Raw genomic sequence first — 57,671 nt, 5'->3', positions numbered from 1 at the left:
CAATGCATTGCTCACCGGTCGCAGTGAGCAGAAACGTAAACCATGAAAATTAGCCTCTTAATCAGTCTGACGCTAGCCATACTCCTCACTGGCTGTGTCAATTTGAAACCTAAGCCTGATCGCACACAGGTCTTCACGCTTGCTGCAAACGTGGACGCGGTGGCAGACATTGCCGGTAAACCTGAGTGCTATGTAGGGAGGGTTGAACTCCCTGGCTTTCTAGAAGGTCCGCGCATCTATTATCGCTCCACTCATGGTGAATTAAGCTCAGTTGCCGGAGCTCGTTGGGCTGAGGATCTGCGCGATGCCTTGCCGCGCGCGATCGCGATGCATCTGCAGGCGACCTCACTCGCTCATGTGCGTGCCTATTATCCCTGGGCAAATACCGCCAGCGAGGCCGCCACTATTTCGGTACAATTTGAGCGTTTGAGTGCGAATGCCGGCGGACAAATCGAAGTCATCGCCCAATGGCAGATCGAGCAGCTGGACGGCTCACGTGTGCAAGGACGCTTTATGGCACCCGGATTGATGTGGGATCAGCATGATGTGAGTGAGTATGTGGCTAATCTGGATGCTGCGCTAGCGCAGCTGTCTCAGGAAATTGCTGAGAAACTTTAATAGCTCATGTTCAATCGCAGTAATCTCTGGAAGGCCCTTGGGCCGGGCATCCTCGTTGCATGTGCGGCTGTCGGTGGTTCGCATTTAGTTTGGTCCACTCGTGCGGGTGCGGAGTTTGGGTGGGCACTGCTATGGCTGGTGTTATTGGCTAACGCGCTCAAGTTTCCGTTTTTTCTATACGGTCAGCGTTACACAGCCGCAACTGGTGAAAGTTTGCTGGCTGGCTACAAGCGCCTTGGGCTGGGCTACGTGTGGGTATTTTTGGCGGTCAATATACTGACAGGCACCATCAATATCGCGGGGGTCGGCATGTTGAGTGGGGCCTTACTCACGGGCTACGGGATTACGGGTGTTTCGGTGCCACTCATAACTGTTGGAGTGCTGATTATTTGCGCGGGATTGTTACTCGTCGGGCACTACAAATTACTTGATTCATTGGCTAAGGTGATCATCGCACTGCTCGGTATTAGTACCGTGATCGCGGTTGCGCTGGCTATTCCAAATCGCCCTGAACTGACGGCCGATTTCGTTGCATCGAGTCCCTATCAATGGGCCTCGTTTGCTTTTCTGATCAGTCTACTGGGATGGATGCCTGCACCAATTGACTTATCTGCATGGTCCTCCTTGTGGATGTTTAGTCGGGAAAAGCAAACTGGGCACTTTGCGACTGTCAAAGAATCTGCTATTGATTTCTATATTGGATACTTTTCTGCCGTCGCTTTAGCCGTATTGTTTGTTGCGCTGGGGGCGCTGGTGATGTACGGCAGCTCGGAGTCTTTTGCTGCGGGTGGGGTCGGCTTTTCCCAACAACTAGTCAGCCTTTACACCGATACCATCGGTGAGTGGTCACATTTACTGATTTTATCCGCGGCCTTTATTACGATGTTTAGTACCACTTTGACCTGTCTCGATGGCTATCCCCGTTCTTTGGCCGCTTGCTGTGCATTAATCAAAGACCTACCAACCGAAGCATTTATACGTATTCAGAAAGTTTGGATACTGATTTCAACAATATTAGCCAGTGTGGTCGTACTTTGTTTTGTGCAAAACCTACTTCAGCTGCTAAGCTTCGCCGCGATCGTTTCATTTATCACCTCACCAGCACTGGCCTATATTAATTATCGTGTCATGAATGGAGCCAATGTGCCTGTAGAATACCGCCCTGGGCCGGCACTAAAAGTACTCAGTTGGGCGGGCCTGTTGTTCTTTATCGTGATGACTACTGGCTATCTCTATGTCAGTTGTGTGCGATAGCGCCTTTCGCAAGCATCCATCAAGCCACACTCAAATCAACCCGACAGGTCGCTGGAATGTCACCCCCTGCAACTAGCCTGAGTTGAGTCAAGCTTCGGATTCGTGTAGCACATAAGGCTGTAATGCTGACATCATACGCTCTGGTACCGAGCCGACCAGGTAGGTGCCTTCATCCCGGGCTTCTTCTTTGCGAACCCCACCTTCACGGTGCAGCCGGGCCACCAGATCATAACGCTCATGTGGTATCATCAGCCGTAGCTGTGCAAAATCAGCCTCGATAATCGCTTCCATCCGATCTTGTAATGCATCCAGACCATCTCCGGTGTGCGCGCTGATGAAGAGGGCCTCTGGAAAGCGTAGTGCCAGGTCATCTTTGGTTTCTTCATCCCACAGCGCATCAATCTTGTTGAATACAGTGATGATTTTTTTGTCCTTGGCGCCGAGCTCCTTAAGCACGGACAAAGTGGTTGCCGCGTGGGCATCGACTTCGGGACTATTTACATCCAATACATGTATTAAGAAATTTGATACGATGGCCTCTTCCAAGGTGGCCTTGAAGGCATCTACTAAACGGTGAGGCAGGTTGCGCACAAAACCGACGGTATCTGTAATCACTAAAGGCTGCCCGGAAGGGAGTGGGCAGCGACGTGAAGTGGGGTCCAGAGTTGCAAACAGTTTATCCTCCGCGAGAATGCTGGAATTGGTTAATTTATTCAGCAAGGAGGATTTGCCAGCATTAGTATAGCCAACGATTGCACAGGTTGGCACCGGCACAGTCATACGTTTCTTACGCTGTGTTTCACGGTGCTGGATCACACCTTCCAGCTCGCGCTTCACCCGAGTTATTTGAGTGCGCACCATGCGTTGGTCCAATTCGAGCTGCGTTTCCCCCGCATCGCGCTGCATGGAGCCACCGCCACGTTGGCGACTCAAGTGCGTCCACGCGCTCTTGAGGCGTGGTAAATTGTGCTCCAGGCGTGCAAGCTCCACTTGTAACACGGCTTCCTTGGTTTGTGCGCGATCGCCGAAAATATCGAGTATGACCTCTTGGCGGTCGATCACTAGGATTTTATCTTCAGCAAGCTGCTCCCAGTTGCGTTGTTGTGCTGGGGTCAGCTCATTATCAAAAATAATCACATCGCAATCATAGGCCTTTGCTTCTTCGATCAGTTCAAGGGCCTTCCCCGAACCAACCAGCAATTTCGCCTGAGGCTTGCGAATGGATACCATGCGCTCATGCATGATTCCGAAACCTAGAGTGTCCACTAGTTCGCGAAGTTCATCGAGTAAGCTACGGGTATTTGTGGGGGTGTCATCAGGGAGCGTCACGCCAATTAACATGGCGCGTTCTACTACGGTGGGTCTTTCTTTAACGTCGTGCACGGTCTATATTTTTCAAAAGAGTAACAGCGCAACTTACGTGTCTTTTTCAGTAAATCCACAACGAAATGGGGAATTCGTAAAGGAATCGTGGTGGGGAGGGGCGAGTTGCACTCAATGGGCAGCAGGCAGTGAAGGCGGGGGGAGAAGGCCGGGTGACAGCCCATGTCACTCCAAAGTACAGTAAGTTTGCCCCGTGCAGCTGCTTTTCATTTTTGATTCGCCAGCTCCTTGATTTTGACTTGCTTGGTGAAATGCTCACTGCATCCGAATTATTTGAATTCCCAAAATCCCTACCGTTCGAGGCGGTCTTCACCCCTGAATTGGCACCTTGGGAGTGGGTTCCTTTGATTAAGCAAGCCTTGGCTAATTATGATTTTAGCACCAAGGTACTTCCTGCAGAGAGGCCTGTTGGTTTAGAAATTAAAGGAGATGTATATATCCATCCCAGTGTTCAACTACCCGCATTTGGTTCCATTCAAGGGCCTGCTTACATCGCGGAGGGCTGCGAGCTCAGAGCGGGCGTTTATATTCGTGGAAATGTGATTGCTGGTAAGAACTGTGTGCTTGGAAATTCATGCGAATTCAAAAATTGTCTATTACTGGACGCTGTGCAAGTGCCGCATTTCAGTTATGTGGGCGACAGTGTTTTAGGCAACCGCGCACACCTCGGTGCGGGAGTCATTTGTTCTAACTTGCGCTTGGATCAGTCACTGGTTCCTGTTACCTTAATGGACGGATCCAAGCAAACGACGGAGCTCCGTAAGTTGGGGGCACTCATTGGCGATCATGCGGAAGTCGGGTGCAACGCGGTGCTTAACCCCGGTTCGATTCTGGGGCAGCGAGCATTGGTGATGCCGGCCATGCCGTTTCGTGGGACATTGGCTCAAAACACAATTGCGTACCTGAAGCAACCGATTTTGAAAGCACCACGCACCGACTAGACTTATGATTGTTCAGCCGTATGGAGATCGCGGTGTGTTACTCGCATCGTTAAACGCGCAGCAACGTAGCTGTTTACTTCATTCGCTAACGCGACATCTACCTGAGCACTGTCAGGAGTATGTGGTGGGCTACGACAGCCTCTTGCTCATTGGAATCTGTGTGGATAGTGCTCAAGTCTGGGCGGAACATTGCCTGGCAAAGCACCTATCCGCAGCAGAGGGCGCTCCCAGCCTGCCTCCAGGCGCTCGTAGCTATACAGTGCCAGTAGACTATAATGGGGAAGATTTGGAAGCCATTGCTGACGCTTGTCGATTGACTGTAGCAGAGGTCGTCGAGCTGCATTGTCAGTCGATTTATTCCGTTCACATGCTTGGCTTTAGTCCGGGATTTCCTTACTTGCAGGGCTTAGACCCTCGTTTGCACTTGGATCGTCGGCGCTCGCCGCGCAACCGAATTGAACCTGGTTCGGTGGCAATTGGTGGTCCACATGCTGGCATTTATACGGTGGCTAGTCCAGGTGGCTGGCATATTTTGGGACATACGGACTTTCAACTATTTGATCTTGCTACCGCACGTGCGGTGCGACCTTGTGCCCGTGAAGTTTTTTCACTCTCTCCGGGGGATCAAGTGCGTTTTCAACCGAAAGGACGACTGTGATTGAGATACTGGCATGCGGATCCGGGCTTTCGCTACAAGACGGGGGGCGTCACGGTTGGCGACGTTATGGAGTGCCAGCGGGTGGGGCGATGGACGCTCGCTCGATGGCTTTGGCAAATACGCTACTGGGCAATGCGCCAGAAGCTCCATTGTTGGAAATCGTACAACAAGGTGCCAAGATACAAATACTCCAAGATATGTGGTTAGCACTGGCGGGAGGGGATTTTTGCAGTGATTTTGCGACAGGTTGCGCGCAACCTGTCGCAGCCGGTCAGCGATTGATTTTTGATAAAAAAGCTACTGGGCGCTATAGTTATCTCGCATTGCCTGGAGGAGTACAGGCGGATTCATGGCTGGGGAGTGTTGCGGTGGATGTGAGAAATGGTATGGGACTACCGATTCAAGCTGGCAGCCGCATCATGTCGCAGGGCGCGCAACCCACAATAGTCACTCCGCAGGCAGTTGCGCGGCGTATTGCACGTGATCAGCAGTCCCATATTCCAGGACAAGAAATTCACTTGAAATTGTATCGAGGTCCACAGTTTACTTCCTTCAGTTCCGTTGCGCAGCAGCAATTTATTACCAATGAGTGGAGTGTGTCCACTCGGTCTGACCGCACTGGCTATCGTTTAGAAGGTCTGGTGCTGGAGGTGCCTGCATCGATCGCGAGTGAACCCGTGCTCCCCGGCAGTTTTCAAGTTCCAGGTAATGGGCAACCAATCATCACTATGCACGACGGGCCTACTGTTGGTGGCTACCCAAAAATTGCGGTTTTGGCAGACACCGATCTGGATCGTCTTGCACAATGTGTTCCTGGCACGAAACTGACATTCTCATGGCAGACATAATTCTCAATTGTGACCTCGGTGAAAACGAGCCACTGGCGCGGACCGCTCAATTTCTTTCTCTTATTGATGCCGCGAATATTGCCTGTGGCGTCCATGCTGGCAATCCTGAGAAAACTCAAGCAACTATAAAGTTAGCGCTGCAGTATCAGGTCGCCATCGGTATACACCCAGGTCTGCCGTCGGCAGGTGGGCGCGGTCCCTGCTCGCTAACAGCCCACGAATTTAAACGCTTGTTAGAGGTGCAGGTGGGCGCATTTCAAGCCCTCGCAGCACGACTGGGGACCTGTGCAGAATACGTTAAACTGCACGGCAGCCTTTATCACGCGGTCGAAACGCAGCCTGCACTGGCTACGGTTTATATCGACTTTTTGCTACGGCAAAGTCCGAAACTCGCAGTCATGGCGCTAGCGCATGGTCGCTTGGCAGCTCGTGCTGAAGCTGCTGGCATTCGGGTGCTGCATGAGGCATTTGCCGATCGCGATTATTTATCAGACGGCTCACTCGTCCCACGCGACGAGCCAGGAGCTGTATTTACAGCGCCAGAGGCGTGTGCGCGCTTAACACGGTGGCAGCAGTCTGGTAAATGGCCGACGCGCGACGGAGCCGCAATTTCACTGCTAGCAGACACACTGTGTGTGCATGGCGACAGCCCCGATGCGCTAGAATTAGTTCAGAAGTTGCGCACTTGGATCGATCATACAAAATAGGGCGTTTCACCTTGAGAATTAGCTAGCCTCAACAGTGACACTGACTATCAACTCTAAGCCGTGAGTATTTCAAAACAGAAAAAGGCCGCTAAGGAACTGCTGCAAGCGGCGCATAAAGTATTTCATTATCGCCGAGACTTAATTTCGGAAGCTCGTCTTGCTGAATTAGATAAAGCAGTCGGCGAAGTGGATGGTATGATACGTGATCAATCCGCGAAGACGGAAGCACTCGCTGTAGCCATGGATCGACTGGATGCTTTATTGCGTAAAATTGGCGGCAAAATGTACCCCAAAACCTTTTGGAATGATAATCTGGAAGTTGCCTTAGTCGCTGCGATCATCGTGATTGGTATCCGCACCTTCTTTTTTCAACCATTCATTATTCCTACCAACTCGATGTATCCCACCTATAGTGGTATGAATGCGGTCCTATACGAAGATAAGAACGACGCTCCTGCAACGCTGACCAAGACCTTTCGCTTTCTAACTCTTGGCGCTAGGCATAAAGCCTTGGTTGCTCAAAACAGTGGTGATGTTCAGATTCCAATGGCCGCCACCCATGATGGCGGAATGCGTATCTATTTTAAGCAGGTAAAGGGCAAGAAATGGGGCATTCTACCTGCTGTTTTAGCAGAATATACCATACTGGTGGGCGGTGTCCCACATTCGATCCGCGTCCCTGCAGACTTCGACATGCAGAGTACATTACTCGATAGTTTCGAAGGTGTTGAGCCAGAACTTATTCGAACATCGGGCGGCACTGGCTACGCGCTGGATTTGCATACCCAGGCACAGGCAGGGGATTCCATTTTACGTTTTGATATTACCTTGGGTGATGCCTTATTCGTGGACCGGATTAGCTACCATTTCAAACGCCCACAAGCGGGTGATCCATTTGTTTTCCGGACTCGTGAGATCCCAGGCATTGAAGGTGGTCACGACAATATCGTGGATAAATACTACATCAAGCGCATCGCAGGTGTGGGCGGCGAAACCATCGAAATCAAAGATGGCGCCTTGCTGGTGGACGGCGAACCACGCGACGAAGTTGAAGCCTACGGGCGCAATGCTCGTCAAGAAGGCGAATATGGTGGCTATGTGTATCCTAGTGAAAATGCCGCGTCACCAGCCAAACTGATGACGGGGCCCGGAGTGCAAGCCAATATCCCCGAAGGCAAATTTGTGGCACTCGGTGACAATTCTGCCAACAGCCTCGACAGTCGCTACTGGGGCTACGTGCCAGAGAAAGCTGTCATCGGTAAAGCCGTCTTCATCTATTATCCATTCACCAAGCGCTGGGGGCTGGCTGAATAATCCACACTGAAAGGCCCAACTCAGGCTCCCCTGAATTAAGCTGATATTTAGCGCACAATATATATTATGTCTAATTTGTGAAATTCGGATTAAAGACTGAATTGACGATCTGACACATAGCCACTTCTCTGCTTACATGCGTTACTCTGAAGTGGCTGCCAATGTGCAGGCCTTAGCCCAAAACTCCCACTCTCAAGCAGAATTTGTTTATGAATTCTTGCTGGCCTACGGCACGCCCAAGGCCTCGATTGCCCGCTTGAAATCGGGCCAAATGAATCTGGCCAAGGACGACGGCGAACTGCTGCTGAAGAAAAAGCTCTATTTTGCGCCAGCTACGGACGACCTCTTTGAGGCGCTGGAAACGCTCAAAGCTGTCAAAGGCACGCTGTCGCACGATCCGCGCTTCTTGTTCGTGACTGATTTCGAGCACGTGGTCGCCTTCGACCGCAAGACGGCGGATTCGCTGCACTGTGCGCTGGCGGACCTGGGCAGTCATTTCGACTTCTTCCTGCCACTGGCGGGCATGGAAAAGCAAAAGCTCTCCAATGAGAGTGTTGCGGATCGAAATGCTGCGGAGCGCATGGCCAAGCTCTTTGACGCCATCAAGGCGCACAATCCGGAGTTCATCGAGCGTAACCCGCACGCCATGAATGTCTTTCTGGCCCGCCTGTTGTTCTGCTTCTTTGCCGAGGATACCGGTATTTTTGACGAGAATGCGGTCAGTAACAGCATCGCTTCGCACACCGCGCCGGATGCCTCGGATCTGCACGATTTCTTCGTCAAACTCTTCGATCTGCTCGACCGCAAGTCGCGTGACGGCCTGCCGAAACACTTGCAGGACTTCCCCTACGTCAACGGCGGCTTATTTCGGGATCACTTTCCAATTCCTGAGTTTTCCATCAAAGCGCGCCGCATGATGATTGAGGCGGGCAAACTCAACTGGTCCGACATCAATCCCGACATCTTTGGCTCGATGTTTCAGGCGGTGATCGACCCCGAGGAACGTCATAATCTTGGTCAACACTACACCTCCGTCACCAACATCATGAAGGTGATCGAGCCCCTCTTTCTAAATGATTTCCGAGCGGCCTTCGAAAAAGCGACTGCCCTCAAACGGGGCAAAGCCCCTGCCCTGCACCGTCTGCTGGATCGGATTGCCAAGGTCAAAATATTCGACCCTGCCTGCGGCTCTGGCAATTTCCTGATCATCGCGTATAAAGAGCTGCGCCGCTTGGAGATGGACATCTTTCGTGAGCTACAAAAGGACACGGGCGAACTTCCGCTATCTGGCCTCAAGGTCAGCCAATTCTACGGTATCGAGATTAGCGACTTCGCCGCCGAAACCGCCGTGCTCGCCCTCTGGTTGACTGAGCACCAGATGAACCTGGAGTCGAAAAAAGTCTGCGGCCAAGCACCGGACAACTTGCCGCTAAAAGATGGCGCAAAGATCGTTTGCGCCAACGCCTGCCGTATCGACTGGGAAGACGTTTGTCCCAAGGAAGCCGAAGATGAAATTTATATTTTGGGCAATCCGCCGTATTTGGGGGCACGTGTGCAGAGTAAATCGCACAAGGCTGATATGGCCTCAGTTTTTGGAAAAATAAAGGGCGTCAACAGTCTCGATTATATTACCTGCTGGTTCTATAAAGCATCCAAATATATTCGCGGCAGCCATGCCTGTTACGCCTTTGTCTCGACCAACTCAATTTGCCAAGGCGAGCAAGTTGCGATGATTTGGCCCCACTTACTGGGCAATGACCTTGAGATTTTTTTCGCACACAAATCTTTTAAATGGACCAATAGTGCCAAGGGAAATGCCGGCGTCACTTGTGTCGTGGTGGGTGTCGCATCCTCAGGTGAAAAGCAGAACTTTCTGTTCAGTGGTGTTCATCGAAAAGAGGTTCAACACATTAATCCATATTTAGTTGAGGCGCATAATGTATACGTAGAATCCAGAAGGCGTCTTCTATCTGACATTCCTGAGTTATCTTTCGGAAGTATGGCGAATGATGGTGGTGGATTAATTCTATCAGACACCGAGAAGAATGAGTTACTAAATGAAGACCCAAACAATATTAGATTTGTTAGGAAATTCCTTGGATCTGCTGAGTTCATCCGTGGTCAAAGTCGTTCCTGCCTATGGTTGCTCGGCTCAAGTCCAACCGATTTTGGAGAGGATTCTTTCATCGGAAAACGTATCAAATTGGTAGAAGAACATCGAAACTATAGCACAAGAGAGGCCACTCGAAAACTTGCAGAGCAACCGCACCTTTTTGGAGAAATTAGACACCATGATGCGCAATCAATAATCATTCCAAAAGTTTCATCAGAAAGACGTGAATATATTCCAATCGCATTTCTTCCCGCCGAAACGATAATTTCAGATCTAGCCTTTGGCATCTACGACGCCAACCCCACAATCTTCGGCCTCCTCACCTCGCGCATGCACATGACCTGGGTGCGTGCCGTGGCAGGCCGACTTGAAGAACGTTTACGTTACTCCGCCGGACTCTGCTACAACACCTTCCCCGTGCCGAAACTCAACGAGGCCCACAAGCAAACCCTCACCGAGCACGTGATGGAAGTGCTGCAGCAACGCGAGAATCACCCCGAAAAGACCATGGCGCAGCTCTACGATCCCGACAAGATGCCCGCCGGCCTCCGCGCCGCCCACCAGCAACTCGACCTCACCGTCGACCGCATTTACCGCAAGGCACCCTTCTCTTCCGACGAAGAACGCCTCGAACACCTCTTCAAACGATATGAGGCAATGATTGAACAAGAGAAGGAGAAGAAATAGTGGCTACCCGTTCAAGATATGTCCCCAATGAAGCATCTATAGAATGGGCTCTAAAGCATTTGGAGAAATTTGGCGATTCTGACATTCTACCAGTTCCCCTTGAGTATAAGGCTGCTAGTATACACAGACCCGAAATTGCCAAGGAACTTTCTCAACGATGCGTAGAGGACTCCCCCTTGAAAGTCCCCTTACGCATATCTATCCCAAAGGTTAAAGGCGGCTTTCGTATCGCAAGCATTTTGGATCCTACAGATTGCGTATATTACACTGCGCTTTGCTATGAGACTTCTGAGAAATTGGAAGAGCTGCGGATCCCCAAAAGTCAAAGCGTCTCCTGTTCATATCGAATTAATACAACTAACGACGGTGATTTTTTTCACGGCAATACGGGGTATAAGGATTTCCAGCGAAAAACTCGAGAGCACATTCTATCAGGGCAGTTCAGCCGCGTTCTAACTTTAGATTTATCAGATTTTTATAGTCAGATTAGCCATCACCGTATCCGTAACAACCTAGACACTATTGCGATAAATACAGAATTAACCTTAGCAATTGAGAATTCACTGAATGACATGGCCTCTAACCATCATTCTCAAGGAATTCCAGTTGGCCCATCTGCATCAATCATTCTATCGGAAGCAGCTCTAATTGATATCGATCAACACTTACTCAATTGTGGCTTGGTATTTTGCAGATATGTAGATGATTTTCGTATCTTTTTTAAGGACGAGTTATCTGCACTATCAGCATTACGAGGGTTGACTGAAATTCTTTTCAGAAATCACCGCTTGCCCATTAACACAAGCAAAACAGGCATATGGAGCATTGAGGATTTCTCTAATCGCGCCTTTATTGATGAAGAGCAACTCGAGGAGGAGAAAAACACAGAAATTGTTGATAATTTCGTAAGCACATTAGATGCATCTATCGCAGATGACTTTGAGATTACTAGTGTGCATGCAAAAGCTATTGAACGGAATGTAATTGGTGAATTATTTGAAAGAGTGAAGTCCGACGATCCGTTACCTCTAGGACTAACAAAATTTGTGCTGCGACGTTCCAGAGCCCTAAAAACAAACAAAATTATCGAAGGATTACTGGAATACTCCATTAAGTTTTTGCCCGTGCTACGTGACGCTTGTTTGTATTTTGATGTAATCGACAAGGATAATAAAAAAGGATTTTATAAAGAATTTCTCGATTCCCTCAAATCTAATGATGCAGTTTGGAACCTCCCCTACTTTCAACAATGGTGGCTAGCATCTACTCTTAAGAATCCAAACATTTCATCTTTTGCTGAAGTTCGTGAACATTTGAATCAGGCAGATAATTACAGCGTTGAGCGCTATGAACCGCTTCTAGCCGCCAGATATGGCCAATGGCACATGATACGGGACCTCAAAGATCAAGTTGATAATTCCAGTGATTGGCGTAAGCGCTCGATAATCTTGGCCACATCCACTCTCAGCCCTGATGAAAAAGGACATTGGCTGTCGCGTTTCAACCAGTCCGATCCTTTGACAGTTGCATGCGCATTTTATGCTAGAAACAACAGCGATATAAACAGGTTACTTTAACAACTTATCCCATGACCACCGACCACCTCCCCATCTCGATCCCCGACATCCTCCACGGCAAGACTGTGAAACGGGAGCTCTTGAAAAACGGTCCCCAGCGAGTGCAACGAAAGCGAACGAAGGGCTGGAAGATGCCGCCGAACACGGTGAGCGTTTGCCGTCCGGGCAGGTGGGGTAATCCATTTTCAGTGGGAAAGCCAGCAACCCATGTCCCGTCGGCTTTTCAGGGATACATTGCCCGTGACGTTTCCGAGGCGGTCGAGTTTTATCGCTCCATGCTCTTACAGTATGGCCTCCCCTCCGGCTGTGAGCTTTCAGAGCTGCGAGGAAAGAACTTAGCTTGCTGGTGTAAGATCGGCACATCTTGTCATGCAGATCTGCTTCTAGAGCTGGCAAATAAATTATGATTTATCCCACCCGTTTTCGATAAATTTAAGATAGAACCGGCACTAAGTGTATGACTCCATTAGATACTAACAATCAATCAGATAGAAACACGAAGAACTGTATGAAATACCCCAAGGCACCAAGTAGAGACACCAAGTAGAAGAACATGCACAAGAAGCCGCATTTAGCAGAAAAACAGAGATTATAGAAGCAAACAAGTCACCCATGACCACCCACCACCTCTCCATTTCGATTCCCGATAACCTCCACAACAAGACTGTGGAGTGGGAGCACTCAGTTTTATAGCATGAAGAATATCGGGAACAATTCAGAATATATCGCATTTCTTGATGAATGTGGTAATCATGAAATGCGACGTATTGATCGAGACTTCCCCCTGTTTTTGCTGTCATGTATCCTAGTTGAACGCAGTTCATATTTGAAGCAGATACTTCCAGCAGTTAATCAACTAAAATTAAGTTACTGGAATCACGAAGGAGTTAATTTACATAGTCGTGATATCCGCAAAGCAAAGGGGCCTTTCAGTTTCTTGCAGCACCCAGAAAAACGAAAACATTTTATGCTAGAACTCTCCGCATTGATGACTTCGTTGCCCTATACTGTATTCATATCAGCAATTCATAAAGATGCTCACCTGAAGCGCTACGGAGATCGAGCTAAGAACCCTTATGAATTAGCCCTCGAATTCACAATGGAGCGAGTGAGGCATTTCATGTGTCAACATGCTATCAGTGAATTACCATTTGTGGCCGAGGCTCGGGGTAAAAAAGAAGATCACAGCCTTGAACGAGTTTTTTATCGTGTGCTGGCAAAAGGCACGCACCAGATGCCTTCAGATCAATTTCGAAGCATGAACTGCTCGCTGGTATTTAGAACAAAATATGACAATATTGTAGGCACACAACTTGCCGATTTATGCGCACATCCGTGCGCAAGGCACATTTTAAATCCAGCACACGGCAACCGGGCCTATCCAATTGTCCAACAAAAAGTTTATCATAGTCATGGAGTTTCTGGTTGGAAAATATTCCCTTCTTAAACGCAAACAAGCGCCTCCGTTTCCAGAGAGCGCTTGCCGACCGAGAATTCCCAGTCCAATGCAAATATCTCTCACAAAACTTTTCTTGTCAAGGAATCCTACATAATGATCACACACCAACTTTGCATGAGAACTAATGCACTGCGCAAAGGTAAAGCAGTGAGTCGCCGCTACCGTAACCGTCGCATAGGCGAATTTTTAAAAGAACTGGAACTCACCGAAGGCCGCTCAACGGGCATCCCGAAGATGCTGCGTGTGATGGCGGCCAACGGTTCGCCAACGCCAGAGTTCGAAACAGATGAAGACCGCAGCCACTATTTGGTGCGCCTGCCCGTGCATCCGAATGCAGACTGGCAGGATTTGGCGGCCGACCTACTAAAGGTACCAACCCCTCAAGTAACCCCTCAAGTAACCCCACAAGTAAGTCGACTCATTTCAGTGCTAAATGGTGAGATGAGTCGTGCCGAACTCATGCAAGTTCTCGACATGAAAGATCGAAAAAACTTTGGGCTCAACTACATCGCCCCAGCATTGGAAGCCTATTATATTGAACCAACCAATCCCGAATCCCCCAATAGCCCGACGCAAAAATACCGCCTGACTGCCAAAGGACGGGAACTTTTAAAAACACTCTAATGCCCAACCTCATCGAAGTTAATTACGGTCAGACCGGTCAAAGCACCAATACCGACGCGCTCGGCATGCGAGAAATGCAAGCGCGTGTCTATGCGCAGCGCACGGCGCAATATTTGCTGGTCAAGGCACCACCGGCTTCGGGGAAATCGCGGGCCTTGATGTTTTTGGCCTTGGACAAGATGCACCAGCAAGGTGTCGCGAAGACCATCGTGGCCGTGCCGGAACGCTCGATCGCGGCTTCCTTCGCCCCTACTCGCTTGTCAGCCTATGGTTTTCCTTACGATTGGGAGCTGAATCCGCGTTTTGACCTTTGCTCTAGTGGAGGCGAAGCTAGTAAACGGCAGCTCTTTAAAGACTTCCTCGCGAGTGACGAAAAGGTGCTGCTCTGCACCCATGCCGCCCTGCGCGGCGCCTTTGCGGAAATTGAAAGCTCGGCACTCAACAATGTGCTGCTGGCGATTGATGAGTTTCACCACGTCTCGGCGGACTCCGAAAATCAATTGGGCGAAGTCCTGCGCGATGTGCTTGCGCACACGGAGGCGCATATCGTCGCGATGACAGGTTCCTACTTTCGTGGCGATAGCGTGCCCGTGCTGGCCCCCGAAGACGAAGCACTGTTTCGCCACGTCACCTACAACTATTACGAGCAACTCAACGGCTACCAACACTTGAAGTCGCTGGGGATCGGTTATCACTTTTATCAGGGCAAATATATCTCGGCGATCTTTGAGGTGCTGGATACCGACAAGAAAACGATTTTGCACATCCCGAGCCCGAATGCGGGCGAATCGACTAAAGATAAACATGGCGAAGTGGGCGCGATCTTGGATTCGATTGGCCCCGTCATCTACACCGATCCGGAAACGCGGATCATGACGGTCGAGCGCAAGACCGACGGCAAGCTGCTGAAAGTGGCCGATCTGGTCTGGGACGCAGGCGACTCGCAAGCAGTCACCATTCACGCGCTGCGAAATCTGAAAAAGCCGGAAGACTTGGATTTGATCATCGCCTTAGGCATGGCCAAAGAAGGCTTTGACTGGCCCTTCTGTGAGCATGCGCTGACGGTGGGCTATCGAGGCTCATTGACTGAGGTGATTCAAATCATCGGTCGTTGCACCCGGGACAGTCCGAATAAGACGCATGCGCAGTTTACCAATCTGATCGCTCAGCCCGATGCAGAGGACGACGAAGTTACTTTTGCCGTCAATAATATGCTCAAGGCAATCACTTGCTCGTTGCTGATGGAGCAGGTGTTGGCACCGAATTTTAAATTTAAAACCCGGGTGTCAGATGAGGAGGTGAATGCACCCGGTGAGCTGAAAATTCGCGGCTTGAAGGAGCCGAGTTCAAAACGCGTGCAAGACATCATCGAATCGGACCTCAATGATCTGAAGGCGACGATTTTGCAGGACAAATCGATGCAGAAGGCGATGCCGGGCGGGGTCGATCCAGAGGTGATCAATCAGATTCTCATCCCGAAAATAATCCAAACCAAATATCCCGATCTCGACGCGCGCGAAGCAGAAGAGCTGCGGCAGCATGTCGTGGTCGACTCTGTGATGGCGGGTGCGGTGATGGAAGACAGTGGCGACCGGCGAATCATCAAAATGGGCAGCAAATTCATTAATATCGATGAGCTGAGCATCGACTTGATCGATTCGATTAACCCCTTCCAAAAAGCCTATGAAATCCTGTCCAAGCAAGTCACTGCGCCCGTGTTAAAAGCGATTATGGGCTGTATTGAAACCAACCGCCTACAAATCACCGAGCAGGAGGCACTCCTACTGTGGCCCAAGATCAAAGCCTACGTCAAAGAGCATGGGTATGAGCCGCCGTTGACCGCCTATGATCCGCAAGTCAAACGCATGGCGCAAGCGATTCAGTTTATAAAGCAGCAACGACGCCAACAAGGTTTGTAAGCATGGATCCCGAAGCACTTAGGAAACTGATTGAAGACGACGATCTCGGCTTGCTCGAGATTAAGGCTTCGCAATCGAGCGCCATGAGCTCTGAGGAGCGCTTAATCGAGAAGTTCTTCAAAATCTCAGAGTTTTACCAAACGCATGACCGCGAACCGAAGAAAGACCCGCTCAACATGCAGGAGGCGACCTTAGCGATGAGCCTTGAGGGCATTCGGAACTCTCCCGAGTCGATTAAAGCACTCGCCAGTCTGGACGAATATGGCCTACTAAAACCGCCCCCGATTCCGGAGAGTATCGAAGCCATTTTTGAAGACGACGATCTCGGCATCCTTAAAGATGACGATGCATCCGACATTTTTCGTTTAAAACACGTGCCCGAGCAGCTGGACATGCCCGACTACATCGCACAGCGCGAGCCTTGTGAGGATTTCGAGCATTTTGAGTCACTGTTTAAGGCCTGCCAGCAAGAGCTTCGCGCAGGCAAACGTCAGCTACTACAATTCGCCAATGAACAGCAGATTGAAAAAGGGCAATTCTTTGTGCTCAGAGGCATTATGGCCTACGTGGCCGAGGTCGGTGAAAAGGAAAATAAGGGTGGCAAGGTCAATGCACGCTTACGCTGTATTTTTGAGAACGGCACTGAGTCTGACATGCTACTGCGCTCGCTAGCACGAGAGCTCTATAAAGATGGCCGCCGCGTCACCGAGCACGAGGATCGACTACTTCCGGAATTGAACACAGTGACTGAGGCCGACACCGCCAGCGGTCACATCTACGTGCTGAAGTCTTTAAGCCAGCAAACTGAAATAGCAACTAAAGCAGACCTCTATAAAATCGGCTTTTGTCGTGGTGCCATTGAAGAGAGGATCAAAAATGCCCAAGACGAGCCCACCTACCTGATGGCGCCTGTGCGGATTCTTAGCTCTTTTGAGTGTTATAATCTGAATCCGCAAAAGCTCGAATTGATTTTACATAAGTTTTTGGGGCATGCCTGCCTGGAGGTGGATGTATATGACCATACAGGCAAACGGCATACGCCACGGGAGTGGTTTCTGGCCCCACTCCCGGTAATCGAAGAGGCGATACGGCTCGTGATAACGGGAGAGATTGTCAATTTCAAGTATGACCACGCAAGTCGCCTCATTGTCGCTCGTTAAAACGCTCTGAATAGAGGTTGCAATCGAGTGCCCTAAAGCGCAAAACACAGGCTGTTTTTGGGGGCATGAAATCAAAGTAGCTCACTGCCCGAACTATTTCATTCACTTACCAGTCTCCTACTTACTGATCTCCATATTTCACTATGAGCCACGCACCTCTTTATAACTGGTTAACTGAACGCACCGCTGGGGCGCTTCTGCATATTAGTTCGCTACCTTCGGACACAGGAATTGGCAACTTAGGCGTGGGTGCGTATCGATACATTGATTTCTTAAAGGCTTCTGGTTTGTCTGTGTGGCAGATTTGTCCGCTTGGACCGACTGGTTTCGGCGATTCCCCCTACCAATGCTTTTCGGCCTTTGCGGGAAATCCTTACTTTATTGATCTAGAACCATTGCGGGATGAAGGGCTCGTCACTGACGACGAATACGCGCAACTGGCTAAGCTCCCCCGCGATCATGTGGATTATGGTGCTGTTTATCACGCTTTTTGGCCGATTTTGCGCAATGCCTACCAGCGATTCAAGGCGAGTCAGAAGAAACAATTTTTAGATTACGGCTCCATCAGTAAATTTTGCAATGCTCAGAACGAATGGCTGGAGGACTATGCATTATTTCTTGCACTAAAAGAGAGCTTTGACAATAAACCGTGGCAGGAATGGCCCAGCGGCTACCGTAATGCGAGCATTGCACGTACTCAGGATTTGTCAGTTGAGGTCTTGGATGCGGCAGACGGCCACGTATTTTATCAATACTTGTTTTATGCGCAGCTCGCGAAACTACGTGCTTATGCTGGCAGTCAAGGAGTTGAAATTATGGGCGACGCTCCGATCTTCGTAGCGCTCGATAGTGCGGATGTGTGGGCAAACCCTGAGCTCTTTCAGCTGAAGAAGAATGGTCAGCCCAAAGCAGTCGCTGGCGTGCCCCCCGATTATTTCGCTGCAGATGGTCAACTTTGGGGCAATCCACTCTACGATTGGTCCGCGCATGAGAAAACAGATTTTGCTTGGTGGATCCAGCGTATCCAATCGAATTTGGAGTTTTATGATATTGTGCGCTTGGATCACTTTCGTGGCTTCGAGTCGTATTGGTCCGTGCCGGCAGATGAAAAAACCGCACGCAACGGTAAATGGATCCCCTGCCCCGGTTTAAAGTTGTTTAAGGCCATACAAGCCGCATGTCCCGATGCAAAACTGGTGGCCGAGGATTTAGGTGTCATTACCGATAAGGTGAATGCCTTGCGTCTAGCTACTGGTTTGCCTGGCATGGCGGTGCTGCAATTCGCATTCGGTGGTGAAGCAGACAACGCGTATCTGCCTCATAATTATGATCGCAACTGTGTGGTCTATTCTGGAACACATGATAATGATACGACGCTTGGATGGTATCGATCACTTGACGCCGTAACTCAGGATCATATTCGGCGTTACTTGAAGGTTTCCGGTGATGCGATCGCATGGGACTTTATCCGCGCTGCGATTGCTTCGAGTGCTCATTTGGCGGTCTTTCCATTGCAGGATTTAATGAGCCTGGGGGCCGAGGCACGACTCAATACTCCCGGTGCTCCAATTGGCAATTGGCAGTGGCGCTATCAGGTGGAGCAGTTAGAGCAATTACAGCGTGAGAGTTCCCATTATCTTCGCGAGCAGATTGAGTTATTTGGTCGTTGATAATACTCACAAACGGCCTTCTTTTTGTTTGCCTGTTCTGCTCTAATTCCACATTTTGGCATATGTAGTGAGCACACGCTTAACTACTATTAGAGCCGTGACCGAATCCAAAGATAAGCAAGCAGATCACAATTTCTGGGCACAGGAAATTCTCTCCGGCGATGTCGAGAGATGGCATCGACGAGCCGTTTTAAAACGACTACGCTGGCGTATCATCATACGACTGACGCTTGTCATAAAACGATTAGTCGATGTCGTTGGCAGCTTATGCGCAATCATCATTAGTTCGCCTATTTTTTTTATCACAGCGCTCGCGATTAAGTTCGATGATGGAGGCCCTGTGTTATTTAAGCAAATTCGAGTCGGCGATGGCGGCCAATTGTTTGAAATTTGGAAATTTCGTTCGATGGTTTTAAACGCCGATCAAATTAAGGACGAAATTTTAGAACAAAACGAGCACGGCGATAGCGCGGTCACCTTTAAAATGAAGGATGACCCACGCATTACTAAGCCGGGTAAATGGATTCGTAAGCTATCAATTGATGAGTTTCCGCAATTTTTTAATGTATTAATCGGGGATATGTCATTGGTGGGGCCGCGCCCACCCGTTCCACGCGAAGTGGCACTCTATGGCGCACGGCACTTACGCCGTCTCAGAGCCAAGCCTGGTATTACATGCTTATGGCAAATTGGCGGTCGGGCAGATATCGATTTCGAAGGGCAAGTGCGACTGGACTTGGAGTACATCCACTCGCAAGGGTTCTGGGGCGATTTAATGATTATAATCAAGACTGTGCCTGCGGTATTATTGGGCAAGGGCGCTTATTAAGTTCATGAGTGAAATTCCTGAATTAAATCGAACCGGTCCCAGCGTATGGCGCTTGAGCCTCCCCGACTGGGGACACCTCGATACTGTCTGGGAACGACGCTTACCTTTTGCTCTGTGGCAAGTGGGCGAACAAGCACTGCTGTTTCATTGGTTGGATGCGGCAGTGGATCAAGGCTCGGAAAAAGTTATTTTTTATATTTCGGATCGCCCTAATGATGTGCGTCAAGCGATTGATAGAGCCACACTTTGGCCCATTGAAATTGAGATCGTCACCTTAGCATCAATTGCTGACATCGAGGTGGACGACTGCGTGAACCACCTACCTCGCACTCCGTCCTTGGCGCAGGAACCCGCTGCAGGTTGGGGCTTGATCAAATATTGGCACCAACTTGAGCAAGAGTGGCTCGAGAGTTTTACAAAAGAGACTGAAAGTTATGGTATTTATGCAGCCATCGGTCGCAGCTGTGAAATTGCAGCGGAGGTCGAACTAAATCCGCCCTTTTGGCTAGGCAATCATGTTTCTATTGGCCCGGGGGCTGTCATTGGCCCCGGGGCTGTGGTTGAAGATGGTTGCATCGTCGCGGGCAATAGCCGAATCGAACGCGCCCATTTAGCGGCACACACTTATTTGGGCCCTGAAACCGATTTATTGGATGGCATCATCCATCGCAATCATTTACTAAGCTTAAAAAATGAGGCCTATGTTCGGGGCTTGGAAGCCTTTGTTGCATCGAGTCTGCAAAGCCAAAGTAGCCAATCCAGCACTTATCAGCGGCCATCTCTACGTGACCGCTTGCGAGCCATGCGCCTGCTCTGGCGCTGGCGAAAACGGAGTCAGCCGGATGCGACTTTCAAGGGAATTGATGCCCAGCAATGGCCTTGTTTAAACAGTCGTGCGGTAGAGGATCGTGGGCCTTGGTTACGCTTAGTGGTTCAGGGGAAATTAGCATTGTTTGGAGTGACGCCGCGAGATGCCGAGAGCATTGCCGAGTTGCCGGAAGAATGGCAGCTTATATTGCGTAAGGCACCCGCGGGAGCTTTTAGTTATGCTGATGTGATGGGGGCTCCAAAGCCTGGTGAGATGGATGAGGCCTTGCACTGTGTTTATCAGGCGACCACCGATCCCAAGCTATGCCGGCAACTTTTTGATAACTGGTTAATGGAATTATTCGAATTAACGAATTAACAGAAAGATAATATAGATCTAATTGTTTCAGAACTCGAACCAATGTTTGATCCCCACACACATGTTTAAACCACGAACAATTTTACTCGTCGACGATAATACGATGTCGTTAGACCTACTTACTCATATCTTAAATAGCCAAGGGCATCGTATACTAGTAGCTGAGAATGGCAGATCCGCACTGATGCGCAGTCAACTCGCAAATCCAGATGTGATCTTTTTAAATAGTGTTCTATCTGATATGAGCGGCTTTGATTGTTGTCAGCGGATTAGAGAGAATGAAACATTCGCACAAACTCCGATCCTCATGATTAGCGATGGAGATGAGGATGCTTTTCGTGTGGAATGTTTCAAATCAGGCGCATCCGGATATGCAATGAAACCCATATTTGAAGATGAAATTTGCTCAATCTTAAATACTCAGTTGGAATTACTACAGTTACGCGAGGAAATGGACACTGTGGGACAAGCGAAGAACTACTCGATTGGAGAGTTTGACGCCATCATAGACTTCATTGCTCATGACATGAAGAGTCCGATAGTTTGTATTAGTGGTTTTACAGAAGAGTTGGCAGAACAGTTTTCGGAAGTTGAAGTTAGTGAGGAGTGGCACGAATATTTAAGTTATATTCATAAGTCTGCTAATGACATCGATACGATACTTGAAGCGCTGGTTATCCTCAAGAATCTTAGAGTCCGAGAGTGGCATGAACCAGAGACGATTCGCTTGGCCACTATATTGGAAGGAGTGGTCTCGCGTTACGAACAATTGGAATATACACAAGTGCTGGAACTTCAGTCTCAATTTGACGACTCTATAGTCATTACCCAACCAGCGCTATTGGAGGAGTTGATATTAATCCTCTTCCGTAATTTTAGTAATTTGGTGGGGCCGGAGTCTGCGCTGCAATTACATATAGAAATCGAACGCAGCAATGCAGAGCGTCTCTTATTACGATTAAATGGCAACACGCGTCCAATGGAAGCCGTCGAGCTCGCACACATCTTGGAGCCTATGGAAGGCACTAAGCGTAAACGAGTTCAGGACGTTAATATACTCATGCTGTGTGTCCAAAAAATGATTGCTTATTTAGGTATAAATGGCTGGGCGGAACACGGCCCTGATCAGACCTTGACTATCTGCCTAGCACTAGAATCCAAAACAGAATAATATGCCTGAAGAGTCTGCACTTTATGTCACTGAATTTAAACTCCGTGCCAATGTTAAAGAAATACCAGCGATACGTGAACGCTTCATCGATTTTCTGCTTTCATTAGGCTTGGATGACAGCGAGAAAGACGGCTGGAAACTTGCCTTTACTGAACTTGTTAATAATGCCATCGAGCACGGCTGCAAAGACACTCCTGATGCCGACATTTACATTCGCTGGTGGTCGGTAAAGGATTCGGTTTGGCTATTAGCTCAGGATAGCGGCCAAGGCCCTGCCGACGCTGTGGCGCGCAATCCAACGCTTCCAGAGGACCCTTTGTCTGAAGGCGGACGCGGTTTATATATTGTTCATGAATTTGCTGATCAATTTGATCATTGGCGATGTGCACGAGGGTATATTGCGCAGGTCGGTAAATTTTATAAACGATTGAATAGCGTATTGCCGCTCAACCCTGAAATGGATGCGATATTGGATGAACTCTCTGATTGTTATGAGAGTCTGTCTTTATTTGACCGGATGGCTGCAAACCTCTTACAAGATGAACGTATCGATCGGTTTGTGCAATCTGGACTGAACATGTTTATGGATGCCCGCGATTACTCGGCAATACATCTAGAGCTATATCAACCTGAGAAAAATCAAATTTATCACTGGCTTGGCACGATAAAGTCTTATGGGGTATTTGGACATGTCGCCGATGAAGATGCAGAGATACTGCAGAAAAACGACTCGATCAATTGGTCCACCAGGCGTAACAACTGTCCCTTTAGCGAGGGCGCCATATATCCGGTGGGTTGCTGCGTTCCGTTATATGTCGGCGATCAGATTGTTGGATTGATTGCAGTGGGCTGTGAAGACGAGGACCATGTTATCGTGTCTAATGATATTCGTAATTTGCGTGCTTTGGCCGACATTATTGGCGTCTCAATTAGTCGCGAATTACTCGACTTGGAAAAGGATGCGCGCAAGCGCTTAGCTACGGAGATGCATATTGCGACTGAATTACAGCAGAAGTTACTGCCCACAAGAAAAGTCATACCAGAGATACCAGGCTATGAATTGTTTTTTAGTAGTCTCAGTGCACTGGAGGTCGCAGGGGATTTTGTGGAAGTTCGCCAAAATCGATCTGGTGAATATCTGGGTTGTGTGATCGATGTGATGGGCAAGGGAGTTTCCGCTGCCATTCTGGCTGGAATCTTTCGTAGTCAATTTATCGCCTATTCCTATAGAGGCGGCAACTTGGCCACCTTTATTGAGGGGGTGAATCAAGCACTTGAGAGTCAATTAGAGGGCGCGACTATGTTTATCACCACTTTTGTTTTTAAACTCAACCCTGAGTCCAATAGCATCACCTATACTGCCGCAGGTCATCCCCCTGCCCTGCTCTTTAGTGCAGACGGATCCATGCGCGAACTGATTTCGACTGGTCCTCCCATCGGCCTATTTCCAGAAGTAGAATACGCCCAACATCAAATTGAGCTTTCTCCGCAGGATCGACTGGTTGTGGTTACCGACGGATTATATGAATGGACGCAGGGCAAGGACATCTTTGGCTGGGAAGCGATGGTGCAGTGGTTTTCTTCAAATAATCACTTGGATGCCGAAACACTCTGGACTAAACTGCAAAGTAAAATGCTTGGTGCGCGTAAACTGCAGGCGATTGAGCAAGAGGATGACGAAACACTTCTCATTTTAACACGTAAATAGTATGAAAAAAGTTCTAGTAGTCGATGACGACATTGTGATGTTCCGTCTCTTTCAGGTTCAGGTAAAGCGTGCCGGTTGCGAGGGCTTTTTCTTTCGCGACGGTAAATCAGCGCTGGAGCAATTGGAGAAAGTAAAACCAGACCTCGCTGTCTTGGATTATAATCTTCCGGACCTCGATGGTGCAGAGCTTTATCAGCGTATCCGCGAAACGCCGGGGCTTGAGAGTATCCCTATCGTGTTTGTCACTGGATCGGTGCAGGATGATGATTTGAAGGCCATCGAATCGCTGGGAGCCAATGCGGTGCTCTCCAAGCCATTCAGTCCTAGAATACTTCAAAATCTAATCAAGCAGTTGCTGAACATTGGATGAAAAAGACGCTTCACCTCTTCATTTTTGCGGATGCACTGGGCTGGGAACTGGTGCAGCACTATGGCATTCTGAAAAAGGTGACGCCCTATCAAAAAAAATGTGAAACCTTGTTTGGATACTCGGCAACCTGCGACCCGACGATTCTAACGGGCACCTCGCCACGTGAGCACGGTCACTTTTCCTTCTTTGTCAAATGCGATCCCGAACGCTCACCTTTCAAGCAGATGCGTTGGTTTAGATGGATTCCTGAACGGATTGGTGGTTATCATAAAATTAGAAATCGGCTAAGCCGATACTTTGCCAAATCGCAGGGGTATACTGGCTACTTTCAGCTCTACAGTGTCCCCTTTCGTTTTTTGCCATGGCTCGATTATACTGAAAAAAAAGACATCTATGAACCGGGTGGTATTATCGGTGGGCAGCCTTCGATTTTTGAGACATGGAAGGCTTCTGGCAAAAATTGGAATCGATCAGATTGGCGCTGTGGGGATGCCGCGAATTATGCAGAGATTGAACACTTAATTCAGGACGGAAAGCTGGAGCTGGCGTATTTATTCACGGCCGGGCTGGATGCCACGATGCACCGCTATGGCCCATGGTCGAATGAAGCTAAAACGGCATTTCTTGAATTTGAACGTAAGGTGGAAGCGCTAGAAGCGATGGCTTCACAGCATTATGATGAAGTCAGAATCGCCATTTTTAGTGATCATGGAATGACAGAAGTCACTCAAAATTCCGACCTGCGCCGCCGCTGCGAGGCTCTACCGCTAAGTTATGGAATCGATTATACTGCGGTTTGGGATTCAACCATGGCGCGCTTCTGGTTCAACTCCGGAAAGGCTCGCGAGCAAATTACCCAATTGCTGAATGAAGCGACTGAAGGTTCCATAGTGACGGAAGAACAGCTACAGAACTGGCGTTGTGATTTCCCCGATCAACGTTATGGCGAATTGTTTTATCTACTCAATCCTGGTGTGCTCTTTGTACCCTCATTTCTGAATATGAGCCATGTTCCCGGAATGCATGGATACTCGCCAGAAGATAAAGATAGCGCAGCCTCCTGGTTGACAAATTTCGAAACCGATCAACCCGTGAATCGGCTAGAGGATATTTTTGCGGTGATGGAAGCCGCTTCTAAAGACTAATGCCCAAGACGCCCCCTCATTATATTGTCGGCCATCGAAAGCCGGATACTGATTCAGTTGTCGCAGCTGCTGTATTGGCCTGGTTCTATCGCGCCACCTCTGCTGCATCAGAAGCGATTATCCCCATTCGTCTGGGCCCTCTGAATCGTCAAACTCGCTGGCTCTTTGAGCAAGCAAAACGCACAGCTCCCGTGCTGAGAGATAGTTGCCTTTATACCGCATCGGAAATTGCGCAGCCAGTCCCGGTCGTCGATCCGGACACCCCCTTGCGTGAAGCCTTGGAGATGATACAGCGCAGCGGCTCATGTGATTTTGCTGTGGTCGTAGATGAGGCCCAGCACCCCATCGGTATCGTGAGTGATCGTACACAACGCACGAATTACTTACTGCAATGCAACATTGAGGATTTGATTGGTACTTTATTAGACTTTAAGCATATCATTCAAGGCCTTCCGCTCACTTGCTTGAACGCCAGAAACGGCTTTAAGACACCTGAAGTGCAGCGTTTGGAAGTCCCTTTGCACAAGCATAGTATTACCGGAAACTGGGACCAACATACGGCCATCGTTATCGGTGACCGTGATTTATTGTTAGACTCGATTTCGGCGAATGTGCCTGCGGCTGTTATTCTGACAGAGGTTACGGATACGCGAGCACAAGAAATTGCGGCATCCTTACCCTGCCCGGTTTATCTCTATCGTGGCACTGTAATCAGTATGATGTCGCGACTCGCTGGCTGCTTTCCGTCATCAGAGGCGATGGTTAAAGACTTCACAGTGGTCGATTGTCAGGTGCGCGAAGATGAGATCGCACGTTTGATCAAAAAATCTCCTCACGGTTTGTTGGTCGTCGACTCTGATAATTGTGTTAATGGAAGTATCTCGGCGATGGATATCTTACAACTCAAACGCCCTAGACTCAGCTTAGTCGACCACAGTGAACGAGGACAGGCGATCCACGGATTTGCGCAGGCTGAAATCGTAGAAATCATCGACCATCATCGCCTGGGCGATGTGGAGACGATCCAACCGCTGAGCATCGATGTACGCCCGCTCGGATCCACGGCTTCAATTCTATATGAACGAATTAAGGAAGCTGAGTTAACATTGCCCAAAGAGATAGCACTTCTGCTACTGGGCGCCCTACTCTCGGATACACTGCTACTGACCTCCCCCACCTGTACAGAGTCCGATAAGCTGCGTGCTCAGAATCTGGCTGCAATCGCTGATGTGGACCTGCATGCCTTTGGTGTCGAAGTTTTACGTCAGAATGATGAACTGGCAGATGCCCGGGCAGAAGCGTTAGTGAGTCGTGACTGTAAACCCTTTAGTTTTGAAGGCGTTCAGTTTATGGCAGCTCAAATTGAAACAGTGGATTTGTCGATTTTAACGGATTTACGGGCTCGGGAACTGAACTATGCCTTTAGGCAACAAGTCAAACAGGCCGGTGTCGACTTTGGTGCATTGATGGTCACCGATGTGCTACACAGCCGAAGTCGTATCATCATTGTCAGTGAAGAAGCACACTGGTTCGATGTCCATCTGCCCGAGGACATTCGCCAAAGTCAGCGAGCGTGGGTCCTCGACCATTTTGTCTCGCGTAAGAAGCAACTTATTCCTCTTCTTTTAACCAATATACGACAAGCGCAATAGCACCTCGTTATGCCTTTACAGTCTGCCAATCGCATCTTGCATGTTCCCCGCCGCTTTAGTCAGGACGAATGGGGGGGCACAGAAGCCGTCATCACGAATCTTTGCGCCGCACAATTAGCGATGGGGATGCGTCCAGAGATCCATACTTCACTGGCCTTATCCACAGTCGAGCACGAGAGTTTCAGAGGCTTCCCGATTTCTCGCTATAAATATTGCTATCCCTTCCTGGGCTTAAGCGATGAGGAGAAGCATCAGCTCGATAAAAAAGGAGGGAATTTGCTTTCGTGGTCACTCTATCGAGCCATGCGTCAGGCTCAGGATGTGCGTATTTTCCATGCGCATGTAACGAAGCGTACTGGTGCCTCAGTGCTCAAAGCCGCCAAGTTGGCCAGACGCCCCTGCGTGGTCACACTACATGGTAATATGTTTGATGTGCCCAAAGCAGAGGCCGAGGACGTGGTGGCTTCGCAACAAGGGCATTTCGAATGGGGGCGCCTTTTCGGAGCTTACTTTGGCAGCCGCAGAATGTTGGAGGAAGTGGATGCGATACTTTGCGTTGGTTACTCTGAATACGAAAAAGCTAAGGAAGTCCTCGGCAGCGATCGTGTGCATTTTTTGCCCAATGGAGTCCATCCGGAGCGCTTCGTGGCTGCTGAATCAGAGCGCATCAAGGCGCGCACGGAGCTTGGGTTTGCCTCCGATACTTTTCTATACGGCTGTATTTCCCGTCTGGATCCACAGAAGAATCAATTGCTTCTGATCGAGGCATTTAGTCAAGTGGCACAAATGAATCCCAAAGCGGGTCTTTTAATTTGCGGGCCCATGACTAATGCGGATTATGCGGCAAAACTACAAGCGGCCTGCCAAGCATCGGGTGTCGGAGATCGCATTCGGATTCTACCGCCGGTCACTCCCGATACTGAGGAACACCGCGGGCGCTTTGCTGCCCTGGATTGCTTTGTTTTGCCTTCCCGCCATGAACCATTCGGCATCGTAGTCCTGGAGGCCTGGGCCTCCGGAAAGCCTGTGATTGCAGCCAATGTGGGGGGCTTGGCACGTCTAGTGAGTCATGAGAGAACCGGATTAAAGATAGAAAGTGGGCAAGTTTCCGATTTGATCCAAGCCATGTCTCGTATTGCCGAAGAGCCGGAACTGTGCAGAAATTTAGTCGATGCAGCGCACCTGGAAGTGCAGCATCATTACACTTGGCCTCAAATCGCGCAACAACTGGAAGCTATCTATCAACAAGTCGAAGCTAAATACATATGAATCAGATCCCAGATAGCATCTCGCTCGTCATGCGTTCATACAATGAAGCATGGGCCATCGCGGACACATTAAAAGCGATTTTTGCACAGGACTACGCTGGTAGCATCGAACTGATTGTTTTGGACAGTGGCTCGACTGATGGTTCGCATGAGATTATTCGACAGTACCAACCACAGGAATTCATTATTGCTGAACCAGGCACATATGTTCCTGGTAAAGTGCTGAATCAAGGCTTTCGACTCGCCAGTCACGAATGGGTGGTCTTTCTCAATTCGGACGCCACACCAGCCAACGATCAATGGCTAAAGGAGTTACTACAGGCCGCAGTGGATACACCCAAGTTGGGTGCGGCATTTAGTCGGCAAATCCCGCGGAAAGATTGTGAGGCAGTGTTCGCCCACGACTATGATCGCTGCTTCGGTCCAGCTCGTGAGTCAGATCAGTGGGATCACTTTTTCAGTATGGTCAGTTGCGTGGCACAGAAGTCGGTCTGGGAGCAGTACCCGATTCGAGAAGACCTTCAGTATGCTGAAGACGATGAATGGACTCGTCGGATGAAAGCGGCAGGTTACGCAACGGTCTTGGCGAGTGAATCTATCGCGATTCACTCGCATAACTACACACCAGAGCAATCCTATAAGCGCGCAAAGGGAGATGCAATTGCTGTGGCACAAGCGGGTAATATACCGGATGTAAATCGGCGTTGGCATCGCGATGTCTTACTGCCCGCAATCAAAGATACCTTGAAAGATTTTAAATATTTTCGGGCACACGGTACTTTGAGTGAATTACCCCATGCGTTCCGTGTGCGTTATCAACAAAGACTTGGCCGTATGCACGGCTATAACCAAGGCTGCCGTAAATGAATATTCTAGTTATCTCCAACCTCTATCCCCCACATGGCATTGGCGGCTATGAAGAACGCTGCATGCAAACCGTCCACGCGCTGCGCAAGCGTGGGCATACTATCAATGTGCTCACATCTGATCATGTTGTTGACGGGCGAGCCACTGGCGATGAGCCAGGCATCTACCGTCGCTTACAGGTACATGGCTTTTACGGGCATCCTTGGTTGCCCATACACCAGCTTTATAAATTGGAACAGGCCAATCAGATTACCATGCAATCTTTAATCGACGAATTGAAGCCGGATTTGGTGCATGTATGGAATATGGGAGGTATCAGTAAATCTTTATTACATACACTCGAACAAAGTCCGCGCCCACTGGTTTACGATATTTCCGATCACTGGATCGCGCGTAGCTTGAAAGCGGATGTTTGGCTCTCATGGTGGAATGATCCTGGTTCGATCATGCGCACCACGCTTCGTGGCCTTGCTAGCATCACAGGTATGCGACGATCCATTAACGCCAAGGTCCCAACAAATTCGGTGCGGCAATTAAAATTTAAGCATATCTATTTTTGTAGTCAGTACATGCGCGACACCACGGTAAAACAAGGCTACCCCGTAGCACACGCTAAGATTGCTTACTGTGGCGTCGAAACGGAGCGTTTTACCCGCAAACTAGAATACAATACACCGCGTAAATTTCTATGGGTGGGGCGTTTAGCTGAAGACAAAGACCCGATGACTGCTCTTAAAGGCTTTCTAAGAGCCAGACAAAGTTGCGATACCCCGATTACACTTGATATCTATGGTCGCGGAGAAGCTGAATATGTGGACCAGTTAAAGGCTGAAATTTCCAAGTCACAGGCGGATGCGTACGTACAATTAAAATCGGCGACTCATGACGAGATGCGTCATCTCTATGCCCAATACGATGGCTATATCTTTTCCAGTAACTGGGGTGAACCCTTTGCTTTAACTCCACTCGAGGCGATGTCCGCCGGGGTACCTGTGATTATGTGCCCCGACGGAGGTGATGCAGAACTGCTACATGATGGCGACAATGCAATCAAGTTTTCGGCAGCATCGCCCAGTTCGCTCGCAGGTGCGATCATGCGATTACTTCAGCTGCCCGATCACGGGCAAAAAATGAGTCGCATCGCACGTCAACTGGTTGAAGAACGTTTCACGGTTGAAGTCATGACCGATACTATCGAAGGCATTTTGCTGCGTGCCGCTGGGGCAAGGCATGGTTGATATTATTAAGGCCATCATTCTTTTTGGCGGCTACTTTGTCATCGCCCCAATCGGAGGGCTGATACTTTCGAAGGATCGGCGTATGGAGGATTTTGCCATGGGGCTGCTCATGTTCCTGCTGGGCCTGCACATTAATACCACAGTTCTGATGCTCAATTCCATTGAATGGTATCGGGGGGTGACCAAAGGCTACGAATTCACTATGATGGAGATGCTGTCGATTAGTCTCATTTTTTCGACCCTCTTCAATTCCAAACGCCATTTCATTTGGTTGCCAATGGGCACCCTACTGTGGTTCCTATACGTAGCAGCCAGCAGTCTGTCCATTTTTAGCGCGTTGGAAGTGAACTATGTTCTGATGAGTATTCTTAAGCATGTTAAAGTTTGGCTGATCGTATATGCGCTGGCCAACTATGTGCGTTCACGCCGCGAAGTACATGTAGTGCTAATAGGCATCGCAATCATGCTGATCTATCAATTCATTATCGTGGCTAAGATGAAATGGATCGATGGCTTCTATCAGGTGCGTGGGCTTTTTGAGCATCAGAATCCACTGGCGATGTTTACCTATATGGCGGCCCTCCCCTTGTTGGCAGTCGCGATGTCTCCAGCGGTTTCCAAATGGCGCGGTTTGGTTTATTTTAGCGCATTTGCCTGCTCAGGTATTATCGTTTTGGCATCCTTATCCCGTGCCGCGTTAGCCTTCTTTGCGATGGGCACACTCGCGGTAATCGCCCTGGGCTTCTGGGACCGTATATCCATACGTCGCTTGCTGATTGTCGGCGTAATGGCCATGGGAGGGACATTCGTCTTAGCGATGACCGCTGAAACCATTATTGCCCGTTTTAACGACGAAGGCAACGAAGCCAGTGGTGAGACACGTGAAGTAATGAACCTCGCTTCACAAGCAATGCTGGATCACAAACCACTTGGTGTGGGCTGGAATAACTTTGGTAAAGCAATCAATCATCCCTATCCATATGGTGATGTTATCGATGATTGGAACCGCGACCGTGGACAAAGAGTAGATTACGATTATGCCAAGGGAGTCGTCGAAAGCCACTACTGGTTATTAAAAGCAGAAACCGGCTGGCCCGGCTATCTGACTTTTATGCTATTTATCTGCATCGTTACTGGCCGTACCTTACCACTAATTATCTTTCGTCGAGGCAGTCTCGAGGCTGCCATAGCGGCAGGTATTCTAATTGGATTTGGCATTACATATGTGCATAGCGGGTTGGAGCGTGTTCTGACGCAAACTAAGAACTTAGCGCTGTGGATGACCTATATCGGCTTGCTTGGTGCACTGCTACGTTTACCTCCAGTAGACGCTTCTGATAAACTTCAGTCTACGCAAGAGAATGAAAGCTAAACTTATTCTAGTTGCCGGCCCCTCCAGTTCAGGCAAATCTACCTTAGCGCAGGCTCTCTATAAATCACTGGGAGCTCAGCGAGCAAGCCTACTCTCACTCGATCATTACTACCATGATCTCCGGCATTTGAGTCCCGAAGCTCGTGCCCTACGTAATTTTGATGAACCCTCAGCCTGGGAATCCGAACGTATGATCACAGATATGCAACGACTGGTGAGTGGGGCTGGCATTGAAATGCCACAATATGATTTTAGTACCCACCTGCGCGTCGATACGACTGAGCTCATTCAGCCTACTCCTTACATTATTGCCGAAGGTATCTTCGCACTCTGTTATCCCCGACTCAATGCCATCGCCAACCTCAGAATCTTTGTGGATATCGACGATACGACTGCACTGCAACGCCGACTGGAACGTGACATTCGCGAACGTGGGCGCAGTGTGAAGTGTATCACACGACAATTTAATCGCACTGTCCGTCCAGCCAATCAACGACACATACGTCCCAGCGCAAACAATGCGCAAATAGTACTCGATGGCTGTCAGCCCATTTCAACACAATTGCAAACAATCGCCGCCAGTCATTGGGATACCTCAAACGTATGAATTGATATCCAGGCTTAAATAGGCAGACGCACTTCCACCTCAGAACCATGACCAAGCTCGGACTTAATTTTCAGCGAGCCTTCAGCTTTTTTGATTAAGTGCATTACCAGTGATAAACCAAAGCCATACCCATGCTCTCCCGAGGTTCCGGTTTCTGAATCAACCTGGCCTGACAGAATTGCCTCTATTTTGGCAGCCGACATTCCAGTGCCCGTATCCAAAACCCGAATCAGCAAAGTATTGGAAGCACTCGCCTCATCGCTGACGTCGACAGACACAGAAATGCGAACCAGACCGTCAACCGGCGTGAACTTGATCGAATTAGAAATCAAATTCCCAGTAATTTGTAATAAGCGATTCTTCGAGAAGAATATCGACGAATTCTCTTGGCCAACTTCAAATTCCAGGCGCACTTGCTTTACCTTTGCCTGCGGTAGATACAGTTCCTGCAGCTTTTGTGTAAACGTATCGCAACTAAATTCGTTCTCCCCGGGCTCGGCACGGCGATCTTCCTGATGCAAAATGGAATCGGCTAATTCAAGTAATGATTGTCCACCTTTCTGAATGACGTCCAGCAACTCAATGACTTCGCTAACCCGCGCATTCTTAACCTCGTCCTTCATCATTTCTGCCAATCCAATGATACCGCTGATAGGGTTACGAATGTCATGACTGACCTTTAACTTTGAACTGTGTAATTCATCGATTCTATCCTCTAATGATTTGATCGTTTTTAGCGCTTCCAAACGGCGAATGACCTGATTCGCGACCATAACTAATAACTCTTGATTCTCAGGGGATATATCTTTCGATTCCTTATCCATTACACACAGCGCGCCTAGATGTACGCCACTGCCCGTAGTGAGCGGGACTCCATAATAGTAATGCATTTTAGGGCCATCAACGACATAAGGTCGTTGACTGAAGCGCGCATCCTCTTTGAGGTCTTTTACTTCGAGCGGCTTGCCATCCATGATTACATATTGGCAGATGGACTCTTCCCTCGGCATCTGTTGAATATCAATTCCGCAGTTGGCGACCGACCACTGAGTATAACTATCAATCAAATTCACCAGCGACATTTCTGTTCCTGCGATACGTGCGGCTAGCTTAGTTAAATCCTCTAATTGAATCTGGAGATTACTATAGTCGAGATCGAGCTCAGTGAGTTCAATTAAGCGTTCAAATTCATTAGTAGGCTGCATGCGCCAGATTAGCACAGGCTATTTTAAGAGTCAAGATACATGCAATCGAAGTGAATATTGCAAATATTCTGAACATTGAAGGGCCCTGCTGCGTCATCGAGCCATTAACTCACGGCCTCTGCGCCGGGGCCAACCGGACTTCGGATCATAATCTGGATTGGTCTTTGGAAGCGCCGCCATGACTTGTGCAAGTCGTTCATTCAATTGAGCGTTTAAATCTGCTGCGATTTCTGGCAATTGCATTACTAGATTATCCGTCTCTTCCAAATCTGTTTTTAAGTTAAATAACTCAAGGCTACCGTCTTCCCAATTTTTAATTAACTTATATTGTCCCACAATCAGCGCAGATTGTGGCCTTTGCTGCGGTCCTTGCCCGTAATGAGGGTAATGAAATAGTAAGGCTGCCTGGGTGCGTTTAAATGCCAGCCTATCTAGTTTGAGTAGTGGCACGAGGCTACTCCCCGCCCGATCATCCAGGCTTACTTGAGCCCACTCACAAAAGGTAGGGAACAGGTCGCAACCGCTGACGGGTTCAGTGCAAAAAGTTCCTTTAATTACATCCGGTCCACGTACGATTAACGGCACTCGGATGCCACCTTCATAGAGGCTACCTTTTCCACCTGAAAGTGGCCGATTGAAAGACTGGCGTGGATTACTGGGTGCACCGTTATCAGACATCAGCACAATATAGGTATTATCAATCAAATCCAGCTGAGCAATTCTTTTGAGTAGTCGGCCTACACTCATATCCAAGTCCCATGTCATCGCGGCGTAATCCACCCCGTCATGTCTGGATCCTGACGGCATTTGTGCAAATTGAGTCTTAGACCCTTCTAGTGCTTCAATCGGAGTATGAACGGCGTAATGCGATAGCTGAACATAGAATGGTTTCTGCTCCTGCACCTGCTCTTCGATGAATGCGATGGCACGCTGTGTGATGCCAAAAATATCCTTAGGATTGCTTTCACTCTGTGTGCCAGCCCCCTCGTTGTTGGTATTGCCATCATGCACGTCAAACCCATGCCCACCTGGGGCGCTGGACCCTAGATGCCATTTTCCAAAATGAGCGGTCGCATAACCCACTTCTTGCAATGCCTCTGCAACGGTAGTTTCAGAACTGGGCAGATCACGTATAAAATTTGCAGAGAGCAGCTTATGATAGTCCATCGCACGACCACCACCAGGTGTTGTCATGCGCAATTCCGCGGGTGTCTTACCTGTTAATAGTGCAGCACGGCTTGGAGTGCACATCGGGCCGGGGGCATACGCGGCTGAAAATACCATGCCTTGTGCCGCAAGTCTTTCGATGTTGGGAGTTAAATAAAAATCACTTTTAGAATCCGCAACCGTGGGATCTAGTTGCACTGAGGTCCCTGTCCAAGACATATCATCGGTCAGAATGAAAATAATATTCGGTTGTGCCCATGCAGTATTTAGCAGAGCGAAAAGTAAGCAAAATATTCTCATTCGAATGACAACTTAACGATGCTTGGATGCTCGCTGGGTGCTCGCTTCGAGCTAGCGCCAGTCTGTGCCGTGTCTAACGGTGAATCCTGAGTAAATATTTGGACTTCACCACCACGTACGCAACGCACCAAATTTTCGATACGAATCACATCGCCCTGAGGCCCACGACCTTGGGGATAATCGCTTGCCTTGCCGACTTTTGGATCGCTGCGTTGAGAGCCCGCGCCATGGACATCCAGTAGTTTTATTCCACCACTGCGCCGGTCCCTCATAAAACCGAGTGCACGCCCGAAGGCAAAATAAACAGCCGTCGCAGAACTGCGGGCTCCAGCATGGGTGCTGCTAGTCCAATAATGAGCGAAATCAGTCTCACCGCCTTCGTTGATAATTGGGGTGGCTTCAAAGATGGGATCGATCGCTGCCGAATGCGTGGTATCTGGCGAACGAGTATAATCAATAATACTTTGCAGTTCCTTGGCGTTCGGCAAGCGCCAGTCGGAGTGCCCCGCAAATTCCAAATTTTCAGCATACTCAAGTGCACTGGGCCAATTCATGCCGACTTTACTATCCGACTGCATCCACGTCAATCCTGTGGCTTCATCGGTAATGGTGCCATCACCATTATCAATAAATCGATTTATACCATAATCGTGATTTCCACGTACATAGAGTACAAAAAAGGTTTTATCTCCACGACCACGTGGGTCCTGCAGGCCATAGCCTTTGATGCGTCCATCTGCAAAGTTGACACCGAATAGCGTTTCTGCCCCGCGCATGGTCGTGCTGACATACTTTGTGGACGATGCAAATTGTGAATCAATAATGCGCTCATCATTTTCTGCCTTCCCATAGTTAAACTTGAAAACACTCTCATCGATAAAAGGCCGCAAGCCGAGTTCGGATTGACTCCTGGGGTCCGGGTCGATGCCATTGAGCTGAATGAGTGAATATAGTTCCTTGATGGTAGGCAAACGCCAGTCGTCATAACCTCCAACTCTGCAAGTTTCTGCATTACGTAGGGCGTCCTTATAACTCATTTTCTCACCAGGATCTTGCGTCCACATCAGCCCAGTAACGCGATCGCTGACCGTACCATCTCCGTTGTCTTGGTAACTGGGCTCTTGATTCTGATACTGTGCATCTTGACCGTAGAACGCTGCGCCTAACTGTGGTAATTCTATTTCAGATGCGGTGTCATAGGCTTGATTTTGGGCCGTATCGACGATAGGATAAGTCAGCGCACAAAATGCGTTAGTAATCATTAATAAGCTACAAAGTCCTATGAAGATGGATGGGTGCATGTTATTTATTGTTTAAGTAAATTCTTACTACTTAAACGTCGGAACTCCCATTAAAGTTTCGTATAGAATGGATTTTACATCGCCATCATTTGATCGGGGGATCGACTGGACGATGGTAATGCAGTGGGTGATTCATCCAAATATTCTTTATATTATTGGTTAACAACAGACCGCAGCTACTAACAAAGAGAATCCATGCGACGACTAATAAGATCCAAACCCGATGATAAGTGAATTGCCGGAAAATACGTCCTATGACTGAGTGTGTAATGATACATAGCGTCGTGGCCGTAAAGAACAAGTAGGGATAGTAGACAAATAGCACGGTCTCTCTCAGCCACCTGGGATAGCCACCAATATTCAGCCAGAAAAACTCATTTTCCTTCCAAAGTGTCAGCCGTATGAGTATCAGAACAAAACAACAAGCACCTACGATGGCAATACGTTCGCACCATTGAGAAGGTTGTCGCTGCATGCTCACCGAGTTCACGACACAGAAAGCCAAGCATCGATGGCTTGATTAAATTGTTGTTGAAAGTTAGCCACACTGTGATTGCCCAACACGCGCGCCTGTAGGGACTGAATTTGTTCTGGGGCAGCACCGCGTATGGCATCCATTGCCTGCTGACCCGCTGTTAAATTTCGATAAGGAAAGCGCCAGCTTGCTGGCAACCAATCGCGCATACCATCACGGTCAGTCGCCGCGACTGGCAGCCCACTCGCTAAGGCTTCAAGCATCGCCAGTGGCACCCCCTCATAGCGTGAGGGCAGTATCAGAGCATTGATCGCCGCGTAGAGTACAGCAGGTTCGTTCGTCCAGGGAAGACAATGTACCCGTGGATGTGCCGCGGTCAGTGCCTGTAGCGTATGATCATCCGGACCACTCCCCAAAAACACTAAATGTTCATCTGGGTAGCGCGTTTCCCGCTGCAGGAATAGTTGCAGCGCACAATCCTGCCCTTTTTGTTTGAATTCAATTCGACCAATCTGTCCCCAGATATACCCATCCTGTGGTAGTGAAAACTGCGCACGCGCATCGGATTGACTGGGTAAATTTTGCAATGCTTTCAGAGGAATTCCATTCTCTACAATCTGAATGCGTCCGCGGGCACCATAGGCAAGCAACATATCCCCTAGCGTTTGAGAGATCGTGATAAAGCCATCCGGCACCGCATACAGGCCGCGACAGGTCCAGTCACGTACCGAACCCAGTTTGGCTCCCATCTCTGCATGGCGATGTGGCACCGGAATATAACTAATCAGTGGACAGGGCAATTGACCTTGTAAGTGAAATATAGAGCAGCCTTGCTCAATATTACCTTGAATCACTAAAATTAGGTCGGGATTAAACGCTGTAATTTGTTCGGCGAGATTGCGCAAGCGGTTCCCTTCGGCATAGCGCCGCAATGCTTGAAATTTCCCAGTTCGGGTAGCTGCCGCATCGATTGTGAAGGGAGCCTCTGGATATAGCTCACGGAGCGCTCCTAAGCGTTCATGATTTTTTGTATTCTCTGGGTGCAATAGTGTGAGTAATTCCCAGCGCCCTGCAGCAACCATTCCTTCCAATGCATAAGCGGCCATCACTTGGTGGCCGCCAAAATCCGGATTGTCGTCAATCACAAGCAAGCGCGGTAAACTCATAGTTCGATCTTATAACGTTTTATTAAATTATAAATAGTTTTTTCGCTGACCCCCAATTGTTCTGCAGTTGCGGCACGCTTTCCTTCGTTGGCAATTAGGGCGGCGCGGACAGCGCATCGTTCAATTTCCGCGAGTGTCTGCCCACTCCACTCAAACTCACAGGGAGCGTCGTCTTGTTCCACGTCAAAAACAGGTAGATGTTCGGGCAAAACCAGCTCCTCAGGCTCGACCAGCGTGGCCACACGTAACATGACATTGTGTAATTCACGAATATTACCGGGCCAGTCGTAAGTTAATAATTGATCGAGCGCCGCATCCGAAAAACGTGGTAGTGTCGCCTGCTCCATGGCAGAGGCCAGAAATTTCACTGCTAGCACGGGGATCATATCCCGTCGCTCTTTTAAAGGTGGCAGTTCGACTTCGAAAACATTCAGACGAAAATATAAGTCTTGTCGGAATTTATTGGCACGCATGGCGGCTTTTAGCTCTTGATTGGTCGCAGCCATCAATCGCACATCCACTTCAACTGCTTCGGTACTACCAACCGGAAAGAAACGTTGATTCTGTAGAAAGAGTAAGAGCTTTGGTTGTAGCTCCAGGGGCATTTCTCCTATTTCATCTAAAAATAAAGTGCCTCCATCTGCCAATTCGAAGAGTCCTTTTTTATCTTTAAATGCCCCCGAGAATGCACCCTTGCGATAGCCAAATAACTCGGATTCCAGCAGTTGTGCTGGAATGCTGGCGCAACTAATTTCGATGAACTCTTCTACATGGCGTCCACTGCACTCATGGATGCATTTGGCTAAGCGGCTTTTGCCCGTTCCTGATGGTCCGGTGATTAGTAGTGAGTGCTCACTACCCGCGATGCGAAGCAATTGCTTGCGCAGTTGTGCAAAGCGTGGGCCTGGTAACTCCTGCTCGAGTCGAAGTATCGTTGATGTGTTATCAGAGCTCATGGCATGGGTAACATTGGGAGAAATTCGTGGATTGCATGCTGTACGCCAATTCCAGCATCCAGTGCCTGCAGCATCACCAGCACAGGCTCTGCCCCACCCTTTGAACGTAGCCAGCGACGCACGGTTGCACGCATCCAATATTCCAGCGGTGCATCGAAGACACGCTCTCCTGTTGAGTAAAAAAACACGGCCTCACTGCGACCGTTTTCATTACTTAACTGTAAATGCCGCGCACTTCCCCCCGCGAGTGTGATGGTTTCGTCCATTTCAATGGTCCACCCCGCTCCGCGAAAACAATAACGTGGATCATGCACTGCCTGTCGGTTATGCGTGCCATCCAGAATGGTGATCGCATAGCGCAAGCCCTTCCAAGTATAAATCCATTTATAGCCTTTGGCCTCGCCGAGCATATCTTTCTCAAACTCAGTCAAAGCCACACGGCGAGCACTGAACCCAGGTCCTGATTGCGGAAAATTGGCAATACGTGCCGACGCATCAGGCAGATCCAGCGTACGCACATACGTGGCTATCAAAATCAATATCAGCAGTGAACTAAAGAGAAGGGTGACTTGTTTTGGATGCATAAGAGAGGCAGGTTACTTTCAAACTATAAACCAATAAAGCGATGGGCACCAGTAAGGTGACGTATGTGAGCCAAATACCGAGTATGGGCGTGAAGACCCAGGCCCAACCGGGCATCCAGACACAGGATGTCAGCGTAAAACAAATCCGCTTACGCCAGAGACCTGCGACCGGCAGCGCCAATAATAATGCACTCGCAAGATAAATGAATGCTTGCAGCTCACCCATGATACCTAAGCATAATAATGCACTGGCTAATAGCACCCATAGCACACGCGCGGTAGACCATGTCTGTGGCAATCGTCGCCACTGCAGCAGAGTGGCGACGAGCCATACAATAAACGCGATGCCCGCCCAGCGCAGACTCGGATCATGTAGCCAGCCCGATATAATTGGGCGCGACGAGTAAATCGCACATAGAGTGATTGCTGCCCACAACACAGTCACAAGTGAGATGGGTGAATTTTGGCGCTGATATCTGCCATCCATTTGCTCTATATTGTGTTTAAGCATTCGCACGCTCCTCGCCAAAAATATATTCTAAGCCAAGCGTGATGAAATGGTAAAAGCCCAGTAATAAGGCAAACACCAGTAAGGCGCCCCAAGTGTGAAAAGCTCCCGCAGCTCGCTCTGCACCAAAGGCTAAGCCCCAGCCCGAAATGAGCATAATGCGCACGGTATTGGCCAGCCACGCCAGTGCAGGTAGTAGTGCTAACATCACCCAAAACAATGTGCGCTGCGGATAGCGTAGAAGCGTGAAAGCAACGCCTCCACTTAAGAGAACTTGTAAGAGTTGTAGGCCTCCACAGGCCGCTTCCACCGAAATCGGTAGGCCATCGATTTCGAGTAAGGTGCCACTGACTGCAACGTTCTTACCCAGCAGGCCGTAGAAAGCACCGGTCAATGCCGCCCCACTCAAGCGAAACCACCAACTTAGGGTGTTCAGGTCCAATAAGACCCATGGAAACGCTCCGGCACAAAGCACCCAGAGTCGCCACTTGGAAATGCGGCTCGCAGGAAAGCAAAACAGCACCGCCAATCCAGCCCAGCCGAAGCCCATTAAGAACATTTCGTTGAGCAAGGCGCCCACGGCCAAACTAAATGCAGCCAGGGCCATCCAAGTTCCCTGGACGGGGCGCAGATCATTTTTCGGCGGATTCTTAATTGCGAGCACCCAGGCCATTGGCACTAGACCGATGATAATACAGACATCTGGCGACATGTGCCACCAAGTCAAATCCAGCAGCCAGATCGCTGGTAGCATCAGTCCTAATAAGCAGCAGGACACGTTCTTGCTGTGTAGCTCATTCATGCTGGGCATTTAATTCGTCGAGCCACTGGTAAAATTTGGGTTCGTTGGGCGCCAAGCGGATCAAAGTCGTTAAGACCTCACGAGCTTTAGTGAGATCGTTTGCTGCGAGTGCGCTGCGATAGCTATAAACGCTGCCTTCCACCGACTCCGCACCTAAGCTGGTATAGATTTCAGTTGCGAGTGAAGTTTGCCCCTGCGCCAGTGCGGCGCGAGCTTGTAGTTCGCGACCGGATACAGCTTTAGCGAGGTCGCTGCGCTGTGTAAAAATAGCTTTCAGTTGAGGCCAGTCCTGCTGTTCCAAAGCCCCCAGAGCGGCTAGATAGGCTGCGCGGTAGCCGACTGGCCCAGCCGTGGCAATTGAACGATTCAGTTGCGCGAGTCCAGCCTCCGTATCTCCAGTTAATAAGAGCAGTTCACCGCGGAAGCCTTGCACTGCAGGATCTTCTGGATAGGCCTGACTGCGTTTCAGCCCAGTTTCACTGCCGTGTAGCGCCGCTTGGCTTTTAACATCCGCAAAGGGGAGCCAATTGAGTGCGGCTTGATTTACATACAGTCTTTCTGGTACTGGCCCAGGGAGTATCCGATCGGCAGCTGCGATCCAGCCATTGGCTAACAAGAGTGAACCGACGGCATAATCAGATGCCAGAAACGACTCCATTGGACTTAGCGCATCGACTGCATGCGAAGGATTCTCGGGACGATAGCTCTCTAAAAAGCGTAACCATCGATGCACGCGTGGTCCTGCATTGAAGGCCATGCCACGAGGCCAGGTGCCTTCGACCCGCCACTCGATCAGTGCCGTCAATGTTGCCTGTAACTCGGGTGCAACTGGCACCCGCTCTTTCGGCATACTACGCAAGACTTGCAAAGCGGCGGTCTCATCTTGAATACGGATCAAATCCAAGGCCCACAACCAATGGTAGGCCTGATTGTTATTTAAGATCGCGGGGGGGCGTGGATGCTCCGCTAGAAACTGCTCCGGCAAGAAAGCATCTATTGGTGTCGTGGCCAACGATACGGTCAATGCGCCCCACCACTCGCCGACCGCTGGTGTCATCGGCTCGCCGCGAGAACGTGTAACACGTTCCCAGAACCAGGCATTCCACCACGCGCGCTGGTCGCCGCTTGTAGCATAGCCGTCACGCCAAGTTTGAATTGCCTGAGGTAAGGCCATCGTACGCAGGTAAAATTTGGCCAAAAGTTCTGTATAGAGCGGATTGGCTGGTTCGAGTAAAAATGCGGCCATATAATTACGGCGCGCTTGCGTGGCATCCCCCATTCGCTCCAAGAACTCGGCACTGATTGCGCGCAATTCTGCCGAGCGCGGCATCGCCACGTAGGCTGCATTGAGTGCGGCAATGATGGCGGTGCTATCATTACCAGCAAGTAAGGCAATTCGCAGCTGACGGTTCACTTCGTCATGGCCCTCCCCTTGCCAGCCATTAAGCGAATCGAGTGCGGCCTCGTTATCGCCCGCACGAATCAGTGTATCGGCTTCCAGTAAGTACCAGCGATTGGGTTGCTCCCGTTTGGATTCCGGCCAATGTGCTTTTAATTTGTCTGCGGGCTCTGAGGCATCGAGGTGTATTTGTACCCGTAGCCACCAGAGCGCCGCCGACTCGTTTTGCGCCAATACGCCAGGATATTTGACGATCAATGACTCTAATTGTGAGTATGCATGACTCTCAATCGCCGCTTGCACCATAAGCGGTGGCCAACTTTGTTGCGCAGGTCCTGCTAATTGTGGATTGAAGTGGGTGTTGAGTAAATCCAGAGCTGCGGAGGCTTCACCAGCCTCTAGCAGCTCAGCTGCCTGCTCATAATTTGCCTGCCATGTTTCGAGGCGGGCATTATTTTGCCATTTGAGGTAGGTATAAACGCCAAACGCGATGGCACTGACAAGCACCACCGCGAGGCCCAAAAATGGTATAATTCGCTTTAGCATAGATTGGATAATATTTCGCCGCTGCGTCTGCGATAGCTACAGAAGCCAGCGACAACCAGTATCGCCATCATCATCCAGAAGGCTGGCTCAGGATTGGCTAGGTAGGCGACATTCAATGCACCGATGTCGACCGCAAAGACGATGTCATTGTAGTCCTTGTCGCCTCCGTTATAAAGATCCTCAAATCCAATCAAAAGATAGGGACTATCCGGAATGGCGAAGGCGACCACATGCTGCAGTAAATCAGGATTCGTCGACGCATCGGCAGTGTAGGTATTGCGTCCGCCATTTGCACCATTGGCGATCAGAAAGAAATCAACCAGTGTGCTGGCATCAAAAATACCAAGGTCAACGAAATCGCCGGACACCAGCGGCGTATTATTAGTGCGAGTGACCTTGCTCAATAAGCTTGGATCAGTGACAAAGGCATCATCCATAAACGTTGCATTTGAAGAGGCATCAGGGAAAATCAATGCGGCCTCCGAAGTTTCGCCAGTTATCACATCTTCCGTGGTAAAACCTAGTGTGTTGCGATAGCCTGCGCCTTCTGCAAGAAAATAGACGCGGACCGATGACTCATTTTGCAGTAACAAAGATTCTGGATCGAGTGATACTGCGGAAATATCTGACAGGGATTGATACTCGCTCAGGTTTTCGTTTACAAAATCCAAGAGCACGGACAGGTCCTCAGACTGAAACGTCGCGGAAGCTGCATCGGATCCAGCTTCCATCACCGGCGCAATGGTTTCTATTCCAAAAGGCGTAGCACTATCTTGAAAACTGGCTTCAGTTTGCCCGAAAGCAAGTTGCTGCAAGAGGCCAGTAGCGAGGATGTATGTAAGAATGTTTTTCATGGTTAATGAACCCTATAACGTTTTTCGTGCCAATTCCTTGTCAAATTCGCAACGCATTGATAGTCAGATTATTAAAAATGAACATGGATTTTGTCAATTTCGGATTCCACATAAATAAGCAAATATTACAGATAGATGTGAAATAATTACATGAGCTTCCTGAGTTTGAATAAAATCCATATAAAGGCTGGACCAGCAGATAAGCCACCACGGATGGCAAGCGCGATAAAGCCACCTTCTTCAGGAATAGGGAGCCAATAAACCGTGGCAGCCAAGCAAAGCACGAAGAGAACCACCGGTGCAGCAGCGGCGAGGATGAACTTACAATAATCCAACATCCCGAGATCGAGATAGCGCAGTGCCATTGGCAAAACTAGTAACCACCCGACAAGCACAGTGGGAATCAAGGTACCAAGTGCGACACCGACCATTCCAAAGCTAAATGCGAGTGCGATACTGATACCGAGGTTGGCAAGGCCATCCACAAGCGAGAGACCGAGCAATTTCTTTTCATAGCCACACATCATCAGTATGCGCTTGGCACAACTATTGGTGAGCTGCGACGAAAACACAGCGAAGAGTAAGATTTGTCCAACCAAGACCGTATCGGATTCGATACTCTCCAGACCAGTTAAGAGTTGGATCAAGGCTTCTAGATAGACCGCGCATAAGCCGTAAAGTGGCGTGGTGATCAAGAAAGTGAGCTTCGAAGTCTTCAGCAGTAGTTCACGCAGGCCGGCACTATCGCCAGAGGCGTTCATATGGGCAGCGGCTGGGCTGAGGGCGTCTTGCAACTGAATTGTGAATAGATTCAGCATTTCTGCCACTTTATAGCCGGCCTGGTAAGCGGCGATCACACCGACGCCCAGTGTAAAGCCGAGTACGGCTTGGTCACTTTTGGCCATCAGTAAGTTACTGAAAGTGATCAAATAGGCTGCGATGGAAAAGCCCATCTGTGACTTCACCACACGCCAATCAAAAAGACGTGGCGAGAGCGAGACCTCTGGCAAGCGCCGCATCGCCACAAAGAGTGCCCCCACATTAGGAAGCAAGGTCGTGATCACACTCACAAAGACAATGACGGGAAAGGATGCGCCTACGTAAAGCGCGAGTGCAATACCGATAAAGTTTAAGACAACTGAGCCGGTATTGAGCCAGTTCGCGATATCGATGCGTTGTAAGCCACGCAGCACTTCGGGAAAGAGCCCGAAGGGAAAGGTCAGGGCTAAGCCAGCGAAGAAGATCAGATAGGCCAAGCGATACATGCCGTAATCAACATCCGGCACTTCGATCGCATTTAGAAAGAGCCCGCCTATTGCCAGAAAGAAGAGCCCCAGTACCGCTGCCAGCCCTACAAAGGTCCAGAGCATGGTGCTGAGTAAACGGCTTAATTCGCCCCACTCGCCGGTTGCGCTTTTTTCAGCCACTGCTTTTTGCGCAGTAAAACCAAAACCAAAGTCAAGTAAGACACCATAGCCGAAGAGTGACCAAAGTAATGACCAAAAGCCAAACTCAGCTTCGGACAGACCGCTAAAGAGCAGTCGAAAGAGAATCAGTCCCAGTAATAAACGCGTGATGGTGCGGATATAATTACTGGCCGTGTTACGCCAGAAATAGCGCTTCCAAATCGGCGGAGCGGCGGGCGCTGCGGCTGTATCAAGTTCACTCATTCGCCTATAGATATAGAGATATTGGGACTCACACCGTCGATCGTTTCCACCGAATTAGCCCCCTCATTGACAGCGATCGTCGTCGCTGCAGCATCAAAGATTAACCAGAAGTAAGTCTCTAACTTCTTAAACGGCCGGTCAGGCACCCAGACGATATCAAAGGGACGCAGTTCGACATTGGTTGCGCGGCCAGCGAGAATCGCTTTGAAGTCCACCACGGCAACTTTAGGCTCAGACAATGAACCGCGAATAATCAGAACCCGATCCAAATTAGCATCCGGACTCGGCCCCTTAGCATGCGCGATCGCAGCGACTATATTGATCTTATCCTTATAGCCGATCGCCTGCGGTTGCATGACGGCACCCAACACATGCACATTCTGTGAGAGTGAGGACGGTAGGTAGACGTAGTCACCGTCCTCTAAGTAAATATTTTGACTCATGTCCCCACTCTTAATCAGTGCCAGCAAATCAACCGGCAGCACTTGGCCATCGCGCAGGACGAAACTATTGCCCAAGTCGGCCAACTCTTCAGTGGAACCGCTAAAGCGAGAGGTAAATAGTCCGCCTGCCAGTGAAATGCCTTCGAGTAAAGTCGTTGGCTGACTGAGTGGGTAGAGACCCGGCTTATTGAGACGGCCGAGTAACCAAGCGCGACGACTACGCACCTCGCGTAGAGTGACATTCACACTGGGGCTGGAGTAATCGCGACGCAGTGCTTTTTCCAAAGCTTGGCTAAGTTCTTTAACGGTTAAGCCATCGGCCTTAACTCCGCCCGCCAGATCGTAATAGACTCGACCGTCAGGCATCACAAAAGTTTCGGAGCGGCTACCTGCAACACCAGTAATCTCGATTTCCACCCAGTCGCCAACACCAATTTCATAGGGCACTTCGCTGGGATGCAAATTTGAAGGATCCAGTTTGCGTTTTGTTTCGAGCGATTGAAAGGCTTCTTGGTGTAAGAGACTCTCTTCGACCTTACGTGGATCGAATTCTTCGCGCTCCGCTACATGCTTACAGCCGACCGCAAAGTATAATACGCACAGAGTGAGACTGAATAGCCGGTAAATTCGTAGTTCTAAGGTCATTCAGAATCCTTCCAACCTGTGCGCTTAAACCATGGATTGGTAATGCCATCAGGCACGTTTTCATTTACCCAGGTTGAAGTCGCGCTCTTGAGAAAGTTCTGCAGAGCGGTATCAAGTATTTGTTCGGCCTTATACCAAGGTCGGTCATTGACATAGACAATATCACCAGGCTCGAGTGGGAAGTCTGGCTCGCTTCCGGCTAAGATGGCCTTCACATTGACGACGAATAGTTCAGGATCGCTCATACTACCACGCACCACTAAGACTCGATCTTGCCATGAACCTTCAGTAAAACCTTCTCGTCGAGTAACGGCCGAGATGACGCTCGCGCGGTTAGAAAACCCCTGCGCGCCTGGTTGCGCTACCGAGCCGAGTACAAAGTATTCATTCGACAAATTGGAGGCTAAATAAATGTAGTCCTGCGGTTCGAGATAGACATTCTGCGAGAGATCACCTTCAAAATACAGCTTGGCGAAATCGACATCCAAACGCTCGCCATTGCGAATAATAAAGGAGCGATCCAGGTCGGCAATTTCAACTGTCGATTGCTCGAACAGTCCGGTCTCGATTCCGCGGCTGCGCGCAATGGCTTCCAATAAAGTGATGGGGCGATCGAGTGTGAAGACCCCTTTGTCCATTACTTTGCCGAGGATGACGTAACGCTTACTCTTCAACTCCCAAGGTGTGATAATCAAACGCGGATCACGATGATACTCGCGCAGGGCACCTTCCAAGGTCGTGCGCAATTCGTCGATCGTGAGCTCGTTGACCTTGAGGCTATTAACTTGAAGGTAACTGATGGTGCCATCCGGGGCAATCCGCACGCCCGGACGATCGAGTTCGCCGCGGCCATAAAAGCGGATATTGACCACGTCTCCGGGCCCCAGGGTGTAGCGCTCGCGCCATGACACCGGCGTTTGCGCCTTCTCACTTGCATCAGCTTGTGCGCTGAGGTTGCTACACAATACATTCAGTAGAATAAATATAACGATGAGACCGCGGCTAATCATGATTAATCGGTTTCAGCAATTCGATTGGCCCACTTATTCAATACCATCAACTCCAACCATTTAATTAGGCGCGGCAGGGTACGTCCAGCGGCGACATCAACAATCAACATGCCATTGGCGGGCCCTAATAATTTGCGCAATAAATCGCTCTTATGCTGTGTCGTATCTCGTGTGGCACTACTGGGCGAATTCAATAGATAATACGCATCCATTTCTCGTAATAATCGAATATCCTGAACGCCTGGAGATTGTACGAGTCGTACAAACACTAAGGCTTCATCATCTTCCGGCAGGGTGTCGAGTGTCGGAGCCCATTGTTTGATGGCTGGGTGTGACTGTAATTCTATAATTTCCGAATCATGGGTGGCATCGATATTATAAAAAATCACCGACTGACCTTCCGCCTGAATCAAATTGAATAAGGCATGCCAGAAGACAGACTCGTTCGATCCGACTTCAGTATGTGCAAAAAGGAAACGCTTACGCTCGATCCCCTCCCCTGAGATGGCATGTGTTAGCCAAAAGGCCTTCAAGGACCGTTCATTGAGCGCAGATTCGCTGCGGGGTAAGAGACGTTTAGTCCACCACGAACGTATTTCGGCATCTTGCGTGACATAATTAAAAATCGGCAGCGTTGCCGTTGCAATCGCTGCTTCGAGTGGTGTACGCAAGCCCGCTTGCATGAGCTCCCATACAATGGCCGCAAGCAAAGCCAGGCCGACACCGCTGAGTGTGCCAACAAAGCCTAAGAACATCGCCTTCACATTCTGAGAGCTATGCGCTACTTCTTCTATGCTCGGCGTCTGAAAAATACGCCAATAACCGGGAGCTTTCGTTTCGTAAAATGCGGCCTCCTTGCGACGACTGTCTAAGAGCGCTTGAGCATCGATCAGTAAATTGCGACGACTCTTAAGCTCAGAAAGTCGTAGAGCTTTCTCTGGAATCCCAGCCACCTCATCCTCTCGAGCGCTCACACGCAGGCTCAAATCCTCAATTTGGTTCTCCAGTTCCGTACGTTCATTTTGAAGTGCGATGATTTCCAGATACAGATTATTACCTAAATCGCTGCCGGTGAAGTTCTTTAAATCTTCCACATCTGACTCATCGACCGCCGAAAGCTGCTCATTGATATACTGAATCTCATAAAGCTTTTCCTTAACCATCGGATTTTCATCCGTATAGCGGCCTCGCAGATAAGTCAGTTCCTCTCGCTTCTTCTTTAAGTCTGCTTCCAGCGGGCTTTGTGCCCGTAGTTCCTGACGATACCGGGTGATTTGTACATCTTTTGTCTTCAGTGAAATACGCGCATTGGCGAGACGACTCCGTAAATTCTCCAAAGCTGTAAGGCTGGACTCGGTTTGTTGGTCAACATCAACAAAATTATTTTCGCGAGTAAAAGCTAGGATCTGTCGATTGGCTTGTTCCAACTGTAGTTCAATAGAATCCAGTTGTTCTGAAATAAAGCTCTCCATTTGGCGGGCCTCTTCACGCTGTAAATTGTTGGTGAAGCGAATCACCTCATCCGCCCAAATTGTTACTGTTTCAATCGCATCTTCCGGGCTGATACGCGAGTGGGCTGTCAGATAGAACAGTGAGGTATTGCGCTGTTTAACGATCTCAACCATCGACTTCACCTGTCCTGCACTGCGCGGAGGGTCCAGTCGGGCGGCCGTGCCATTCAGCACCACGGTTGAATAGGTCGTAGATAACAAGGTATCGTCACTTAAATCTCTGGGCTTAAAGGCCTGCCCGGACTCACTCGTTTGTACGGTGTTGGCGACCTCAGATTTGATCAATTGCAGCGACACAGAATAACGGTTCTCTGCTTGAGTGCTTCCCAATATCCATCCAAATACTCCCAATACAATTGGCAAAATAAGAAACCAAAGCCATCGCTGACGTACTCCATAGAGTACGCGCAACGGATCGATCGGAATCGGAAATCGAAAGGTAGCAGGTCTGGCTCGCTCGAGTTGTCTCATTGAATAGGTAAAAGCACTGAACAGCTATTGAGCTGTGGACTCAATGTTTAGCGTATTAAAATAGCTCTGGCAAGTGAGCTTTGCAGCCAGATCCCAATCAAAAGTGGCGGCATGTTGAAGTCCGGCTTGAATGCGCTGTTGTGCCTTTTCTGCACTTTCCGTGTGTAATTGCTGTAAGCCAGCAGTGATCGCGGCGATAGACTCGGGATCGAAATAAATCGCAGCATCTCCACCGACTTCAGGCAAGCTGCCACTGTTGGAACTTACAACCCGGACACCACAGGCCAAGGCCTCAACTACTGGTAATCCAAAGCCTTCAATCAGGCTGGGAAAGACCAATGCCTCGGCTCCCGCATACCACAATGGCAGTTCCGCTTCGTCCATGAATCCGGGCAGTAGAATGTCCTGCGCAAACGGGGACTTGGCCACTCGTTCCTGGATGACGTCTGCGCCATGCCAAGGGGCACCGCCGAGTACTAAGTGTACCTTACTATTAGTGTTTTGGCGAAAGGCTTCATAGGCTTCGATCAGTCGAACATGATTCTTACCTGGATGTTCTAAACGCGAAACGTAAATAAGATAGGGCTGTTTCAATCCATGTTTCGCACGAAAGGTATCTAGCTGGAATGCGCTCTGAGGGTAATAACTCGTGTGGCTGAGACCATTGTGCACGACTACGATCTGTTTGGACGGGAGTTTGAAAAAATCAATTAGATCTTGCTTTGTGAACTGACTGACTGCGATCACCGAATCGCATCTTCGTGCGAGCCACGGTGACAATTGTCGCCCAAATAGACCACGCAGTAGGCCATACTTATCGCGCAATCGAAAAGGAGCACAATCATGTATCGTCACTAATTGCGGAATGGGTGAAAATGCTAGAATGCGTCGATAGCTTGGAATATGCAGTAAGTCATAGCCGCGCTGTTTTAACAGATTGGGTAGCTTCAGCTGGTGCCAAAGCACATTTTTAATTCCCGATTGTGCGGTATCGGGGATTGGTAGCCAGCGCGCATCCTCATACTCTGGAAACAAGTGTCGATCTGAATTGAACCCAGCGAGATGTAATTCTATGCTCTCATATTGACGCATGCGATTCGCAAGCTCAACCACATAGCGCCCCACGCCGGAAAGCCCCCCTTGAATCATTCCTGCCGATAATAATATTTTGACTGGTTGTTTCATGCGGTGCCTTCCGTTTGATTATTTGTCATAGACACGTCAGGAGCGTGTAAGACTTCCAAGGCAGCATTCCGATCAGCATAGACGGGGAACTGTGAGGAGAGATGCATCGCCTCAATTATTTGAACTACACGATCTGCAGGTTGCACGATACCAAAAGCAACCTTTGCCTTGCGGGCGTCACGGGCAAATTTCGCGAGCAGTCCGATCGCCGAACTATCCATAAAACTAACTGCAGATAAGTTGATAAAAACAGGCTTAGTCGTGTCCGCTGGTCGCTCAAGTGTCTCGAGCACACTCCGTTCAGCTTCCCCGGACCAACTGATCCATTGCACGTCCTGATTGCGGATGTCAACCGTTGCTGTGCCTGCGTCTTGGGCGCTCTCTCTGTCAGCAGCAGCGGATTGATCCTTTTCACTCGTAGCTTGGCTTGTAATACGTCGCTGCAGGTTCGCCAGCACGACCAAATAATACAGATCTTTGGCATATCGCTTCACCAGACGCTTGGGGTCACTCAGCATACGCCAGCACCACTCCATCCCGATTTTCTGTATCCAAACGGGGGCACGCACCTGGGTGCCACAAATGAAATCCAAGGATGCACCGATGCCAATTGACAGAGGCACTGCGGCTTCTTTGTAATATTTCGATATCCAATACTCTTGTTTTGGGCAGCCCACAGCAACCAGTAATAAGTCCGGTTGACTGCCCTTAATGTCGGCTAAGATGGCCTCATTCGGCCATGAGTCAACCGGGCCAAAAGGAGGCGAAAAAGTGCCGACCACTTCCATCTTGGGATATTGCTGTGCCAGAATGGACTTGGTCTGACTCAAGGTCGTCGCATCCGATCCAAGAAAAAAGACCTTCCATGCACGTTCATTTGCTTCGCTAAAGAGACGAAAGACCATGTCTGAACCAGCGACACGTTCGGGCAGGACTGGATGAAAGTAGCGTGACAACCATACTAACGGCATCCCGTCGCAAACAACTCGATCGGCATGAAACAATATATCTTTCAGCGGCTCACTTTCATGCGCTTGAGCGATGAAATCAACATTGGCAGTAATGTAATAACTGGGATTACGCGCTGCAATTGCAGCCACCGCATCTTCGATGGTTTCATCCATGGTAATCATGTGAAACGGTAGACCTAGAAGAAATGCAACTTGTCGCTCAGAGGAACTCATAAATTCTGGATGTAGTTGGTTAGTTTCTGCCCAAGTTGTTCCCAGCGATAATTCGCCTGAACCACGGCTAAGCCGTTCGTTTCCAAATTCTGACGTAATTCGGGATCTTGTAACACGCGAATGAGTGCATTGGCAAAATGCTGTGGATCATCAGCTAGTAAGATCGACTCTTCCGGCGGTAAGTCCAGGCCTTGGGCACCCAGAGTCGTTGAAAGGACTGGACAACGCATGCCAAGCGATTCGACGATTTTCAGGCGCGTGCCACCGCCAATGCGCAAAGGCACCACTTGGGCCCAACTGGATTGATAATACGGCCGCACATCCGGCACTTCGCCCACTAAATCGACTCCTTCCAATTGGCCCCACGCTTGCGAACGTGCATCCGGAGATTTACCGATAATACGCCAGACCGCGTCTGGCATTGCTCTGTGAACCAGTGGCCAAATCTCATCAGCAAACCAATTGATCGCATCCACATTGGGCGAATAGTCCAATGCCCCACAAAAAAGAAAGCTTGGTGCTTCTGTCAGTTGTCGTGGGTGTGTCGACGCATCAAAAAAGACTTCGTTAAAACCATTCGCGAGCACGAAAATTTTATCCGACTTGCCCAGCTTCTTTTGTAAGAAATCACGATCATCCCAGCCACAAACAATCATACCTGCAATCGCCGCATAAGCTTCCCGTTCCAACTGCGCGATTTTACGCAAGTTTTCCTTGCGCAAAAGGCGTTCCCGAAAGCTCAATGATAAAGTGTTTAACTCTTCGGTTTGAAAAAGCCAATCTACCCGACTACGATCCATGATGACATTTGGATGTGCTGGAAAGAGTTCTTTAATATAGGGCCAAAGTACCAGATCGATAAAGATCACTCGCTGGTAGTCCTGTCCAGCTACAAATGCGTGTAGCGCTTCCGAAACACCGTGAACTTGCCAATGTGCAACAGTGGTCGGCAAGGGGTTGAGTAAACGGTCGGGGAATAGCTTTTGCCATGGCGCATTCTTAAAGGGAATTGCAATGCGTCGCTTAGTATACGCGACAAAAGGTACCATATCCCGCTCTGGATCCTCCTGTAGGCAGGCCAGATCTATATCAAAGGATTTGGCAAGCTCAACGAATAGATGATAAACACGCTGATAGGTCCCACGATCCACCGGAAACGGAATATAGGGCATAAAAAGAAAGGCGCGTGGTTTGTCTGACATGAGAAAATTGGCTTAACTATAATACCCCCACCACTGAGTGTAATGCTGCGCCGCAATTTGCATATTAGCAAGTTTTGTGCCCAGCAAACGACCTGCTTGCTGCAGGTCGGCCGGCTCCGCCAATAGGCTTAACAAGGAACGCTGCAAGGCTCCGCGTGGGTAATCAAAAATCGGCGACAAGTGCCCTCCCCGCTTCAACTGGTCGCGAATTGCGAGTAAATAGTTACGCCACTGTGGGATCTCCGGAAATAATTTGCCGCGGTAATGGATATACTCGTCCGCAGTGCGAAAACAGTGTCCTAATCGTGTGCTTTCAACTTCCAGATAGCACGCTTCCCAAATCTCCGTAAGGAGCAATTGGGTTTGCTGTAGTGTAGCCAATGAGGGAGTCACTGTCGGGTTTAGTTTAAATTCGGTCCCCTCCCGATGCAATTCCACGATGCGTGCATCGATATCGGTCTCTGCTTGCAAGCGTATTTGACGCTCTCGCACATAGGGGCGATATTGGCCACGAATCGTGAGTAAGGCATCTCCAAATGCTAACTTTGCTTTGGCTTGATTGCGATGTACCACACTTAAGCGTTTTCCCATCTCCAAATCTGCTTTAGCAAAAAATAAACCAGAGCCGCGGTTCCAAAGTAAGCGTGTCGCTTCAATCGCAGCAATGCGATCGGCTTGAGCCAGAGGGTGATAGGCAGCTAAATAATCCGGTGGGCCCATCACTGGCGTGTGGGCCATCACTAAATCATAAAACATCATCGAATTTGGCGTCGCCTGCAAGTCGGAGCACGGCAAGCACTTACCCTCGACATCTATACCTAAAAGTGCCGATTCTTCTTCTTCCCACTGATGTACCGCTTGTTGCAAGCGGACATTTCCCGGCGAATCAGTAAAGATAAAGTAATCTAAGTCATTGAAGAATGCTGGGTTACCAGCACTGTCTATCGCGATACCACCTTCTCCACGTCCATACCCACCACCTAGAATGATTGCCTCTGGAGATGACTCGCCCAAGGCTGTGAAATAAGACCGTGTTCGCTCAAAATGTGCCTGCAATGCCTGCTCTAAAGATTGGGGCAATGGCACAGTTGATAACACAGTGGATTGCATTCAGCTAATAGGCTCTAATAATATGCACAAATAATAGGCTCGAATCGAATTTTATTCGGGTTCAATTTCTAGAATACGATGCAACCGCAGTAGTTCCAAAACGCTCAAGACAGTTGGAGTCGGTTGCCGTAGCGTCAACTTCTGGTTAACTTGCTTGTAAAAACTGAGCAAGGCACCAATGCCAGAGCTATCGATGAAATTAACCTGAGCAATATCTACCACTGCACGTTCACGTCCCTCCAAGCTTAATCCTTGAAATGCGGTCTTAATTTCTGTGGCGTTTGATGCATCTAAAGCATCGACCGACAAGGTGACTTCTAGGGTATTATCGGTAAATTTGGAACTAATCATAGTGATAGAAAGTATTTATAGGAAAGCTACTTTTCACTTAACTGAGAGCAACTATAAAAATACTCGAGAGTAAACTCTGATTGTAGATTCAGTGGCGAGTTCCTAAGCTTTGAATCGTGTTTCCTGTATGTATTTTTTATATAGTGAGGTCATCACAGTTCCACGTGTCGGCCCAGCTGATGACACTTAGATTTCAGAAATCATCAGAACCTTGATTAGAGTTTCCTGAATTAGTGTTTCTTATTCGCTAGACAATTAACGCTCAATTAGAACGCATCTTCGCACTTTGGACGTGCAGAAGTTGAGAGAGCACGCCACAGTAAGTAACTACACCTAGTGCTTGCTGGTCGCGCGAGCCACAATATATAGTATTAATCCCCTGTGAAATGAAAAAAGAAACCACGGCAGCCAAAACTAATAAACTCACCCTGAAGCGCACCTTTTCTTCTGAGTCAATCCATCCTTACAATGAAATTACATGGTCATATCGTACGGCTGAAATCACGGACGACAAAGGCCGGGCAATTTTCAAACAAGACAATATTGAGGTTCCAGAAGCATTTTCGGATTTAGCGACCAAAATTTTGGCGTCGAAGTATTTTTATGGAGACATCGATAACGGCACCGATCCGCATCATGATGGCCGCGAGTCTTCATTTAAACAGGTCATCGATCGCGTGGCGGGAACCATCACAGCATGGGGACTCAAAGATGGTTATTTCGCCGACGAGGTACAAGCCAAGCTCTTTGACGACGAACTCAAATGGCTTCTTGTCAATCAATACGGAGCCTTCAATTCACCTGTCTGGTTTAACCTAGGCCTTTACCAAGCTTATGGGGTTGGCACAAATTCTGGTAAGGGGAATTTTTATTGGGATCAGGAGCACGAAGTCGTCATGCGAGCCAATAGTCAGTATGAATATCCGCAATGCTCCGCTTGCTTCATCCAGCATGTTGAAGATGACATGGATTCCATTATGGATCTAGCCAAGGCAGAGGCCATGCTCTTTAAGTTCGGCTCTGGATCGGGGACAGATTTGTCGAGCATCCGTTCAACTCGTGAAAAGCTCTCTGGCGGAGGCAGGCCATCCGGTCCCCTCTCCTTTCTTTCTGTATACGATGCAGTCGCTGGTGTCGTCAAAAGCGGTGGCAAAACCCGGCGTGCTGCAAAAATGAACGTGCTAAAGGATTGGCACCCTGATATCGAGGAATTCATACATGCCAAGCAAGTGGAAGAACGCAAAGCCTGGGCACTGATTGAGGCAGGCTATGATGCTTCATTTAATGGTGATGCGTATGCTTCGATTAAATATCAGAATGAAAATCTCTCGGTGCGAGCAAGTGACGAGTTTATGCAAGCGGCAATCGATGGAACCAAGTTCTTTACCAGACGGGTTACGGACGGTCAGCCTTGTGAAGAGAAGGACGCCTCCTACCTGTTGGATAAAATTGCCGAAGGCACACACATTTGTGGAGATCCCGGCATGCAATTTGATGATACCATTCACAAATGGCATACCTGTAAGGGCTCTGGTCGTCAAAACTGCACCAACCCTTGCAGCGAGTACCTTTTTCTCGATAATTCAGCATGTAATCTAGCGTCTTTAAACTTGATGAAGTTTCGAACGCCAGCGGGACTGGATGTGGAGCGTTTCGCTGCTGCGGCTAAGATTTTTATAATTGCTCAGGAAATCATTGTAGATCGTTCTTCATATCCGACCGAGGGTATTACTTACAATAGTCATTGGTTTCGCACACTCGGGCTCGGTTACGCGAATTTGGGAGCTCTACTGATGTCCTACGGCTATGCTTATGCGTCGGAGGCTGGTCTCGGACTGGCAAAAGCGATCACTGCAGTGATGACGGGCGTTGCCTATAAGGCATCCGCAGAACTGGCTGCGCTCAAGGGACCTTTCGCGGGGTATTTAGATGCCGCGCATTATGGTGTTCCCACCCCACCGGAAAAGGACAATGTGACCTCGATGCTGAACGTGATTGAACTGCATAAGAGTTTCACCGAAGCGCTTGATCGTCATTCTCCTAAACACCTGACGGAGTATGCGAACCAAGTCTGGCAGGACGCTTTACACCTCGGGCAGCGTTACGGTTATCGCAATGCACAGGTCACTGTGCTGGCGCCCACTGGCACTATCGGCTTTTTGATGGACTGTGACACTACTGGCATCGAACCTGCGATTGGATTGGTCGCGTATAAAACACTAGCTGGTGGTGGACAGATGACCATTCCGATCAAATCCATTCCGTTGGCAATGGAAACCATGGGCTACCCACAAGAGACTATTGTACAAGTCTGCAGTCATGTAAAAGAATACGGTACTGTTGAGAACATTCAGGTGTCAGGGAAAATTATATATTCCGGACTGAAAGATGAGCATATCCCCGTCTTTGATTCTGCTTTCCGCTCCGGGATGGGAACACGCTACCTGCCTTATACCGCTCACATTGATATGATGGCGGCTGTTCAGCCCTTTCTCTCCGGGGCCATCTCCAAGACAGTCAACATGCCTCAAGAAGCCACTGTGAAGGAGATTCGCCGCACCTATATTCATGCCTGGAAAAAGGGGATCAAAGGGATTGCGATTTATCGGGATGGTTCCAAGCGCTCCGCTCCAATTAAAACGAGCAAAGAACAAGCCTCCAAAAAACAAGTGGAAGTGCAAGTCGTCACAGAACCTTATCGACGTAAGCTGCCAGACACCCGCGAGTCGATCACGCACAAATTTTCCATCGCAGGCTCCGAGGGCTACATCACTATTGGCAAGTTCGAAGATGGACAACCCGGAGAAGTTTTTATCCAGATGGCGAAAGCGGGATCTACCATTAACGGCTTGATGGATACCGTGGGCACGCTTGTTTCACTATGTCTGCAATATGGTGTGCCTTTGGAAACTCTAGTTAAGAAATTCAGCCACGTGCGTTTCGAACCAGAAGGCATGACTAAAAACCCGCACATTCCCTTCGCTAAGTCAGTCATCGATTATGTCGCTCGTGAGCTAGGCATGGAGTTCATACCTGGTTACAAAGAGCGTATGAGCCCTGCATTGCAAGAAGACGATGCCTTCGAGGATAAGAATCCGAGTAGCACAGTGATTCCCAAAACGGATGTTCAAATTGACACGCAACAATTAGAGTTTCTGACACAGAGTGAAGGCAATCTGACTTGCCCCGAGTGTGGATCTGGTAAAGTGAAAGTGACTGGCACCTGTGCTTGTTGTTTGAATTGCGGTTCCAGCCTCGGCTGTAGCTGATGGACTGTTCAC

51 protein-coding genes (2 of these 51 cut by a window edge) are annotated in these 57,671 nt (G+C 49.2%); 29 read left to right on the top strand and 22 right to left on the bottom strand.

Going from position 1 to position 57,671, the window contains the following annotated elements; genetic code table 11:
- The 3 genes in view from QEH59_RS05335 to QEH59_RS05325 are tightly spaced (at most 6 nt apart) and all read left to right on the top strand, a layout consistent with a single transcriptional unit that may run on beyond the window.
- Window positions 1-46, top strand: the 3' end of a protein-coding gene (locus QEH59_RS05335) for an MlaD family protein (RefSeq protein WP_308984325.1). The gene continues 974 nt to the left of window position 1, outside the view; the window shows 46 of its 1,020 coding nt (coding positions 975-1,020); its start codon lies off the left edge, out of view; its stop codon occupies window positions 44-46.
- Window positions 43-618 carry a PqiC family protein gene (locus tag QEH59_RS05330; protein ID WP_308984324.1) on the top strand — a complete coding sequence of 192 codons (576 nt, stop codon included), beginning with the start codon at window positions 43-45 and terminating at the stop codon, window positions 616-618. Before QEH59_RS05335 ends, QEH59_RS05330 begins: the two co-directional genes overlap by 4 nt.
- 6 nt (window positions 619-624) lie before the next feature.
- Complete coding sequence (locus QEH59_RS05325) at window positions 625-1,872, top strand: Nramp family divalent metal transporter (protein WP_308984323.1); 1,248 nt, start codon at window positions 625-627, stop codon at window positions 1,870-1,872.
- An 87-nt stretch (window positions 1,873-1,959) separates the two neighbouring features.
- On the opposite strand, the gene hflX is transcribed toward QEH59_RS05325, so the two are convergent.
- Window positions 1,960-3,255: a GTPase HflX gene (hflX, locus tag QEH59_RS05320; RefSeq protein ID WP_308984322.1), complete on the bottom strand. Its 1,296-nt coding sequence runs from the start codon at window positions 3,253-3,255 to the stop codon at window positions 1,960-1,962.
- 251 nt (window positions 3,256-3,506) lie between these two features.
- On the opposite strand from hflX, the gene QEH59_RS05315 reads away from it, so the two are divergent.
- The 25 genes from QEH59_RS05315 to udk all read left to right on the top strand — a co-directional run bounded on the left by QEH59_RS05315 (window position 3,507) and on the right by udk (window position 32,345).
- The gene (locus QEH59_RS05315; RefSeq protein WP_308984321.1) at window positions 3,507-4,196 is read left to right on the top strand and encodes an LbetaH domain-containing protein; all 690 of its coding nucleotides are present in this window, start codon (window positions 3,507-3,509) and stop codon (window positions 4,194-4,196) included.
- Window positions 4,197-4,200: 4 nt separating this feature from the next.
- A complete protein-coding gene (locus QEH59_RS05310; protein WP_308984320.1) occupies window positions 4,201-4,854 on the top strand; it encodes a 5-oxoprolinase subunit B family protein in 654 nt (217 codons plus the stop codon).
- On the top strand, window positions 4,851-5,702 hold the full coding sequence (locus QEH59_RS05305; RefSeq protein ID WP_308984319.1) for a 5-oxoprolinase subunit C family protein: 852 nt from the start codon (window positions 4,851-4,853) through the stop codon (window positions 5,700-5,702). The genes QEH59_RS05310 and QEH59_RS05305 overlap by 4 nt, the downstream gene beginning before the upstream one ends.
- Complete coding sequence (locus QEH59_RS05300) at window positions 5,690-6,409, top strand: 5-oxoprolinase subunit PxpA (protein WP_308984318.1); 720 nt, start codon at window positions 5,690-5,692, stop codon at window positions 6,407-6,409. Before QEH59_RS05305 ends, QEH59_RS05300 begins: the two co-directional genes overlap by 13 nt.
- 60 nt (window positions 6,410-6,469) lie before the next feature.
- Window positions 6,470-7,723 carry a signal peptidase I gene (gene lepB / locus QEH59_RS05295; protein WP_308984317.1) on the top strand — a complete coding sequence of 418 codons (1,254 nt, stop codon included), beginning with the start codon at window positions 6,470-6,472 and terminating at the stop codon, window positions 7,721-7,723.
- A 136-nt stretch (window positions 7,724-7,859) separates the two neighbouring features.
- Window positions 7,860-10,523: a class I SAM-dependent DNA methyltransferase gene (locus QEH59_RS05290; protein ID WP_308984316.1), complete on the top strand. Its 2,664-nt coding sequence runs from the start codon at window positions 7,860-7,862 to the stop codon at window positions 10,521-10,523.
- Between the two features lie 176 nt (window positions 10,524-10,699).
- Window positions 10,700-12,100 carry an RNA-directed DNA polymerase gene (locus QEH59_RS05285; RefSeq protein WP_308984315.1) on the top strand — a complete coding sequence of 467 codons (1,401 nt, stop codon included), beginning with the start codon at window positions 10,700-10,702 and terminating at the stop codon, window positions 12,098-12,100.
- Window positions 12,101-12,111: 11 nt separating this feature from the next.
- Window positions 12,112-12,507, top strand: a complete 396-nt coding sequence (locus tag QEH59_RS05280; protein ID WP_308984314.1) for a DUF4326 domain-containing protein — start codon at window positions 12,112-12,114, stop codon at window positions 12,505-12,507.
- Between the two features lie 287 nt (window positions 12,508-12,794).
- Window positions 12,795-13,547, top strand: coding sequence for a DUF3800 domain-containing protein (locus QEH59_RS05275; protein WP_308984313.1), 753 nt, complete (start codon window positions 12,795-12,797; stop codon window positions 13,545-13,547).
- Window positions 13,548-13,673: 126 nt separating this feature from the next.
- Complete coding sequence (locus tag QEH59_RS05270; RefSeq protein WP_308984312.1) at window positions 13,674-14,183, top strand: Fic family protein; 510 nt, start codon at window positions 13,674-13,676, stop codon at window positions 14,181-14,183.
- Window positions 14,183-16,102 (top strand): DEAD/DEAH box helicase, encoded by a 1,920-nt coding sequence (locus tag QEH59_RS05265; RefSeq protein ID WP_308984311.1) that lies wholly within the window; start codon window positions 14,183-14,185, stop codon window positions 16,100-16,102. The genes QEH59_RS05270 and QEH59_RS05265 overlap by 1 nt, the downstream gene beginning before the upstream one ends.
- 2 nt (window positions 16,103-16,104) lie before the next feature.
- The gene (locus QEH59_RS05260) at window positions 16,105-17,262 is read left to right on the top strand and encodes a GIY-YIG nuclease family protein (RefSeq protein WP_308984310.1); all 1,158 of its coding nucleotides are present in this window, start codon (window positions 16,105-16,107) and stop codon (window positions 17,260-17,262) included.
- A gap of 143 nt (window positions 17,263-17,405) precedes the next feature.
- Window positions 17,406-18,932, top strand: a complete 1,527-nt coding sequence (gene malQ, locus QEH59_RS05255) for a 4-alpha-glucanotransferase (RefSeq protein ID WP_308984309.1) — start codon at window positions 17,406-17,408, stop codon at window positions 18,930-18,932.
- A 97-nt stretch (window positions 18,933-19,029) separates the two neighbouring features.
- On the top strand, window positions 19,030-19,761 hold the full coding sequence (locus QEH59_RS05250; protein WP_308984308.1) for a sugar transferase: 732 nt from the start codon (window positions 19,030-19,032) through the stop codon (window positions 19,759-19,761).
- Between the two features lie 4 nt (window positions 19,762-19,765).
- On the top strand, window positions 19,766-20,947 hold the full coding sequence (locus QEH59_RS05245) for a hypothetical protein (RefSeq protein WP_308984307.1): 1,182 nt from the start codon (window positions 19,766-19,768) through the stop codon (window positions 20,945-20,947).
- A gap of 61 nt (window positions 20,948-21,008) precedes the next feature.
- Window positions 21,009-22,118 (top strand): ATP-binding response regulator, encoded by a 1,110-nt coding sequence (locus tag QEH59_RS05240; protein WP_308984306.1) that lies wholly within the window; start codon window positions 21,009-21,011, stop codon window positions 22,116-22,118.
- A 1-nt stretch (window position 22,119) separates the two neighbouring features.
- On the top strand, window positions 22,120-23,826 hold the full coding sequence (locus QEH59_RS05235; protein ID WP_308984305.1) for a SpoIIE family protein phosphatase: 1,707 nt from the start codon (window positions 22,120-22,122) through the stop codon (window positions 23,824-23,826).
- A 1-nt stretch (window position 23,827) separates the two neighbouring features.
- Window positions 23,828-24,196, top strand: coding sequence for a response regulator (locus QEH59_RS05230; RefSeq protein WP_308984304.1), 369 nt, complete (start codon window positions 23,828-23,830; stop codon window positions 24,194-24,196).
- On the top strand, window positions 24,193-25,341 hold the full coding sequence (locus tag QEH59_RS05225; protein WP_308984303.1) for an alkaline phosphatase family protein: 1,149 nt from the start codon (window positions 24,193-24,195) through the stop codon (window positions 25,339-25,341). Before QEH59_RS05230 ends, QEH59_RS05225 begins: the two co-directional genes overlap by 4 nt.
- Window positions 25,341-26,993, top strand: coding sequence for a DHH family phosphoesterase (locus QEH59_RS05220; protein ID WP_308984302.1), 1,653 nt, complete (start codon window positions 25,341-25,343; stop codon window positions 26,991-26,993). The genes QEH59_RS05225 and QEH59_RS05220 overlap by 1 nt, the downstream gene beginning before the upstream one ends.
- Before the next feature lie 9 nt (window positions 26,994-27,002).
- Window positions 27,003-28,262: a glycosyltransferase family 4 protein gene (locus tag QEH59_RS05215; RefSeq protein WP_308984301.1), complete on the top strand. Its 1,260-nt coding sequence runs from the start codon at window positions 27,003-27,005 to the stop codon at window positions 28,260-28,262.
- Window positions 28,259-29,128 carry a glycosyltransferase family 2 protein gene (locus tag QEH59_RS05210; protein ID WP_308984300.1) on the top strand — a complete coding sequence of 290 codons (870 nt, stop codon included), beginning with the start codon at window positions 28,259-28,261 and terminating at the stop codon, window positions 29,126-29,128. The genes QEH59_RS05215 and QEH59_RS05210 overlap by 4 nt, the downstream gene beginning before the upstream one ends.
- Window positions 29,125-30,366, top strand: a complete 1,242-nt coding sequence (locus QEH59_RS05205; RefSeq protein WP_308984299.1) for a glycosyltransferase family 4 protein — start codon at window positions 29,125-29,127, stop codon at window positions 30,364-30,366. The genes QEH59_RS05210 and QEH59_RS05205 overlap by 4 nt, the downstream gene beginning before the upstream one ends.
- Complete coding sequence (locus tag QEH59_RS05200) at window positions 30,359-31,738, top strand: O-antigen ligase family protein (protein WP_308984298.1); 1,380 nt, start codon at window positions 30,359-30,361, stop codon at window positions 31,736-31,738. Before QEH59_RS05205 ends, QEH59_RS05200 begins: the two co-directional genes overlap by 8 nt.
- A complete protein-coding gene (udk, locus tag QEH59_RS05195; protein WP_308984297.1) occupies window positions 31,728-32,345 on the top strand; it encodes a uridine kinase in 618 nt (205 codons plus the stop codon). Before QEH59_RS05200 ends, udk begins: the two co-directional genes overlap by 11 nt.
- 14 nt (window positions 32,346-32,359) lie before the next feature.
- Here the strand turns inward: udk and QEH59_RS05190 are convergent, their stop codons facing one another.
- From QEH59_RS05190 to QEH59_RS05095, 20 genes are all read right to left on the bottom strand, one after another.
- Window positions 32,360-33,550, bottom strand: a complete 1,191-nt coding sequence (locus QEH59_RS05190) for a GAF domain-containing sensor histidine kinase (RefSeq protein WP_308984296.1) — start codon at window positions 33,548-33,550, stop codon at window positions 32,360-32,362.
- Between the two features lie 93 nt (window positions 33,551-33,643).
- Entirely contained in the window at window positions 33,644-35,017 is a 1,374-nt protein-coding gene (locus QEH59_RS05185) for a sulfatase (RefSeq protein ID WP_308984295.1), read from the bottom strand.
- Complete coding sequence (locus tag QEH59_RS05180) at window positions 35,014-36,279, bottom strand: Lcl C-terminal domain-containing protein (protein WP_308984294.1); 1,266 nt, start codon at window positions 36,277-36,279, stop codon at window positions 35,014-35,016. The genes QEH59_RS05185 and QEH59_RS05180 overlap by 4 nt, the downstream gene beginning before the upstream one ends.
- 124 nt (window positions 36,280-36,403) lie before the next feature.
- Window positions 36,404-36,793: a hypothetical protein gene (locus QEH59_RS05175; RefSeq protein ID WP_308984293.1), complete on the bottom strand. Its 390-nt coding sequence runs from the start codon at window positions 36,791-36,793 to the stop codon at window positions 36,404-36,406.
- An 11-nt stretch (window positions 36,794-36,804) separates the two neighbouring features.
- Entirely contained in the window at window positions 36,805-37,959 is a 1,155-nt protein-coding gene (locus tag QEH59_RS05170) for a glycosyltransferase family 4 protein (protein WP_308984292.1), read from the bottom strand.
- Window positions 37,956-38,915, bottom strand: a complete 960-nt coding sequence (locus QEH59_RS05165) for a sigma-54 interaction domain-containing protein (protein ID WP_308984291.1) — start codon at window positions 38,913-38,915, stop codon at window positions 37,956-37,958. The genes QEH59_RS05170 and QEH59_RS05165 overlap by 4 nt, the downstream gene beginning before the upstream one ends.
- Window positions 38,912-39,499 carry an exosortase-associated EpsI family protein gene (locus QEH59_RS05160; protein ID WP_308984290.1) on the bottom strand — a complete coding sequence of 196 codons (588 nt, stop codon included), beginning with the start codon at window positions 39,497-39,499 and terminating at the stop codon, window positions 38,912-38,914. Before QEH59_RS05160 ends, QEH59_RS05165 begins: the two co-directional genes overlap by 4 nt.
- The gene (locus QEH59_RS05155) at window positions 39,468-40,010 is read right to left on the bottom strand and encodes a hypothetical protein (protein WP_308984289.1); all 543 of its coding nucleotides are present in this window, start codon (window positions 40,008-40,010) and stop codon (window positions 39,468-39,470) included. The genes QEH59_RS05160 and QEH59_RS05155 overlap by 32 nt, the downstream gene beginning before the upstream one ends.
- Complete coding sequence (locus QEH59_RS05150) at window positions 40,003-40,809, bottom strand: archaeosortase/exosortase family protein (RefSeq protein ID WP_308984288.1); 807 nt, start codon at window positions 40,807-40,809, stop codon at window positions 40,003-40,005. The genes QEH59_RS05155 and QEH59_RS05150 overlap by 8 nt, the downstream gene beginning before the upstream one ends.
- Complete coding sequence (locus QEH59_RS05145; protein ID WP_308984287.1) at window positions 40,802-42,754, bottom strand: tetratricopeptide repeat protein; 1,953 nt, start codon at window positions 42,752-42,754, stop codon at window positions 40,802-40,804. The genes QEH59_RS05150 and QEH59_RS05145 overlap by 8 nt, the downstream gene beginning before the upstream one ends.
- Entirely contained in the window at window positions 42,748-43,608 is an 861-nt protein-coding gene (locus QEH59_RS05140) for a DUF4114 domain-containing protein (protein WP_308984286.1), read from the bottom strand. The genes QEH59_RS05145 and QEH59_RS05140 overlap by 7 nt, the downstream gene beginning before the upstream one ends.
- A 146-nt stretch (window positions 43,609-43,754) precedes the next feature.
- Entirely contained in the window at window positions 43,755-45,278 is a 1,524-nt protein-coding gene (locus tag QEH59_RS05135) for an oligosaccharide flippase family protein (protein WP_308984285.1), read from the bottom strand.
- Window positions 45,275-46,366 carry a polysaccharide biosynthesis/export family protein gene (locus QEH59_RS05130; protein WP_308984284.1) on the bottom strand — a complete coding sequence of 364 codons (1,092 nt, stop codon included), beginning with the start codon at window positions 46,364-46,366 and terminating at the stop codon, window positions 45,275-45,277. The genes QEH59_RS05135 and QEH59_RS05130 overlap by 4 nt, the downstream gene beginning before the upstream one ends.
- Complete coding sequence (locus tag QEH59_RS05125; protein ID WP_308984283.1) at window positions 46,363-47,376, bottom strand: polysaccharide biosynthesis/export family protein; 1,014 nt, start codon at window positions 47,374-47,376, stop codon at window positions 46,363-46,365. Before QEH59_RS05125 ends, QEH59_RS05130 begins: the two co-directional genes overlap by 4 nt.
- A 2-nt stretch (window positions 47,377-47,378) precedes the next feature.
- On the bottom strand, window positions 47,379-49,358 hold the full coding sequence (locus QEH59_RS05120; protein ID WP_308984282.1) for a GumC family protein: 1,980 nt from the start codon (window positions 49,356-49,358) through the stop codon (window positions 47,379-47,381).
- 24 nt (window positions 49,359-49,382) lie between these two features.
- Window positions 49,383-50,543: a glycosyltransferase family 4 protein gene (locus QEH59_RS05115; protein WP_308984281.1), complete on the bottom strand. Its 1,161-nt coding sequence runs from the start codon at window positions 50,541-50,543 to the stop codon at window positions 49,383-49,385.
- Window positions 50,540-51,727 carry a WecB/TagA/CpsF family glycosyltransferase gene (locus tag QEH59_RS05110; RefSeq protein WP_308984280.1) on the bottom strand — a complete coding sequence of 396 codons (1,188 nt, stop codon included), beginning with the start codon at window positions 51,725-51,727 and terminating at the stop codon, window positions 50,540-50,542. The genes QEH59_RS05115 and QEH59_RS05110 overlap by 4 nt, the downstream gene beginning before the upstream one ends.
- A complete protein-coding gene (locus QEH59_RS05105) occupies window positions 51,724-52,929 on the bottom strand; it encodes a glycosyltransferase family 4 protein (RefSeq protein ID WP_308984279.1) in 1,206 nt (401 codons plus the stop codon). The genes QEH59_RS05110 and QEH59_RS05105 overlap by 4 nt, the downstream gene beginning before the upstream one ends.
- Window positions 52,930-52,941: 12 nt before the next feature.
- The gene (locus QEH59_RS05100) at window positions 52,942-54,015 is read right to left on the bottom strand and encodes a hypothetical protein (RefSeq protein ID WP_308984278.1); all 1,074 of its coding nucleotides are present in this window, start codon (window positions 54,013-54,015) and stop codon (window positions 52,942-52,944) included.
- Between the two features lie 75 nt (window positions 54,016-54,090).
- On the bottom strand, window positions 54,091-54,390 hold the full coding sequence (locus QEH59_RS05095) for an STAS domain-containing protein (protein ID WP_308984277.1): 300 nt from the start codon (window positions 54,388-54,390) through the stop codon (window positions 54,091-54,093).
- 386 nt (window positions 54,391-54,776) lie between these two features.
- Between QEH59_RS05095 and QEH59_RS05090 the strand changes: the two genes are divergently transcribed.
- Window positions 54,777-57,659, top strand: coding sequence for a vitamin B12-dependent ribonucleotide reductase (locus tag QEH59_RS05090; protein ID WP_308984276.1), 2,883 nt, complete (start codon window positions 54,777-54,779; stop codon window positions 57,657-57,659).
- Between the two features lie 11 nt (window positions 57,660-57,670).
- Here QEH59_RS05090 and QEH59_RS05085 read toward each other — a convergent pair whose 3' ends face one another.
- Window position 57,671, bottom strand: a 1-nt sliver of a protein-coding gene (locus QEH59_RS05085) for a GNAT family N-acetyltransferase (protein ID WP_308984275.1). Its footprint extends 1,016 nt past the window's final position; just 1 of its 1,017 coding nucleotides falls inside the window; the start codon falls outside the window, past its right edge; its stop codon straddles the right edge of the window (only 1 of its three bases is visible, at window position 57,671).

The sequence above is a fragment of the Thalassobacterium sedimentorum genome (assembly GCF_031127905.1).
Classification (GTDB): Bacteria; Verrucomicrobiota; Verrucomicrobiia; order Opitutales; family Coraliomargaritaceae; genus Thalassobacterium; species Thalassobacterium sedimentorum.
The sequence above is the reverse complement of the archived record's forward strand: the minus strand, read 5'-3'. Positions and strand labels throughout refer to the sequence as shown.

Excerpts from the sequence above, each read along its gene's own strand:
- QEH59_RS05245 (WP_308984307.1), top strand. The coding sequence starts at position 19,766 with ATGAGTGAAATTCCTGAATTAAATCGAACCGGTCCCAGCGTATGGCGC.
- QEH59_RS05125 (WP_308984283.1), bottom strand. The coding sequence starts at position 47,376 with ATGATTAGCCGCGGTCTCATCGTTATATTTATTCTACTGAATGTATTG.
- QEH59_RS05190 (WP_308984296.1), bottom strand. The coding sequence starts at position 33,550 with ATGCAGCCTACTAATGAATTTGAACGCTTAATTGAACTCACTGAGCTC.
- QEH59_RS05270 (WP_308984312.1), top strand. The coding sequence starts at position 13,674 with ATGAGAACTAATGCACTGCGCAAAGGTAAAGCAGTGAGTCGCCGCTAC.
- QEH59_RS05120 (WP_308984282.1), bottom strand. The coding sequence starts at position 49,358 with ATGAGACAACTCGAGCGAGCCAGACCTGCTACCTTTCGATTTCCGATT.
- QEH59_RS05165 (WP_308984291.1), bottom strand. The coding sequence starts at position 38,915 with ATGAGCTCTGATAACACATCAACGATACTTCGACTCGAGCAGGAGTTA.
- QEH59_RS05300 (WP_308984318.1), top strand. The coding sequence starts at position 5,690 with ATGGCAGACATAATTCTCAATTGTGACCTCGGTGAAAACGAGCCACTG.
- QEH59_RS05205 (WP_308984299.1), top strand. The coding sequence starts at position 29,125 with ATGAATATTCTAGTTATCTCCAACCTCTATCCCCCACATGGCATTGGC.
- QEH59_RS05225 (WP_308984303.1), top strand. The coding sequence starts at position 24,193 with ATGAAAAAGACGCTTCACCTCTTCATTTTTGCGGATGCACTGGGCTGG.
- QEH59_RS05095 (WP_308984277.1), bottom strand. The coding sequence starts at position 54,390 with ATGATTAGTTCCAAATTTACCGATAATACCCTAGAAGTCACCTTGTCG.
- QEH59_RS05210 (WP_308984300.1), top strand. The coding sequence starts at position 28,259 with ATGAATCAGATCCCAGATAGCATCTCGCTCGTCATGCGTTCATACAAT.
- QEH59_RS05180 (WP_308984294.1), bottom strand. The coding sequence starts at position 36,279 with ATGATTACTAACGCATTTTGTGCGCTGACTTATCCTATCGTCGATACG.
- QEH59_RS05140 (WP_308984286.1), bottom strand. The coding sequence starts at position 43,608 with ATGAAAAACATTCTTACATACATCCTCGCTACTGGCCTCTTGCAGCAA.
- QEH59_RS05105 (WP_308984279.1), bottom strand. The coding sequence starts at position 52,929 with ATGTCAGACAAACCACGCGCCTTTCTTTTTATGCCCTATATTCCGTTT.
- QEH59_RS05220 (WP_308984302.1), top strand. The coding sequence starts at position 25,341 with ATGCCCAAGACGCCCCCTCATTATATTGTCGGCCATCGAAAGCCGGAT.
- QEH59_RS05265 (WP_308984311.1), top strand. The coding sequence starts at position 14,183 with ATGCCCAACCTCATCGAAGTTAATTACGGTCAGACCGGTCAAAGCACC.
- QEH59_RS05145 (WP_308984287.1), bottom strand. The coding sequence starts at position 42,754 with ATGCTAAAGCGAATTATACCATTTTTGGGCCTCGCGGTGGTGCTTGTC.
- QEH59_RS05150 (WP_308984288.1), bottom strand. The coding sequence starts at position 40,809 with ATGAATGAGCTACACAGCAAGAACGTGTCCTGCTGCTTATTAGGACTG.
- QEH59_RS05240 (WP_308984306.1), top strand. The coding sequence starts at position 21,009 with ATGTTTAAACCACGAACAATTTTACTCGTCGACGATAATACGATGTCG.
- QEH59_RS05325 (WP_308984323.1), top strand. The coding sequence starts at position 625 with ATGTTCAATCGCAGTAATCTCTGGAAGGCCCTTGGGCCGGGCATCCTC.
- QEH59_RS05115 (WP_308984281.1), bottom strand. The coding sequence starts at position 50,543 with ATGAAACAACCAGTCAAAATATTATTATCGGCAGGAATGATTCAAGGG.
- QEH59_RS05310 (WP_308984320.1), top strand. The coding sequence starts at position 4,201 with ATGATTGTTCAGCCGTATGGAGATCGCGGTGTGTTACTCGCATCGTTA.
- QEH59_RS05185 (WP_308984295.1), bottom strand. The coding sequence starts at position 35,017 with ATGAGAATATTTTGCTTACTTTTCGCTCTGCTAAATACTGCATGGGCA.
- QEH59_RS05330 (WP_308984324.1), top strand. The coding sequence starts at position 43 with ATGAAAATTAGCCTCTTAATCAGTCTGACGCTAGCCATACTCCTCACT.
- QEH59_RS05230 (WP_308984304.1), top strand. The coding sequence starts at position 23,828 with ATGAAAAAAGTTCTAGTAGTCGATGACGACATTGTGATGTTCCGTCTC.
- QEH59_RS05235 (WP_308984305.1), top strand. The coding sequence starts at position 22,120 with ATGCCTGAAGAGTCTGCACTTTATGTCACTGAATTTAAACTCCGTGCC.
- QEH59_RS05135 (WP_308984285.1), bottom strand. The coding sequence starts at position 45,278 with ATGAGTGAACTTGATACAGCCGCAGCGCCCGCCGCTCCGCCGATTTGG.
- QEH59_RS05260 (WP_308984310.1), top strand. The coding sequence starts at position 16,105 with ATGGATCCCGAAGCACTTAGGAAACTGATTGAAGACGACGATCTCGGC.
- QEH59_RS05110 (WP_308984280.1), bottom strand. The coding sequence starts at position 51,727 with ATGAGTTCCTCTGAGCGACAAGTTGCATTTCTTCTAGGTCTACCGTTT.
- QEH59_RS05315 (WP_308984321.1), top strand. The coding sequence starts at position 3,507 with ATGCTCACTGCATCCGAATTATTTGAATTCCCAAAATCCCTACCGTTC.
- QEH59_RS05175 (WP_308984293.1), bottom strand. The coding sequence starts at position 36,793 with ATGCAGCGACAACCTTCTCAATGGTGCGAACGTATTGCCATCGTAGGT.
- QEH59_RS05160 (WP_308984290.1), bottom strand. The coding sequence starts at position 39,499 with ATGCATCCAAAACAAGTCACCCTTCTCTTTAGTTCACTGCTGATATTG.
- QEH59_RS05130 (WP_308984284.1), bottom strand. The coding sequence starts at position 46,366 with ATGACCTTAGAACTACGAATTTACCGGCTATTCAGTCTCACTCTGTGC.
- QEH59_RS05280 (WP_308984314.1), top strand. The coding sequence starts at position 12,112 with ATGACCACCGACCACCTCCCCATCTCGATCCCCGACATCCTCCACGGC.
- QEH59_RS05155 (WP_308984289.1), bottom strand. The coding sequence starts at position 40,010 with ATGCTTAAACACAATATAGAGCAAATGGATGGCAGATATCAGCGCCAA.
- QEH59_RS05275 (WP_308984313.1), top strand. The coding sequence starts at position 12,795 with ATGAAGAATATCGGGAACAATTCAGAATATATCGCATTTCTTGATGAA.
- QEH59_RS05170 (WP_308984292.1), bottom strand. The coding sequence starts at position 37,959 with ATGAGTTTACCGCGCTTGCTTGTGATTGACGACAATCCGGATTTTGGC.
- QEH59_RS05090 (WP_308984276.1), top strand. The coding sequence starts at position 54,777 with ATGAAAAAAGAAACCACGGCAGCCAAAACTAATAAACTCACCCTGAAG.
- QEH59_RS05215 (WP_308984301.1), top strand. The coding sequence starts at position 27,003 with ATGCCTTTACAGTCTGCCAATCGCATCTTGCATGTTCCCCGCCGCTTT.
- malQ (WP_308984309.1), top strand. The coding sequence starts at position 17,406 with ATGAGCCACGCACCTCTTTATAACTGGTTAACTGAACGCACCGCTGGG.
- udk (WP_308984297.1), top strand. The coding sequence starts at position 31,728 with ATGAAAGCTAAACTTATTCTAGTTGCCGGCCCCTCCAGTTCAGGCAAA.
- QEH59_RS05200 (WP_308984298.1), top strand. The coding sequence starts at position 30,359 with ATGGTTGATATTATTAAGGCCATCATTCTTTTTGGCGGCTACTTTGTC.
- QEH59_RS05290 (WP_308984316.1), top strand. The coding sequence starts at position 7,860 with ATGCGTTACTCTGAAGTGGCTGCCAATGTGCAGGCCTTAGCCCAAAAC.